At 70.6% G+C, this 57,671-nt stretch carries 47 protein-coding genes (1 of these 47 only partly in view); 26 read left to right on the top strand and 21 right to left on the bottom strand.

The genetic code is table 11. The features are described 5' to 3' along the window. Positions 1-185 precede the first annotated feature (185 nt). Complete coding sequence (locus tag ACFPZ3_RS16670) at positions 186-1,031, top strand: glutamate ABC transporter substrate-binding protein (protein WP_379515183.1); 846 nt, start codon at positions 186-188, stop codon at positions 1,029-1,031. Between the two features lie 216 nt (positions 1,032-1,247). Further along, positions 1,248-3,104 carry a dipeptidyl-peptidase 5 gene (locus ACFPZ3_RS16675; protein ID WP_379515011.1) on the top strand — a complete coding sequence of 619 codons (1,857 nt, stop codon included), beginning with the start codon at positions 1,248-1,250 and terminating at the stop codon, positions 3,102-3,104. Positions 3,105-3,222: 118 nt separating this feature from the next. On the opposite strand, the gene rny is transcribed toward ACFPZ3_RS16675, so the two are convergent. The 4 genes from rny to ACFPZ3_RS16695 form a co-directional block, all read right to left on the bottom strand. Next, positions 3,223-4,839 carry a ribonuclease Y gene (gene rny, locus ACFPZ3_RS16680; protein ID WP_379515012.1) on the bottom strand — a complete coding sequence of 539 codons (1,617 nt, stop codon included), beginning with the start codon at positions 4,837-4,839 and terminating at the stop codon, positions 3,223-3,225. Positions 4,840-5,377: 538 nt separating this feature from the next. Then, entirely contained in the window at positions 5,378-6,688 is a 1,311-nt protein-coding gene (locus ACFPZ3_RS16685; RefSeq protein WP_379515013.1) for an FAD-binding oxidoreductase, read from the bottom strand. Between the two features lie 64 nt (positions 6,689-6,752). Then, complete coding sequence (locus tag ACFPZ3_RS16690; RefSeq protein WP_379515014.1) at positions 6,753-7,172, bottom strand: DUF4267 domain-containing protein; 420 nt, start codon at positions 7,170-7,172, stop codon at positions 6,753-6,755. A gap of 35 nt (positions 7,173-7,207) precedes the next feature. Continuing rightward, positions 7,208-7,846 (bottom strand): hemerythrin domain-containing protein, encoded by a 639-nt coding sequence (locus ACFPZ3_RS16695; protein ID WP_379515015.1) that lies wholly within the window; start codon positions 7,844-7,846, stop codon positions 7,208-7,210. A 105-nt stretch (positions 7,847-7,951) separates the two neighbouring features. Here ACFPZ3_RS16695 and ACFPZ3_RS16700 point away from each other — a divergent pair, with 105 nt between their 5' ends. The 3 genes from ACFPZ3_RS16700 (at position 7,952) to ACFPZ3_RS16710 (ending at position 13,104) form a co-directional block, all read left to right on the top strand. After that, positions 7,952-11,245 (top strand): BTAD domain-containing putative transcriptional regulator, encoded by a 3,294-nt coding sequence (locus tag ACFPZ3_RS16700; protein WP_379515016.1) that lies wholly within the window; start codon positions 7,952-7,954, stop codon positions 11,243-11,245. Between the two features lie 312 nt (positions 11,246-11,557). Further along, on the top strand, positions 11,558-12,154 hold the full coding sequence (locus tag ACFPZ3_RS16705; RefSeq protein WP_379515017.1) for an RNA polymerase sigma factor: 597 nt from the start codon (positions 11,558-11,560) through the stop codon (positions 12,152-12,154). Next, the gene (locus ACFPZ3_RS16710; RefSeq protein ID WP_379515018.1) at positions 12,151-13,104 is read left to right on the top strand and encodes a CU044_5270 family protein; all 954 of its coding nucleotides are present in this window, start codon (positions 12,151-12,153) and stop codon (positions 13,102-13,104) included. Before ACFPZ3_RS16705 ends, ACFPZ3_RS16710 begins: the two co-directional genes overlap by 4 nt. A 469-nt stretch (positions 13,105-13,573) precedes the next feature. Here ACFPZ3_RS16710 and ACFPZ3_RS16715 read toward each other — a convergent pair whose 3' ends face one another. Continuing rightward, positions 13,574-14,038 carry a regulatory protein RecX gene (locus tag ACFPZ3_RS16715; protein ID WP_379515184.1) on the bottom strand — a complete coding sequence of 155 codons (465 nt, stop codon included), beginning with the start codon at positions 14,036-14,038 and terminating at the stop codon, positions 13,574-13,576. Positions 14,039-15,185: 1,147 nt separating this feature from the next. Then, complete coding sequence (recA, locus tag ACFPZ3_RS16720) at positions 15,186-16,289, bottom strand: recombinase RecA (RefSeq protein WP_379515019.1); 1,104 nt, start codon at positions 16,287-16,289, stop codon at positions 15,186-15,188. An 879-nt stretch (positions 16,290-17,168) separates the two neighbouring features. Here recA and ACFPZ3_RS16725 point away from each other — a divergent pair. Further along, positions 17,169-17,444: a hypothetical protein gene (locus tag ACFPZ3_RS16725; protein ID WP_379515020.1), complete on the top strand. Its 276-nt coding sequence runs from the start codon at positions 17,169-17,171 to the stop codon at positions 17,442-17,444. Here ACFPZ3_RS16725 and ACFPZ3_RS16730 read toward each other — a convergent pair. Next, entirely contained in the window at positions 17,441-17,635 is a 195-nt protein-coding gene (locus ACFPZ3_RS16730) for a DUF3046 domain-containing protein (protein ID WP_379515021.1), read from the bottom strand. The two genes, ACFPZ3_RS16725 and ACFPZ3_RS16730, sit on opposite strands and share 4 nt — an antisense overlap. A 44-nt stretch (positions 17,636-17,679) precedes the next feature. Here ACFPZ3_RS16730 and ACFPZ3_RS16735 point away from each other — a divergent pair, with 44 nt between their 5' ends. After that, positions 17,680-17,874 (top strand): hypothetical protein, encoded by a 195-nt coding sequence (locus tag ACFPZ3_RS16735; protein ID WP_379515022.1) that lies wholly within the window; start codon positions 17,680-17,682, stop codon positions 17,872-17,874. Between the two features lies 1 nt (position 17,875). Here ACFPZ3_RS16735 and ACFPZ3_RS16740 read toward each other — a convergent pair whose 3' ends face one another. Next, positions 17,876-18,262, bottom strand: coding sequence for a VOC family protein (locus ACFPZ3_RS16740; protein WP_379515023.1), 387 nt, complete (start codon positions 18,260-18,262; stop codon positions 17,876-17,878). A gap of 192 nt (positions 18,263-18,454) precedes the next feature. Between ACFPZ3_RS16740 and ACFPZ3_RS16745 the strand changes: the two genes are divergently transcribed. The 12 genes from ACFPZ3_RS16745 to ACFPZ3_RS16800 all read left to right on the top strand — a co-directional run bounded on the left by ACFPZ3_RS16745 (position 18,455) and on the right by ACFPZ3_RS16800 (position 35,148). Continuing rightward, positions 18,455-23,050: an ATP-dependent helicase gene (locus ACFPZ3_RS16745; protein ID WP_379515024.1), complete on the top strand. Its 4,596-nt coding sequence runs from the start codon at positions 18,455-18,457 to the stop codon at positions 23,048-23,050. Positions 23,051-23,228: 178 nt separating this feature from the next. Continuing rightward, positions 23,229-23,834 (top strand): TetR/AcrR family transcriptional regulator, encoded by a 606-nt coding sequence (locus tag ACFPZ3_RS16750; RefSeq protein ID WP_379515025.1) that lies wholly within the window; start codon positions 23,229-23,231, stop codon positions 23,832-23,834. After that, complete coding sequence (locus tag ACFPZ3_RS16755) at positions 23,831-24,580, top strand: ABC transporter ATP-binding protein (RefSeq protein WP_379515026.1); 750 nt, start codon at positions 23,831-23,833, stop codon at positions 24,578-24,580. Before ACFPZ3_RS16750 ends, ACFPZ3_RS16755 begins: the two co-directional genes overlap by 4 nt. Positions 24,581-24,676: 96 nt before the next feature. After that, positions 24,677-26,431 (top strand): hypothetical protein, encoded by a 1,755-nt coding sequence (locus ACFPZ3_RS16760; protein ID WP_379515027.1) that lies wholly within the window; start codon positions 24,677-24,679, stop codon positions 26,429-26,431. A gap of 7 nt (positions 26,432-26,438) precedes the next feature. Further along, a complete protein-coding gene (locus ACFPZ3_RS16765) occupies positions 26,439-27,116 on the top strand; it encodes a GntR family transcriptional regulator (protein ID WP_379515028.1) in 678 nt (225 codons plus the stop codon). A gap of 91 nt (positions 27,117-27,207) precedes the next feature. Then, entirely contained in the window at positions 27,208-28,824 is a 1,617-nt protein-coding gene (locus ACFPZ3_RS16770) for an ABC transporter substrate-binding protein (protein WP_379515029.1), read from the top strand. Continuing rightward, positions 28,824-29,783 (top strand): ABC transporter permease, encoded by a 960-nt coding sequence (locus tag ACFPZ3_RS16775; protein ID WP_379515030.1) that lies wholly within the window; start codon positions 28,824-28,826, stop codon positions 29,781-29,783. The genes ACFPZ3_RS16770 and ACFPZ3_RS16775 overlap by 1 nt, the downstream gene beginning before the upstream one ends. After that, on the top strand, positions 29,776-30,624 hold the full coding sequence (locus ACFPZ3_RS16780; protein WP_379515031.1) for an ABC transporter permease: 849 nt from the start codon (positions 29,776-29,778) through the stop codon (positions 30,622-30,624). Before ACFPZ3_RS16775 ends, ACFPZ3_RS16780 begins: the two co-directional genes overlap by 8 nt. Then, positions 30,621-31,634, top strand: a complete 1,014-nt coding sequence (locus tag ACFPZ3_RS16785; protein ID WP_379515032.1) for an ABC transporter ATP-binding protein — start codon at positions 30,621-30,623, stop codon at positions 31,632-31,634. The genes ACFPZ3_RS16780 and ACFPZ3_RS16785 overlap by 4 nt, the downstream gene beginning before the upstream one ends. Next, a complete protein-coding gene (locus tag ACFPZ3_RS16790) occupies positions 31,631-32,608 on the top strand; it encodes an ABC transporter ATP-binding protein (RefSeq protein ID WP_379515033.1) in 978 nt (325 codons plus the stop codon). Before ACFPZ3_RS16785 ends, ACFPZ3_RS16790 begins: the two co-directional genes overlap by 4 nt. Before the next feature lie 6 nt (positions 32,609-32,614). Further along, positions 32,615-34,411: a gamma-glutamyltransferase family protein gene (locus ACFPZ3_RS16795; RefSeq protein ID WP_379515034.1), complete on the top strand. Its 1,797-nt coding sequence runs from the start codon at positions 32,615-32,617 to the stop codon at positions 34,409-34,411. Next, positions 34,408-35,148, top strand: coding sequence for a sulfite exporter TauE/SafE family protein (locus tag ACFPZ3_RS16800; RefSeq protein WP_379515035.1), 741 nt, complete (start codon positions 34,408-34,410; stop codon positions 35,146-35,148). Before ACFPZ3_RS16795 ends, ACFPZ3_RS16800 begins: the two co-directional genes overlap by 4 nt. Here the strand turns inward: ACFPZ3_RS16800 and ACFPZ3_RS16805 are convergent. The 3 genes from ACFPZ3_RS16805 to ACFPZ3_RS16815 all read right to left on the bottom strand — a co-directional run bounded on the left by ACFPZ3_RS16805 (position 35,145) and on the right by ACFPZ3_RS16815 (position 38,130). Further along, positions 35,145-36,230, bottom strand: coding sequence for a carboxylate-amine ligase (locus tag ACFPZ3_RS16805; protein ID WP_379515036.1), 1,086 nt, complete (start codon positions 36,228-36,230; stop codon positions 35,145-35,147). The two genes, ACFPZ3_RS16800 and ACFPZ3_RS16805, sit on opposite strands and share 4 nt — an antisense overlap. Positions 36,231-36,318: 88 nt before the next feature. Further along, positions 36,319-36,969 (bottom strand): M15 family metallopeptidase, encoded by a 651-nt coding sequence (locus tag ACFPZ3_RS16810; protein WP_379515037.1) that lies wholly within the window; start codon positions 36,967-36,969, stop codon positions 36,319-36,321. Between the two features lie 12 nt (positions 36,970-36,981). Beyond that, on the bottom strand, positions 36,982-38,130 hold the full coding sequence (locus ACFPZ3_RS16815; protein WP_379515038.1) for an ROK family transcriptional regulator: 1,149 nt from the start codon (positions 38,128-38,130) through the stop codon (positions 36,982-36,984). A gap of 137 nt (positions 38,131-38,267) precedes the next feature. Here ACFPZ3_RS16815 and ACFPZ3_RS16820 point away from each other — a divergent pair, with 137 nt between their 5' ends. The 4 genes from ACFPZ3_RS16820 to ACFPZ3_RS16835 all read left to right on the top strand — a co-directional run bounded on the left by ACFPZ3_RS16820 (position 38,268) and on the right by ACFPZ3_RS16835 (position 42,974). Continuing rightward, positions 38,268-39,593: an extracellular solute-binding protein gene (locus ACFPZ3_RS16820; RefSeq protein WP_379515039.1), complete on the top strand. Its 1,326-nt coding sequence runs from the start codon at positions 38,268-38,270 to the stop codon at positions 39,591-39,593. 5 nt (positions 39,594-39,598) lie between these two features. Next, complete coding sequence (locus tag ACFPZ3_RS16825; protein WP_379515040.1) at positions 39,599-40,603, top strand: carbohydrate ABC transporter permease; 1,005 nt, start codon at positions 39,599-39,601, stop codon at positions 40,601-40,603. Further along, positions 40,603-41,454, top strand: coding sequence for a carbohydrate ABC transporter permease (locus tag ACFPZ3_RS16830; protein WP_379515041.1), 852 nt, complete (start codon positions 40,603-40,605; stop codon positions 41,452-41,454). The genes ACFPZ3_RS16825 and ACFPZ3_RS16830 overlap by 1 nt, the downstream gene beginning before the upstream one ends. Positions 41,455-41,519: 65 nt before the next feature. Then, positions 41,520-42,974 (top strand): glycoside hydrolase family 3 protein, encoded by a 1,455-nt coding sequence (locus ACFPZ3_RS16835; protein ID WP_379515042.1) that lies wholly within the window; start codon positions 41,520-41,522, stop codon positions 42,972-42,974. A gap of 4 nt (positions 42,975-42,978) precedes the next feature. Here ACFPZ3_RS16835 and ACFPZ3_RS16840 read toward each other — a convergent pair whose 3' ends face one another. Continuing rightward, the gene (locus tag ACFPZ3_RS16840; protein WP_379515043.1) at positions 42,979-44,160 is read right to left on the bottom strand and encodes an ROK family transcriptional regulator; all 1,182 of its coding nucleotides are present in this window, start codon (positions 44,158-44,160) and stop codon (positions 42,979-42,981) included. A gap of 167 nt (positions 44,161-44,327) precedes the next feature. Here ACFPZ3_RS16840 and ACFPZ3_RS16845 point away from each other — a divergent pair, with 167 nt between their 5' ends. Next, positions 44,328-44,777, top strand: coding sequence for an RrF2 family transcriptional regulator (locus ACFPZ3_RS16845; RefSeq protein ID WP_379515044.1), 450 nt, complete (start codon positions 44,328-44,330; stop codon positions 44,775-44,777). 2 nt (positions 44,778-44,779) lie between these two features. On the opposite strand, the gene ACFPZ3_RS16850 is transcribed toward ACFPZ3_RS16845, so the two are convergent. After that, positions 44,780-46,873, bottom strand: a complete 2,094-nt coding sequence (locus ACFPZ3_RS16850; protein WP_379515045.1) for an ATP-binding protein — start codon at positions 46,871-46,873, stop codon at positions 44,780-44,782. A 59-nt stretch (positions 46,874-46,932) separates the two neighbouring features. Between ACFPZ3_RS16850 and ACFPZ3_RS16855 the strand changes: the two genes are divergently transcribed. Continuing rightward, positions 46,933-48,054: a PP2C family protein-serine/threonine phosphatase gene (locus ACFPZ3_RS16855; protein ID WP_379515046.1), complete on the top strand. Its 1,122-nt coding sequence runs from the start codon at positions 46,933-46,935 to the stop codon at positions 48,052-48,054. On the opposite strand, the gene ACFPZ3_RS16860 is transcribed toward ACFPZ3_RS16855, so the two are convergent. Together ACFPZ3_RS16860 and ACFPZ3_RS16865 are read right to left on the bottom strand one after the other, a co-directional pair. Next, positions 48,043-49,959, bottom strand: a complete 1,917-nt coding sequence (locus tag ACFPZ3_RS16860) for a protein kinase domain-containing protein (protein WP_379515047.1) — start codon at positions 49,957-49,959, stop codon at positions 48,043-48,045. The two genes, ACFPZ3_RS16855 and ACFPZ3_RS16860, sit on opposite strands and share 12 nt — an antisense overlap. Beyond that, a complete protein-coding gene (locus tag ACFPZ3_RS16865) occupies positions 49,956-51,863 on the bottom strand; it encodes a serine/threonine protein kinase (RefSeq protein ID WP_379515048.1) in 1,908 nt (635 codons plus the stop codon). The genes ACFPZ3_RS16860 and ACFPZ3_RS16865 overlap by 4 nt, the downstream gene beginning before the upstream one ends. A 266-nt stretch (positions 51,864-52,129) precedes the next feature. On the opposite strand from ACFPZ3_RS16865, the gene ACFPZ3_RS16870 reads away from it, so the two are divergent. Further along, positions 52,130-52,909 (top strand): DNA-formamidopyrimidine glycosylase family protein, encoded by a 780-nt coding sequence (locus tag ACFPZ3_RS16870; protein WP_379515049.1) that lies wholly within the window; start codon positions 52,130-52,132, stop codon positions 52,907-52,909. Here the strand turns inward: ACFPZ3_RS16870 and ACFPZ3_RS16875 are convergent. From ACFPZ3_RS16875 to ACFPZ3_RS16900, 6 genes are all read right to left on the bottom strand, one after another. After that, positions 52,906-53,262 (bottom strand): helix-turn-helix domain-containing protein, encoded by a 357-nt coding sequence (locus ACFPZ3_RS16875; protein WP_379515185.1) that lies wholly within the window; start codon positions 53,260-53,262, stop codon positions 52,906-52,908. The genes ACFPZ3_RS16870 and ACFPZ3_RS16875 overlap by 4 nt on opposite strands. 286 nt (positions 53,263-53,548) lie before the next feature. Continuing rightward, a complete protein-coding gene (locus ACFPZ3_RS16880) occupies positions 53,549-54,049 on the bottom strand; it encodes a CinA family protein (protein ID WP_379515050.1) in 501 nt (166 codons plus the stop codon). Positions 54,050-54,100: 51 nt separating this feature from the next. Beyond that, entirely contained in the window at positions 54,101-54,673 is a 573-nt protein-coding gene (gene pgsA / locus ACFPZ3_RS16885) for a CDP-diacylglycerol--glycerol-3-phosphate 3-phosphatidyltransferase (RefSeq protein WP_379515051.1), read from the bottom strand. Continuing rightward, the gene (gene rimO, locus ACFPZ3_RS16890) at positions 54,670-56,079 is read right to left on the bottom strand and encodes a 30S ribosomal protein S12 methylthiotransferase RimO (protein WP_379515052.1); all 1,410 of its coding nucleotides are present in this window, start codon (positions 56,077-56,079) and stop codon (positions 54,670-54,672) included. The genes pgsA and rimO overlap by 4 nt, the downstream gene beginning before the upstream one ends. Before the next feature lie 58 nt (positions 56,080-56,137). After that, on the bottom strand, positions 56,138-56,899 hold the full coding sequence (locus tag ACFPZ3_RS16895; protein ID WP_379515186.1) for a helix-turn-helix domain-containing protein: 762 nt from the start codon (positions 56,897-56,899) through the stop codon (positions 56,138-56,140). A gap of 83 nt (positions 56,900-56,982) precedes the next feature. After that, positions 56,983-57,671, bottom strand: partial view of a DNA translocase FtsK gene (locus tag ACFPZ3_RS16900; RefSeq protein WP_379515053.1) — the 3' end only. The gene runs 1,822 nt beyond the window's last position; 689 of the gene's 2,511 nt are visible here — the last part of the coding sequence; the start codon falls outside the window, past its right edge — the gene reads right to left on this strand; its stop codon occupies positions 56,983-56,985.

Consider the following 57,671-nt stretch of genomic DNA (forward strand, 5'->3'; position numbering starts at 1 on the left):
GCACGTCCGTGCCCGCCGCCCGCGTCGCACGATGGGCCACGTGGTGCTCGCCGCCCGCGTCCGCACGGTGGGTGCCTCGTGCTCGCCGTCTGTGTCCCCATAGATCGCCAAGAAAGTCCCACGTCTGTGTTGGGTAGGCGCTGATCCTGGCCCGCGCGGGTTACCCATAGTCGTGGGGGGTGACCATGCTCAGGGCGGCGCTCGCGGGAGCGGCTGTGACGATGGGCCTGGCCGCGTGTGACGGCGGAGGCTCGTACGCCACCGTCGTGGACAAGATCAAAGGCACCGGCACGGTCGTCGTCGGCACGAAGTGGGACCAGCCGAGCCTGGGCCTTCGTACGGGGAAGGGCGACCCGGAGGGCTTCGACGTCGACGTCGCCCGGTACATCGTCAACCGCCTCTCAGGCGGCTCCCCTGTCAAGATCACCTGGCGGGAGTCTCCGTCGTCCACCCGCGAGGCCCTGCTCCAGAACGGCACGGTTGACATGATCGTGGCCTCGTACTCCATCACCAAGTCCCGCCTGCCCAAGGTGACCTTCGGCGGCCCGTACATCATCGTCCCCCAGGACACGATGGTCCGCGCCGACGACACGAGCATCCGGAAGGTGGGCGACCTGCGGGGCAAGCGGATCTGCCTGGCGGAGGGCTCGAACTCCTACCGGCGGATCGTGGACCCGCCGCCGGACGGCAAGCTCGACCTGCCGGCCAAGCTGGTGCCAGCGAGCAACTACTCCGACTGCGTACGCAAGCTCGCCGCGAACCAGCTCGACGCCGTCAGCACCGAGAACCTGGCCCTGGCCGGGTTCGTCCTGAACGACCCTGGCAAATTCCGGCTGCTCAACGATCCCATCACGGACGAGAAGTGGGGCGTCGGCCTGAAGAAGGGCGACACGAAGACCTGCGAGGCGGTCAACCAGGCGATCATCGAGATGTGGCGGGACGGCACGACGACCCGCCTGCTACACAAGTGGTTCGGCCGGGCCGACATCAAACTCCCCTCAGCCCTGCCCCGCCCCGAAGGCTGCCCCTGAGACCCCCAACGCCCAAGACCTCAGCCCGCCCCCTCAGAGACCTTGACCCGCCACAATCGGTCACCTCGGAAACCTTGACCCACCACAACCCCCACCCCCTCAGGAACCTCAGCGCGCCACAACCCGGGGCTCCAGGGCCCTCGCCCGGCGCCTCATGTGCTCTGAACTGTGGGGACCGTGCCACACTCCCGTCGATCTTCCGGCAGGATGCGGAGTATGCCTTTCTGGCCCTCCCCCATTTCGACCAGAGACGTGGCCGGTTCCGGCGTGCGCCCCAGCTGGCCCACCGCCCGGGACGGCCAGGTGTGGTGGACCGAAGACCGTCCCGACGAGGGCGGGCGCACCACGATCGTGTGCCGCGCCGCCGACGGCACCCGCCGTGACCTGCTCCCCGCCCCCTGGTGCGCGCGCACCAGGGTCCACGAGTACGGCGGCAGACCCTACGCCGTGACCCCCTCGGGCGAGGTGCTCTTCACCAACCTGAAGGACCAACGCCTGTACATTCTGGGAGAAAACGGCGAACCGAAACCCCTAACCCCCGAGGGCTACCGCTACGCGGACCTGCTGGTCCACGACGGCCAGGTGTGGTGCGTACGCGAACACCACGCGGAGGACGGCAAGGTCACCCGAGCCATCATCTCCATCCCGTTGGACGGCGGCGGCGAGCCCCGCGAATGGGCCACCGGCTGCGACTTCTACGCCTCTCCCACCATTTCCCCCGACGGCCAACATCTCGCCTACGTCTGCTGGAACCACCCCCGCATGCCCTGGGACGGCACCGAACTCCGCATCACCCGCCTGTCGGGCGGAGACTCGTGGACGGTGCGCGGCGGCCCCACCGAGTCCGTGCTGGCCCCGGTCTGGAAGGACGACTCCCGCCTCTACCTGATCTCCGACTCCTCCGGCTGGTGGAACCTCCACGAGATCGGCCTGCACGGCGACGGGGCGCGGGCGGTGTATCCGGCGTCCGAGGAGTTCATGCTGCCGCCGTGGCGCCTGGGCGGAATGCCGTACACAGTGCTCACCGACGGCCGGCTCGCGGTCCTGCACGGACGCGGCGACCTGCGGCTGGGCCTGCTCGACCCCACCTCGGGCGCGCTCACGGACCTGGAGCTGCCCTACACCGGCTGGGACGCGTCACTGATCGCCGACGGCCCATCCGTGGTCGGCATCGGGTACGCCGCCACGACCCCCCGTTCGGTCGTCACCGTGAACACGGAAACGGGCGAACACCGCCCGCTCAAACACGACCTCACCTCCTTGCCCGACCCGGCCTACCTGCCGATCCCCCGCGCCGTCCGCGTACGCGCGTCGGAGATCCACGCCGAGAGCCCGGACGACCACGCAGAGGTCCACGCGTTCCTGTATCCGCCCTACGCCCCGGCCGCCGCCGAAGGCCCGCCCCCCTACGTGATCTTCGTGCACGGCGGCCCGACCGCCCACGCCGGCACCTCGCTCGACCTGGAGAAGGCGTTCCTGACCTCGCGCGGCATCGGCGTGCTCGACGTGAACTACGGTGGCTCGACCGGGTACGGCCGGGCCTACCGCGACCGGCTCAAGGGCCAGTGGGGCCTGGTGGACGTCGAGGACACGATCGCCGCCGCCAGGTGGCTGGCCGCCGAGGGCCTGGCCGACCCCGCCAAGATCGCGGTACGCGGGGGCAGCGCGGGCGGCTGGACGGTGATGGCGGCCTGCTGCCGCTCGGACGTGTTCGCCGGAGGCGTGTCGTACTACGGGGTCAGCGCCCTGGCCCCGCTCGTCGCCCACACCCACGACTTCGAGTCGCGCTACGTGGAGGCGCTGGTGGGGCCGGAGGATCCGCAGGTGTACGCCACCCGGGAGCCCCTGGCCCTGGTGGACGGCGTGACCTGCCCGATGCTGCTCCTGCAGGGCCTCGACGACCCGGTGGTGCCGCCCGAACAGTCCACGGCCTTCGCCGACGCACTGTCCGAACGCGGCATCCCGTGCACGTACCTGGCCTTCGAGGGCGAATCACACGGCTTCCGCCGTACGGAGACGAGAGTAGCGGCCTTGGCCGCAGAACTGGCCTTCTACCAGCAACTCTTCGCCTGACAACAACCACCGGCAACGCCCCTGCCCGCCGTCCCCCCGCCGACCACCAGCGGAATCGGCGGGCTCGGCCTGCTCAGCTGGCTCGGCCTGCTCAGCTGGCTTGGCGGGCTCGGCGGGCTCAGCGGGCGAACTCGGTGGCCCGAGACTCCCTCACCACAGTGATCCGAATCTGCCCCGGGTAGGTGAGCTCTTCCTCCACCTGCTTGGCCACATCCCGCGCGATCACCTGAGCCTGGATGTCGTCGATCGCGTCCGGCTTGACCATGACCCGGATCTCCCGCCCGGCCTGCATGGCGAACACCTTCTCCACGCCCTCGTACGACTGCGCGATCTCCTCCAGCCGCTCCAGCCGCTTGACGTACGCCTCCAGGGACTCCCGCCGCGCACCAGGGCGGCTGCCGCTGATCGCGTCGGCGGCCTGGGTGAGCACCGCCTCGACGGTACGGACCTCGACCTCGTTGTGGTGCGCCTCGATGGCGTGCACCACGTCCTCCTCCTCGCCGTACCTGCGAGCGATCTCCGCTCCGATCAGCGCGTGGCTGCCCTCGACCTCGTGCGTCAGGGCCTTGCCGATGTCATGGAGCAGGGCGCAGCGCTTCAGCAGCGTCTGGTCCAGCTTGAGCTCGGCCGCCATGATCCCGGCGATGTGGGCGGACTCGATGAGGTGCTTGAGCACGTTCTGCCCGTAGGAGGTGCGGTAGCGCAACTGCCCGAGCAGCAGCGTCAGTTCGGGGTGCATCTCGGTGATCCCCAGCTCGACCAGGGCGTCGTCACCGGCCCGCGCGCACAGGTCCTGCACCTCCTGACGGCTGCGATCGTGCGCCTCCTCGATCCGCTGCGGATGGATGCGCCCGTCGAGCACGAGCTTCTCCAGCGTCAGTCGCGCCGTCTCCCTGCGTACCGGATCGAAGCACGACAACAACACCGCCTCGGGCGTGTCATCGATGATCAGGTTGACCCCGGTCGTGGACTCGAAGGCGCGGATGTTGCGCCCCTCCCGCCCGATGATCCGGCCCTTCATCTCATCGCCAGGCAGGTGCAACACGCTGACGACCGACTCGGCCGTCTGCTCCGCCGCCAGCCGCTGCACGGCCAACGTCACGATCTTCGTGGCCCGCTTCTCGCCCTCCTTGCGGGCATCCCCCTCGATCTCCCTGATGATCAGTGCGGCCTCGCGCTTGGCCTGGTTCTCGATCTCCTTGACCATCTCATTCTTGGCCTGCTCCCCGGTGAGCCCGGCGACCCGCTCCAGGATGACCCGCCGCTCCTCCTCGACCTGGAGCAGCTCCTCGCGGCGGTCGGCCAGCTCGACCTCGGTCTCGGCGAGCTTCCTGTCCCGCTCCGACTGCCGCCTGGCCTCCTCGTCCAGCCGCTGCTCCCGCTCGGCCAGCCTCGCCTCCCGGCGCTCCAGGTCGGCCCGCAGCTCCTTGAGCTCGGACTTCAGTATCCGGCTCTCCTCCTCGACCTCCCGCCGCATCTGCCCGGCGCTCTCGGCCGCCACCTCGGACCTGCGCAGGATCTCCTCGGCATCGGTCTCCGCCTTGAGCCGGATCTCCCGCGCCTCGTCACGCGCCTGATCCAGCTCCTCGTGTACGGCTTCCACCTGCTCGGGGCTCGGCTTTCCCGCACGAGGCAGGCCGCCCGAGGTGCGTCGTATGACGACGAGGAGCGCCACGATCATCCCGAACGCGAGCACGAGCACCGCCACCATCAGCACCACGACCAGCGGCCCCATGTGTGCCCCGCCCTCCTCGCGTCGTCAAGAACTCGTAACGCGGCCACAAAACGGAGGGGTCACAAGAGCGCTGCGGAAAGCCCAGTCGGCGTCATCACCAGGATCGATGTCAAGCCAAGACCGACCGGGCGTCGACCCCCAAAGCCGACACCTCGCCTGCCCCGCCCGACCAAGCTCGTTCGTCCGTCGTTCACCGGTATGGCAATCCGCGCTGCGCGGAGTAACTCCTCACTGCCGTCGAGGTTATGCGTCGAACAGGTCACGAGCAAGCAAACGCGTCATCAAGCGTGTCTTACAGGCTCGCATCTCCACATTCGGCCCGATATCCCCCATTACCGCCCGAATTGCCCTCTAAGTCGAACCCACACGTCTTGTCTCCCCTCAACCCCCAAACCACCCACCGACCTGTGAAGACGAACGCAGAGCCCGCCCCGCGGCGCCGTGAACCGGCACGCCTGCACCTTCCGCGTCCTGGAGCAGTTCGGTGCGGCCCCGCCGCCCCGGTGGGCGGAGGGGCCGTGACCTGCTGGGAACCGATCTATCCGAACACCGGGTAGTTCGCGCGGAACACGTTGTGCGGGTCACGGGCCCGCTTGATCTCCCGCAGCCGCGCGAGCGCGCTGCCGGAGAAGGACTGCGCCGCCGTGTCGCCGGGGGACAGCAGGGTGTACGGCTTGCGGCCGCTGACGTAGGCCTTCAGATCGGCCACGACCTCGGCCTGCTTGGCGCGCGTCGCATCGGCCACGTGCGGCAGGCCGAGACCCAGCAGGCCGAGCAGGTACGGCTCAGCCACCGCGCCGCTCGCACCGGCCCCGCCGCCCGACTCGGCGAGCGCCCCGCCCAGGTGCCTGATCTGCACGTTGATGAGCGGTTCGACCGGCTTGGCCAGCAGGAGCTCCACCGCGTCCGCGTCCAGGCCGGTGAGCAGCTCCGCACGAGCGATGGATGGGGCCGGATCGGTGGGCTCGGCGGTGATGCCACCCAGGTCGGCAACCGGGACGACGCCGCGGCTGTCGGAGATCGCGCCCTCGATCTTGTCGATGCGCGCCAGCAGGTCCTCCCCCTGAGCCGCCTCACCCAGGTAGGCCAGATCCAGCGTCACCATCGGCGGCGCGCCGGGTAGCTGGAGCCGGTTGATCCAGACACTGAGTTCACGCGGCGCCTCGGTGGTGATCTCCAGGAACGCGTCGTACACCTCCCTGGTCCGGTGCTCCGGCCAGATCACGCGCCCGCCGTACAGGACTGGCGCGGGATACAGTTCGAGTTCGAGGGCGGTCACCACCGCGAAGTCCCCGCCACCGCCGCGCAGCGCCCAGAACAACTCGGGATCGGACTCGGCGCTCACCCGGCCCGGCTCGCCCTCGGCGTCCACGATGTCGATAGCCCGCACGCTGTCGGAGGCGAAGCCGTACTTGCGGCTGAACCAGCCGACCCCACCGCCCAGCGTGTAGCCGGTCACGCTGACCCCCGGCGCGCTGCCGGACAGGCCGGTCAGACCCAGCGGTCCGGCCGCCGCCAGCACCTGCCCCCACTTCACGCCCGCGCCCACCCGGACCACGCGCTCCTGCGCGTGTACCTCCACCTCGTTCAGCAGGCCGGTACGCAAGAGGATCAGGCCTTCCACATCACCTGAGGCTCCATGCCCGCTCGGCTGCGCGGTCACCGTCATACCCGCCCGCCGCGCGTATCGCACGAGCGCCGCCACGTCGTCGGCATCCGCGGCCTCCGCCACGGCCGCCACAGGCTGTCTGACGGTCAGATTCCACGCGCTGGCCGCCTGTTGGAAGCCGTCGTCATCGGGCAGGAGCACGCGCCCCTTGAGGACACCGCGCAGATCGTTGATGGTCATCGTCGTCTCTCTTTTCGAGTTGTCACCAAAATGCGAAGGAATACCGTGCCGCACTGCGGGGAGGTCAGGCGAGCTGCGCTGCGGGCGCTGAGGCGGCGGCCTCCTGGGCCTTGCCGGCCTCGCGGAGGATCAGCAACCCCGTGACCGCGATCAGCGCCGAGGTCAGGCCGTGGATGCCCAACGCGGCGGCCACGGAGCCGTGGTGGGCCAGGACGTTGACCATGTCGCCGAACGGGGCGACGGCCACCATCAGCAGGACCCAGCCCAGGGCGCGGCGGTGGCCCGTCACCAGCAGGATGCCCATGGCCAGGCCCATCGCGAGTTCGCGGCTGCCCTTCACGACAGGGAAGCCGCTGTCGTCAGAGGGCCAGTCCGGCAGGCCAGGGAAGGACGTCCCGAGGGGCAGGACGAAGGACAACCCGAGGTAGAGGGTGAACAGGACGACGACGGCGGCCAGGACGGTGTTGAGCTTCTTCTGCGACATGGTTGTTCTCCTTTGATGTTCAGACTGGGCAGGGTTCAGCCGCGGACGCGGCGGATGTGGTGGGCGTAGCGGGGGCGGCCGATGACGTGCCAGATGACGCGGACCGGGGCGGGGAGGCCGCTGAGGACGATGGCGCGCTCGGCCGGGTTCGCGTCTTCCAGGACGGCGCCGAAGAGCGTGAGCAGGGTGAGCTTGGGGGTGTTGGCGACCAGGTGGTCGCCCATCGAGGCCCATTCCTCCTGGGAGATGTGCTTGGCCGCGAGCGGGAGGAGGGTCGCCTCCTCGTCGTCGAGGTGTTCCAGCAGGACTGCGCGGTGGTCGGTGAGGGCGGCCACGAGCACGTCGCGTTCCTCGGCCCCGGCGGTCGCCTCCCACGCGGGGAACGCGGCGTCCAGCCTGGCCAGGGTGGCCACGACCCGTTCGTGCTGGGCCTCCATGCGCAGAACGATGTCGGCCTCCAGGTCCACCCGGGCCAGCAGCGGCGGCCACAGCAGCTCGTCCTCGCCCTCGTGATGGTTGTGCAGGCCCAGCCGGTAGTCGCGGTAGTGGTCGGCGATCACCCTGGCGCGAGCGGTGTCACCCGGGGCGACGGTCGCGACGAGCTCCACCAGCAGTCGTGACTCGCGGCGGAAGGCGCGGTGGACGATCTCCATCTCCTGGGTGTTGACACTCATCTGTTCCCTGCCCTTCATCGGTTTCGACGTGTTAAGGCTGCTCCCGGGGGTTTGGAGGGCACTTGGAACCGATTTGGAACGGCCCACGTACGATGTGTTCTCGTCATGGTCTTGATCCGGGTATTGGGCTCCTTCGCGGCCGAGGTGAACGGCGAGGCCGTTTCCCTGGGCGGGCCGCGGCAGCGGGGCGTGCTGGCCCTGCTGGTGGCGGCGCGCGGGCAGGTCGTGCCGGTCGACCGGATGATCGAGGACCTGTGGCGCGGCGAGCCGCCCGCACGGGCGCTGATGTCCCTGCAGGCGTACGTGTCCAACCTGCGCCGGCTGCTGGAGCCCGGCCGCCCGCCACGCACCCCGGCCCGGCTGCTGGTGAGCGCGGCGCCCGGTTATGCGCTGCGGCTGCCGCCGGAGTCGGTGGACGCGTGGCGGTTCGAGGACCTGCTCGACCAGGCCCGTACGGACACCGACCCGCGCGCCGCCCAGGCCCGGCTCGCCGAGGCGCTCGGACTGTGGCGGGGACCGGCGTTCGCCGAGGTCGCCGACGAGCCGTGGGCCGCCGCCGAGACGGCCCGGCTGAACGAGCTGCGCCTGGTCGCCACCGAACTGCACGTCGCAGCGGGTCTGCGCATCGGCGACCCCGCCGCGGTCGTTCCCGAGGCCGAGCGGCTCACCCGCGACGAGCCCCTCCGCGAGGAAGGCTGGCGGCTGCACGCCCTGGCGCTGTGGAGCAGCGGCCGCCAAGGCGACGCGCTGGCGACGCTCCGCCGCGCCCGCGGCATCCTCGCAGAGGAGCTCGGGCTCGACCCCGGCCCGGACCTGACGGCGTTGGAGGAGGCGATCCTCACCCAGCGCACGGACGTCATGCGCGCGACCGTGCCCCCGCCCCCGCTTCCGCCATCGCCATCGCCATCGCCATCGCCATCGCCGACCGCACCGCTGCCGCGGCCGGCTCCGATCATCCAGGCGCCGTTCGTCGGACGCGAGGCGTCGTTCGTCGGACGCGAGGCGACGTTCGTCGGACGCGAGGCACAGCTGTCGGCACTGGTCACGGCCGCCGCCGAGGCCGCCACCGACGGCGCCCGCATAGCCCTTGTCACCGGCGAGGCCGGGCTCGGCAAGTCGACGCTGCTGGAACACCTCGGCAGGCGGCTCGAACGTGACGGGTGGCTGGTCGCAGTCGGCCGCTGCCCCGAGGTCGACAGCGCGCCGCCCGCGTGGGCCTGGACTGAGGCGCTGAGAGCCGTCGCCGCGACCACGTCCCCGGGCGAGTTCGCGGACGACCTCGCGCCGCTGCTCACCGACACCGTTCCGGTGAACGACGACGCCACCGCGGGACGGTTCCGGCTGCGCCAGGCCGTGTGGAAGTGGCTCGCGGCGGTCACCGCGGAACGCCCGGTCGCCGTCGTGCTGGACGACCTGCACTGGGCGGACGCCGCCACGCTGGAGCTGCTCGGCGGCGGCCTCGGCCTGCGGGCCCCGATCCTGGTCGTCGCCGCGTACCGCGCGGACGAGAGCGGGCACCTCACCGAAACGCTGGCCTCCCTCGCGCGCGCCACGCCCCTGCGCCTTGCGCTGCCGGGGCTGAACGACGAGGCCGTCGCGGAGCTCGTACGGACCGAATGCGAGGCCGACGAGGAGACCGTCGCCGGGATCGCCGAACGCACCGGCGGCAACCCGTTCTACGTGCGCGAAAGCGCGCGGCTGCTGAACGGCGAAGGCGCGCTGGTCGCCCTCTCCGAGGTCCCCGAAGGCGTACGGGACGTCCTGCGCCGCCGGCTCGCGCGCCTGCCCGAAGGAGGCGTGTCCATCCTCCGGCTCGCCGCGATCGCAGGCCGGGAAAGCTCGGTGGACATCCTCGTACAGGCCGCCGACACCGATGAGGACGGCGTGATGGACGCGCTGGACGCGGGCGTGATCGCCGGGCTCCTCGACGAGCCCGGCCCAGGCCTCGTCCGCTTCGTCCACGCCCTCGTCAGGGACACGCTCGTCGCCGACGTCAGCAGATTGCGTGCCACCCGGATGCACGCCAGGATCGCCGCCGCTCTTGAAGGCACCGGCGACATCGCGGCGCTGGCCCACCACTACGCGCGCGCCGGCTCGCCGAAGGCCGTCGGCTACTGCGTCCGGGCCGCCGAGCTCGCCGAGGCCCGCTACGCCCACGACGTGGCGGCCGACCTCCTCACCGACGCCGTCACCAACTCGACCGGACCGGACGAACGGGTCGAATTGCTCGGCAGGCTGCTGCGCGCGCAGATCCGGGCGGGAGCCGTCGGAGCCGCCCGCGAGACCCGCCGCGAAGCCGTGGAGTACGCAGAGTCCCTGGGCCGCGACGACCTGATGATCGCCGCATTCACCGCGTGGACCGAGCCGACCTTCTGGCAGGCCCGTACGTACGGCACAGTAGACCGGCCCATCGTCGACCGCCTGAGCCGCCTGCTGAAGCGTGACCTGCCCCCTTCGGTGCGGTCCCGGCTCCTGACGGCGTACGCGGACGAACTGGTCGGCGAGGACGACCCGACCGTTCTGGAGGCAGCGCAGGAGGCACTCGACCTGGCCACCGGACCCCGGCTGCGGGCCGCGGCACTCCAGATCCTGACCCGAGTCCACGGCGACGCCGAGCTCTGCCGGGAACTCGTGGAGATCGGCACCGAGCACGACCTGCCGGTCTACCGCGTCACCGGCCTGCTCAACCATGCCGGCGGCGCCGCCGCCGCCAACGATCCCGTGACCATACACCAGGTGATCACCGAGGCCCTGGACCTCGCGCGCGCCTACCGAATGCGCGAGGCTATCGCCGTCGCCGAGATCACGCTGGCGGGCCTGGCGCTCATCGAAGGCCGATTCGCCGACGCCGAACTCCTCTTCCTCAAGGCCGACGAGGGCATGCGGCGCGCCGGATCGGTACACGCCACGGGCTTTCTCCAACTCGCCCTGGCCACGATCTGGCTGAACGACGGCACACTCGGTGCGCACCTGGACGACGTGCGCGCCCTCCACGCCACGCTCGGCCCCATGGTCTCCGACCTGCTCGCGCTCGCCCTCCACGCCAACGGCCTGGACGCCGAAGCCCGCGAGGTCCGCGCGTCACCCAGCCCGATCCGCCCCGACTTCTTCTTCACCTTCTTCACAACGTTGCGCGCGATGGCCATCGTCGCCCTGAACGACCGCGACGCCGCCGAGGAGATCTACGCGACGCTGCTCCCGCACCGCGACGGCCCCCCGGCAGGCGCCACGGGCCTGTCGGTGGCGCTGCGCCCGGTCGCCCACACCCTCGGCGAGCTGGCCGTCCTCCTCGGCCGCGACCACGAGGCCCCCGCCCACTTCACCCAGGCCGCCACCATCGCCGACCGATGGAACGCACCCCACTGGGCCGCCGAGGCCCGCTCGCGAACGACCACCTAGCCTCTGCCCACGGCGCCGCACATCTGTGACACAGCGCCTCGTTCGTGTGCCACGGGAGCGCTGCCGGGGCACCCGCGGCATCCAGCCGGGAGAATCGACGGGAAGAACAGAGCCGGGCAGGTTCGACGCCCACCGCCGGGCGGCCCGCCGCGCCTCCCTTCCATCCTTGCCGAGCGGGCCTCCAGCTCTCGCGCATTCGTGCGGATCCAAAGATCGTTACAGGTGGCCTTCAACCGAGCCTGCCGGGCGGTCGGCAGCGTCCCGTGAACTCGTTTCCTGACTTGTGTGAAAGACGGGCGACACACTACTTCCTTGAAAAGGCCCACCCCCATGCCGCTCAGTACGACCCTGTCTGACGCCGCCCTGATCGAACGGTCATGGCGAGATCCCGAGGATTTCGCCTTGCTGTTCGACAGGCACGCAGGTCACATCCACCGTTATGTGGCCCGCCGGCTCGGCGACGACACGGCCGACGACGTCGTCTCCGAGACGTTCCTCGCCGCGTTCAGGCAGCGCCGCGACTACGACACCGCCCGTCCGGAGGCCCTCCCCTGGTTGTACGGCATCGCGACCAACTTCATCCGCCGGCATCAGCGCGCCGAGATACACCGCTACAAGGCGTACTCGAAAATGGGCGTGCTTCCCGACGCCGACGACGCCGCCGAACAAGCTCTTGAGCGGGCGAGCGCGCATGCCGTACGCCGCCCTCTCGCCCAGGCGCTCGCCTCGCTGAAGGCCCGCGACCGCGACGTCCTCCTTCTTGTGGCCTGGGCCGACCTCGCCTACGAGGAGGTCGCCAACGCCCTGTCCATCCCGATCGGGACAGTCCGTTCCCGCCTCAACCGCGCGCGGGGCATCGTCCGCAACGCCCTCGGCAGCACCGACCCCACGACGGAGCAGAGCTCATGAACGACCTGACCGAACTCCGCGACCTGTTCGCCGACAAGCCGCACCCCACGGCGGACCGCCTCGCCCCAGCCCGTACCGCCCTCCTGGCCGAAGCCCGCACGAAGCGGCGGCCCCGGGCCCGGGTGGTCGGCCTGCGGCGTCTGATGCTGGCGGGCGGCCTGGTAGCGGCGATGACCGCAGGAGTGATCACCGTCCAGACGCTCAACCCCTCCGCGCCCGCGAGCGCCGCCGAGGTCCTGAGGCTGGCGGCCGAGGCCGCTACCGCCACCCCGTGGACGGAACCCCGCGACGACCAGTACCTCCACTACGAGCGGATCGCGAAGACGCGCAGCGAGAACGGGGTTCCCAACGTCGGTCCGCGCCACATCACGGGCGAGGTCTGGCAGTCCGTCGACGGCTCCCGCCCAGGACTCCTCTGGCACAAGCCGTCGAAGTCCATCCCCCACGAAGACCACGAGTACAAGGAACTCCTGACCCGGTGCCCCGAACGCGGCGCGGGGCGCCCCGCCTACGCCGACCTCCGAGGATGGCCGACCGACCAGGAGCAGCTCCGGCACAAGCTGGCCGAACGCGGTAACGAAATGGTCCCCAACAAGGACACAGTGACCCAGACCTGGAACGGCGTCCTCAACATCCTCGGCAGCCCGGTCCCGCCCGAGCAGCAGGCAGCCATCTTCAAGATCGCCGCGACCCTGCCGGGCATCGAGACGGAAGAGCTCCAGGACGCCACCGGCAAATCGGGCATCGCCGTGACCCGAGTGGACAACCGAGGCCGCGGGGGCGCCATCTCCCGCGAATCCCTCATCTTCGACAAGACCTCCTACGTCCTCCTCGGCGGCCAGGAACTCGTGCCGGGGCACGGGCGCGAACTCTGGTCCATCACCCGTCCGCAGATCACCGACGTACTCCCGGCCTGGTCCAAGTCCGTGAAGCAGCGAGGCTGCGTCTGAACCTGCGCTCATCGGACGACGGGCAGGCAGGCCGCGTCGGCTGCCCGCCTGCCTGATCCAGCAGCCGGGCGGTCGGCGCCGCTCCCCAGCACCACCCCGAGTCGAACGCCTCGTGCGAGATCGGCGACGGGATCGGCAACCATGGCCTTGTGTCCGCCGTCGCAAAGGCACCGCTCGGGCCTCTCCAGGCCGACGGCCGCATGATCGTGATGATGTTCGAAAGGGGACCCCTCAGCGGAACACCGCGCAACCGGGACAGCCCCCAGGTCAGGGCGTTCCGCATGCTGTTCCGGTGAAAGTCCCCTATCCGGGAACACTTGAGCGCGTGATCGGGACCAGGGTCGGTCACGCGCGCGCACGGGCACAGGTCACACGGGCACAGGTCACACGAACAGGATCACACCAACGGGGCCGCACGGGCACAGGTCGCACGAACGGGGCCGCACGGGGTAACGGACGGCGACGGGCTCTACGAGAAGTCCTCGTCCATTTCGATGCCCTCCTGTTCGAGAGCCTCCCGAATCACGCGGAAGGCCAGGCCAGAGGAGTAGCCCTTGCGGGCGAGCATGCCGGCCAGCCGCCGCGTGCGGGTCTGGGAGTCGAGGGACCGGGTGGCGGCGAGCTTACGTTCCACCAGCCGTCGAGCTGTCTCCTCCTCCTGGTCGGGATCGAGCCGCTCCACGGCTTCGTTGACCGTGTCGTTGTCCACGCCCCGATGGCGCAGCTCGGCCGCCAGCGCGCGCTTGGCGAGCCCGCGACCGTGGTGCCGGGAATCGACCCAGGCCGCCGCGAACGCCTCGTCGTTGATCAGCCCCAGGTCTGAGAACCGGCTGAGCACCGCCTCGGCGGCCTCCTTCGGCACTTCCCGCTTTCTCAGGGCTTCGGCAAGCTGAGCACGCGTCTTGGGCGCCATGGTGAGCAGGCGAAGGCAGATGGCCCGAGCCGCCGCCTCCGGATCGGCAGCACGCCTCGGCCCGGCCGTACTCTCGGCATCCGGCTCATCAGGCGACCAGCCCCGCCCCCGAGCGCCCTTCCCGCCCCTTCTCCCGCGCCGCCCAGCCCTCTCACCGCGCTGCCCAGATCCCCCTTCAAACGGCCCAGCCCCGTCACTGCTCCGCCCAAACCCCTCTTCGAACGATTCAGCCTCGTCACTGTGCCGTCCTGGTCTCTCTTGGAACGGCCCAGCCCCGTTACCGCGCTGTTCAGATCCCCTCCCGAACCGACCGGCCCCGTCGTCGAACAGCCCAGAATCCCCACCGGAATCGGCGGATTCTCCACCGAACGGCCCGGGCTCCCCTCGGTCGGATCGCCGCGACTTCCCGCCGGAGCGCCCAGCCTGGCTATCGGACCCTCCGGATCGGCGACCCTTGCCCGATCGCCGCTTCCCGCTGTCACTCTGATCGGCGGCGAACCAACTGCTCCCGGCCAGCACCTCGGAATGCCACTCGTCCCCAGGCCGACCCCTGGGCGGGGTCTCCACACGAGCACTCCCGCCGTCCTGACCCCCCGGACCATCCGTCCCACCCAGGCCGCCGCGAACGTCCTGGCCGCCCAGACGACCCTGCCCCACCTCGCCACCATGACCGGCCTCGCCACCATGGTGGCTCGTGTCGGTTGGCCGCTCCGGCTCTTTGTGACCGTCCTCAGCAGAAGGCGTGGCAGTACGCGATCCGGCGGTGTCCGGGGTCCCGGCCAAGGGCTCCGGCGCCGGACGCGCACCTTCGCCAGCAGCCGGAGGATGGTCGTCGTGAACCTGATGGCCAGACCTCGCCTGGCCGTCCTGATCAACGCCGTCCTGATCGACGCCGGCCGGGTCGGGGGCCGGAGTCGGGTTGGGCGGGGCGGCGGGCTTGCTGGGGTGTCCGCCGGCCTCCCGGGGCGGGTCGGCGGTCGCTTCTTCAGGAGGAGGGTCCTGGGTGCGTTGGCGGGTGCGCTGTTCGCGCCATTCGTCCACCGAGGGCCAGGCGTCCGCGGACGAACGAGCCAGGTCGCGCCCGCGGGATGACGTGGGTTCGGGCCAGGCGCCCCGGTCCGGTGGATGGGGCGCTTGCGGCCGGTCCGTGCTGCTCATGCGTGATCGATCAGACGTCACCCGGCTTGGGGGTGGACTTCGAGCCGCGGCCCGAGGAGGCGGCGGCCGGGACCGGGACCGGAGCAGCGGCGGCGGCTGTTTCGGCGGGAGCGTCGAGGCGCGGACCCACACCCAGCTTGTCCTTGATCTTCTTCTCGATCTCGTTGGACATGTCGGGGTGGCTGCGCAGGAAGTTGCGAGCGTTCTCCTTGCCCTGGCCGAGCTGCTCGCCCTCGTACGTGTACCAGGCGCCGGACTTGCGGACGAAGCCGTTCTCCACGCCCATGTCGATGAGGCCGCCCTCGCGGGAGATGCCTATCCCGTAGAGGATGTCGAAGTCGGCGACGCGGAAGGGCGGGGCCATCTTGTTCTTGACGACCTTGATCCTGGTGCGGTTGCCGACCGCCTCCGTGCCGTCCTTGAGGGTCTCGATGCGGCGGATGTCCAAGCGGACCGAGGCGTAGAACTTCAGCGCTTTACCACCGGTCGTGGTCTCGGGGCTGCCGAACATGACGCCGATCTTCTCGCGGAGCTGGTTGATGAAGATGGCGGTGGTGCCGGTGTTGCTGAGGGCGCCGGCGATCTTGCGCAGGGCCTGGGACATGAGGCGGGCCTGGAGGCCGACGTGGCTGTCGCCCATCTCGCCCTCGATCTCGGCCTTGGGCACCAGGGCCGCCACCGAGTCGATGACGATGATGTCCACGGCGCCGGACCTGATCAGCATGTCGGCGATCTCGAGCGCCTGCTCACCGGTGTCGGGCTGGGAGACCAGCAGGGCGTCGGTGTCGACCCCCAGCTTCTTGGCGTATTCCGGGTCGAGGGCGTGCTCGGCGTCGATGAACGCCGCGATGCCGCCGCCCCGCTGGGCGTTGGCCACCGCGTGCAGGGCGATCGTGGTCTTACCCGAGGACTCCGGGCCATAGATCTCCACGATGCGGCCGCGCGGCAGGCCGCCGATGCCGAGGGCGACATCAAGGGCGATCGACCCCGTGGGGACCACCTCGATGGGGGCTCGGGCCTCATCGCCCAGTCTCATGACAGAGCCCTTGCCGAACTGCCGCTCGATCTGAGCGAGCGCGGTCTCGAGGGCCTTCTCGCGGTCGTTGATAGCCATGGAACTCCCCCTGGAGGGTTGTGGTCCGATCAGTCGAGTGAAAGCTACGGCCTGCCACCGACATTTTCTGCCGCAGTCGGGGAAGACGTGGCTCGGCTTTGTCCATGGTAGCCGAACGACTGTTCGATCACAGCAGGAACACGCAGGTAGCGGTCAATCATCCACCTTGGTGCTCCAGGCAGGCCCCCGAGAGCTTCCGGCGCGCCGAGCGGGCGTCCCGAGGGCGTCCCAAGCGGACGTCGTCCCGAGCAGGCGTCCCAAGCGGGCGTCCCAAGCGGGCGTCGCGAGCGGGCGTCGCGAGCGGGCGTCGTCGCGAGCGACCACCCGGGCCAGGCCCTGGTTCTGCGCAGGAACAGGCACGCGTCGATCACGGCGGCGCACACCACCGCGCCCAGCGGTACGCGGGCGACCACTTCCTGCTGTCCCACGGCACCGCGAACGCCGCTGTCCCACGGCACCGTGAACGACCTGTACCCCATGGTGTGCTTCGTCGACCCGGCGGCGCCGACATCGGTTTCACCGCTCCCCGGTCCACCTATCTTCACCAGCGGCCAGGTCCGCCGCGCACGGCTGATGCAGGTCGGCCTCGATCCGGAGCGGCTGCGGCGGAGATCGAGATCCCCTGGCGACGGTCGGGGAGGTGCGGCCGGGCTCAGCGGTCGGATGCCAGGTCCCCGGGCCGGCCGGGGCCTTCCCCAAGTGGCTCGGGAACGGCTTCGGCTTCCGCGTCGGAGGCCTGCACGCACGAGTTCCTTCAAGCCGTACGCACTCATGCGCATCCTCATGGAACCGCCCGCGCGACGATGCTCGCCACCGGCGTGTTGTCATGCGCGGTGAGCTGGGGAGACTCACTGCAGGGCGACGGGTTGGAGGCGGCACGTGGCGAGCGGCTACACCGGGGAACGACGCGTCCATCTTGAGGCACTCGCCGAACTGCTACCGACTCATGGCCTGGTCAGCCGCATGATCGGAAACGAGGACCCGGTGTTGTGGGTCTGGCACCCGCGCACGGGCCGCCAGACGATCATCTTCGCCACCCCGTCCAACCACGGCTGGCAGTTCCTGTGGTCGCCAGGCGGGCAGGGCTCCGCCGACGATCTGGAGCCCACGGCCGCCGCGCTCCGCCTGACGCTGGACCCCTCCCAACCGGGCTAACGCAGCTTGGACGAGACGTCCTCCACCTGGCAGACCGCGCGCCACACCGTCTTGACGCTCTCGCCGTCGGCCAGCGCCTGCATGACGGTGCGCCCGTTGAGGGGGGCGATGACGTAGTCGCGGGCCCACGACTCGGCGTAGATCTCACCGAAGTGGGCGTTCATCCTTCTCCAGAACTCGGTCAGGCGCATGAACTCAAGTATGGAAGCGCCCGAGGTGTGGGTAGGACATCCTCATGCCAAAGACCCCCAAGTCTTCACCCCCGAGGACAGCCAGGACGAAGGCCAACAAGGCCAACCGGCGCCGGTTACAGCTCACGCTGCGACTGGCCGTACAGAAGGAGAGGGAGGAGCGGGCCGAGCGGCACGCCGGCATCAGGCAGGAACCACGTGCGGGCAGGCCGCGTACGCGCAGGGCGTCGCGGCGATAGCTCACATCACCCGCGCGCCGTACATCTCACCGAGATGGTCGGCGAGCAGCTCCAGCCGGGCGCCGTCGGGGTCCTTGAAGTAAATGGAGGCGCCGCTCTCCATCTGGTGCGGCACGCCGGCCATCTCCAGCTTCCCGCGCAGCCTCTCCCACGTGGCGGGATCCACGGAGATCGCCACGTGGTGCAGACCGCCGAGCACTTCCTGGTAGGGACCGAGGTCGAGCCCGGGGAAGTCGAAGAACGCCAGCAGGTTGCCGTTGCCGATGTCGAAGAAGAAGTGGTTCGAGCCCTTGTAGTCGCGGTTCTCGAAGATCTCGGTGAGCGGGAACTCCAGGAGTTCCTGATAGAACTTGATGGTCCGTTCCACGTCGGACGAGAGCAGAGCCATGTGGTGCAGGCCACGGGCGCTGCTTGATGGTCGGTGCGGTAACACGTAGCGCTCGCGTATTTCCGCACGACGGGCTTCGATGGCCGCGTAGTCAATGGTCACGGTCGCTGTATGTCCGCCTGGGCCCCGCCTCAATCACCTGCCGCAGCGCCAAATGCGTTTTCTGTCGGTGGCGCGAGGCAGTATGTGCGGGTGAGCTCGCTAGACCAGTTCAGCCAGGTGACCAGGCAATGGTTCGCCGGAGCCTTCCAGGCTCCCACCGCCGCCCAGGAGGGCGCGTGGGAGTCGATCTCGCGTGGCGACAGCACCCTCGTCGTCGCGCCCACAGGGTCCGGCAAGACGCTGGCGGCCTTCCTGTGGTCCCTCGACCGGCTGGCCGCCGCGGGTGAGGAGGGGGCGGGGACACGAGTCCTCTACGTGTCGCCGCTCAAGGCGCTGGCCGTGGACGTCGAGCGCAACCTGCGCGCGCCGCTGGCTGGGCTGAAGCAGACGGCGCGGCGGCTCGGGCTGCCGGTGCCGGAGATCTCGGTGGCGATCCGCTCGGGCGACACCCCGGCCGCTGAGCGCAGGCGGTTCGCGGCGCGGCCGTCCGACATCCTGATCACGACGCCTGAATCGCTGTTCCTGCTGCTCACCAGCCAGGCGCGAGAGGCTTTGCGCGGCGTGGAGACGGTGATCGTGGACGAGGTGCACGCGGTCGCGGCCACCAAGCGCGGCGCTCACCTGGCCCTCACCCTGGAGCGGCTCGACGCGCTGCTCGACAAGCCGGCGCAGCGGGTGGGGCTGTCGGCGACCGTGCGGCCGGTGAGCGAGGTGGCGGCGTTCCTGGGCGGGGCGCGCCCGGCCACCGTGGTGCAGCCGCCGTCGGACAAGCGGATCGAGGTCGAGGTCATCGTCCCGGTCGAGGACATGACCGAGATGGAGAGCCGGCCTCGGGAGGAGGGCGAGGAGTTCGCCCCCGAGCCGGGCAACCGCTCGATCTGGCCGCACGTGGAGGAGCGGCTGTTCGACCTGATCGAGGCGCACAGCTCCACGATCGTGTTCGCCAACTCGCGGCGGCTGGCCGAGCGGCTGTGCACGCGCCTCAACGAGCTGGCCTACGAACGGGAACACGGCGGCGAGGCCGTCGACCTGTCGATCTGGGAGACGCCGCTCGCCGGCGAAACGCCGCCGAAGCGGATGCCCGCCGACCTGATGGCGCAGGCGGGAGCCAGCAAAGGCGTCGTGACCGAGATCGTACGCGCCCACCACGGCTCGGTCTCCAAGGAGGAGCGGGCACAGATCGAGGAGGCGCTCAAGTCGGGGCGGCTGCCGGCCGTGGTCGCCACCTCCAGCCTTGAGCTGGGCATCGACATGGGCGCGGTCGACCTGGTCGCGTGCGTGGAAGCGCCGCCGAGCGTGGCCAGCGGGCTGCAGCGCATCGGCCGGGCGGGGCACCAGGTGGGCGCGGTGTCCAAGGGCGTCATCTTCCCCAAATACCGGGGCGATCTGGTGCAGACGGCCGTGGTGGCCGAGCGGATGAAGAGCGGGCTGATCGAGGAACTGCGCTATCCGCGTAATCCGCTCGACGTGCTGGCGCAGCAGATCGTGGCGATGACCGCGCTCGACGAGTGGACGGTCGACGAGCTGGAGAGCTTGGTCAAGCGGGCGGCTCCTTACGCGACGCTGCCGAGGACCGCGCTGGAGGCCACGCTCGACATGCTGGCCGGGCGCTATCCCAGCGAGGAGTTCGCCGAGCTGCGTCCGCGCATCGTGTGGGACCGCGTCACCGGCACCCTTCAGGGGCGGCCGGGCGCGCAGCGGCTGGCGGTGACCAACGGCGGCACGATCCCCGACCGGGGCCTGTTCGGCGTGTTCCTGGTGGGCGAGCGGGCCTCCAGGGTGGGCGAGCTGGATGAGGAGATGGTCTACGAGTCGCGCGTCGGCGACGTGTTCGTGCTGGGCGCGACCTCCTGGCGGATCGAGGACATCACCGCCGACCGGGTGCTCGTCTCGCCCGCCCCCGGGCAGCCGGGCAAGCTGCCGTTCTGGCACGGCGACGCGCCGGGCCGGCCGGCCGAGCTGGGCCGGGCGATCGGGCAGTTCCTGCGCGAGCAGGCCAAGCAGGGCTCGACGGAGCGGATGCTGGCGGCGGGGCTGGACGAATACGCCTCGGGCAACCTGCTGGCCTACCTCAAGGAGCAGCGCGAGGCCACCGGTTACGTCCCCGACGACCGCACCCTGCTGGTCGAACGCTTCCACGACGAGCTGGGCGACTGGCGCGTGGTGATCCACTCCCCCTACGGCGCGCGGGTGCACGCCCCGTGGGCGCTGGCGATCAACCGGCGGCTGCGCGAGCGCTACGGCATCGACGTGCAAGCCGTGCACTCCGACGACGGCATCGTGCTGCGCATCCCCGACACGCTCGCCGAGCCGCCCACCGACGTGGCGGCCTTCGACGCCGAGGAGATCGAGCAGATCGTCACCGAGGAGCTGGGCGGATCGGCCATGTTCGCCTCCCGGTTCAGGGAGTGCGCGGGCCGGGCGCTGCTGCTGCCGCGCCGCACGCCGGGCAGGCGCAGCCCGCTGTGGCAGCAGCGGCAGCGGGCCGCCCACCTGCTGGGCGTGGCCTCGCAATACGCCTCGTTCCCGATCGTGCTGGAGACGATGCGCGAGTGCCTGCAGGACGTCTTCGACGTGCCGGGGCTGGTGCAGCTCATGCGTGACCTCGCCGCGCGCAGGGTGCGGCTGGTGGAGGTGGAGACCTCGCAGGCCTCGCCGTTCGCGGCCTCGCTGCTGTTCAACTACGTGGGCGCCTTCATGTACGAAGGCGACGCCCCCATCGCCGAACGCCGGGCGCAGGCCCTGGCGCTGGACACCACGCTGCTGGCCGAGTTGCTCGGCCAGGCCGACCTGCGTGAGCTGCTCGACCCCGATGTGATCTCCGACAGCGAGCGCGAGCTGGCCAGGCTCGACCGGCCCCTGCGTGACCTGGAGGACCTCGCCGACCTGCTGCGCTCGCACGGGCCGCTGCTGGCGCCCGACGTGAGCGTGCGCGGCGGCGATCCCGCCTGGCTGGAGCAGCTCGAACGCGCCCGGCGGGCGATCAGGGTGCGCATCGCGGGCGAGGAGCACTGGGCGGCCATCGAGGACGCGGCGCGCATGCGTGACGCGCTGGGGGCGCCGTTGCCAGTCGGGGTGCCGCACGCGTTCCTGGAGCCGGTGGCCGATCCGCTGGCCGATCTGGTGGCGCGGCACGCCCGTACACGAGGGCCGTTCCACGCGGGCACGGCCGCCGCCCGGTTCGGGCTCGGCGTGGCCGTGGTGACCGACGCGCTGCGGCGGCTGGCTTCCACCGGGCGGGTCGTCAACGGAGAGTTCCGGCCCGGTGGGCGGGGCGAGGAGTGGTGCGACGCCGGGGTGCTGCGGATGTTGCGGCGCAGGTCGCTGGCCAGGCTCCGTAAGGAGGTCGAGCCGGTCGCTCCTGAGACACTCGCCGTGTTCCTGTCCGCCTGGCACGGCATCACCGGCTCCGACGGCGCCGGCGCACGAAGCGATGCCGGTGCGGGGGCGCGGGCCATGGACGCGCTGGTGCGCTCGATCGAGCAGCTCCAGGGGGCGGCGGTGCCCGCGTCGGCGCTGGAGACGCTGGTGTTGCCGTCGCGGGTGCCCGGCTACCATCCGTCGTTGCTCGACGAGCTGACCTCGTCGGGCGATGTGATGTGGGTGGGTCAGGGGTCGTTGCCGGGCGGTGACGGGTGGGTGTCGCTCTACTTCGCCGACACCGCGCCGCTGCTGCTGCCCGAGGCGGCCGAGATCACGATGACGCCGGTGCATGAGCAGGTGCTGGAGCTGCTCGGCGGGGGTGGGGCGCTGTTCTTCCGTGGCCTGTCCGATCAGCTCAAGTCGCTGGACGACGCGACGCTGGTGTCCGCGCTGTGGGACCTGGTGTGGGCGGGGCGGGTGTCAGGTGACACGCTCGCGCCGCTGCGGGCCACGCTCGGCACCGGGCGGCCCGCGCATCGGCCCGCCACGACGCGGCGGCGCCGGGCCGTGCTGCCGAGCCGGAGCGGGCCGCCTACCGTGGCGGGGCGGTGGTGGTTGTTGCCGGCGGCCGCTGCCGATGCCACCCAGCGGGCTCATGCGCAGGCCGAGGTGTTGCTGGAGCGGCATGGGGTGGTGACGCGGGGAGCGGTGACGGCGGAGCGGCTTCCTGGGGGATTTACGCCCATTTATCAGGTTTTGCGGGCCCATGAGGAGAGCGGGCGGTGCCGCCGAGGGTACTTCGTCGAAGGGCTCGGTGGCGCGCAGTTCGCGCTGCCGGGGGCGGTGGACCGGATGCGGGCCATGGCGCCGAGCATCGCACCGGGCTCCCCGGCCATCGAGGCGTCCGATATGGGCGCGTTCGGAGCATCTGGCGGTGGGCGGGGTTCTGGTGGGAGGCGGCGGGCCGTGGTGCTGGCGGCGGCCGATCCGGCCAGTCCGTACGGCGCCGCGCTCCCCTGGCCGCAGCGTCCCGGTGACGTCGGGCACAAGCCTGGCCGGAAGGCCGGAGCGCTGGTCGTGCTCGTGGACGGGCACCTGGTGCTGTACGTGGAGCGGGGCGGCAAGACGCTGCTGTCGTTCACCGACGGCGAGCGGCTGCAACCGGCGGTGGACGCGCTGGCCCTGGCCGTACGCGACGGGGCCTTGGGCAAGCTGACCGTGGAGCGGGCCGACGGGGCCTCGATCGTGGACTCGCCCCTGGCGGCGGCCCTGGAGGCGGCCGGATTCCATCCCACGCCACGCGGCCTGCGGTTGCGCGCCTGAGCGGGTGTTCGGAGGCGGTGCGGGCCCCAGGCAGGTGCGATCCGGGCACCTGAGCGGGGCGCGGGCCGGGAGATGGGCTCTGGGCGGTGTGGGCTCTGGGAAGGGTCGTTGATTCTGGGGGCAGCCGGGGTGGAGGTTAGGTTTCTTATGGGTTGAATGGTCGTTTAAAATTTTGAGCGTGTCGTCAGAAAGCCGGACCTTCATAGAGGAGGCGCGCCGGGCCCAGATCATCGCCTGCGCCATCGAAGTGCTGGCCGACCACGGCTATGCCCGCACCACCATGGCCAGGATCGCCAAGCAGGCGAAGATCAGCACCGGCGTGATCTCGTACCACTTCGGGGGAAAGGCGCAGCTCATCCAGGCGGTGGTCGCGGAGGTGGCCAGGCTGGCCACCGACCTGATGATCCCGCGCATCCTCGCCCAGCCCACCGCCGCGGAGGCCCTGCGGGCCTACATCGAGAGCAACCTCGAGTTCATGCGGCTGCACCGCAAGCCCCTCCTCGCGCTGGTGGAGATCATCACGCACCAGCCAGGCGAGGAGGGCGGGCCAGGGCCGTACGCGGAGCAGGCGGAGGTGGCGATCACCGACCTGGAGAAGGTGCTGGAGTGGGGCCGGAAGTCCGGCGAGTTCCGCGACTTCGACCAGCGAAGCATGGCCATCGCCATCCGGGGCGTCATCGACGCCGTGCCCGGGCGGCTGCTCAACGATCCCGATTTCGACCTCGACCTGCTCACCCAGGAACTCGTCACCACCTTCACCCTTGCCACCAGGAGACAACCATGACAGCGGCCTTGGAGATCAAGGGCTTAGCGAAGACCTTCGGCGAGAACGTCGCCGTGGACCACGTCGACCTGACCGTCCCGCGGGGCTCCTTCTACGGCCTGGTCGGGCAGAACGGCGCGGGCAAGACGACCACGTTGTCCATGGCGGTGGGCCTGCTGCGGCCCGACGCGGGCACGGCGCGGATCTTCGGCGCGGACGTGTGGTCGGATCCGGCGAAGGCCAAGCAGCTCGTGGGCGTGCTGCCCGACGGGCTGGCGATGCCGGAGCGGCTCACCGGGCGCGAGGTGCTGACCTATCTCGGGCTGCTGCGCGGGCTGAGCAAGGAGGTGGTCGCCGAACGGGCCGAGGAGCTGCTGTCGGTGCTGGAGCTGGACGGGGCGGAGAAGACGCTCGTGATCGAGTACTCCACCGGCATGCGCAAGAAGATCGGGCTGGCCACGGCGTTGTTGCACGCGCCGAAGCTGCTGGTGCTGGACGAGCCGTTCGAGGCGGTGGACCCGGTGTCGGCGGCGACGATCAAGATGATCCTGCGCGGCTTCGTGGCGGGCGGCGGCTCGATCGTGCTGTCCAGCCACGTGATGGCATTGGTGGAGCAGCTCTGCGACCACGTGGGAGTGATCGACAAGGGCCGGGTGGCGGCGGCCGGCCCGCTGGACGAGGTACGCGGCCAGGCCACGCTGGAGGACACCTTCGTAGAGCTGGTCGGCGCCGGCTCGACCGCGGCCAGGGGGTTGTCGTGGCTGTAGCGATGAGCCTGGGTCAGGGGGCTGTCGTAGCTGTTGCGGTGGCCCTGGTCAGGGGGCTGTCATGGCTGTAGCGGTGACCCTGGTCAGGGGGCTGTCATGGCTGTAGCGGTGACCCTGGTCAGGATGAAGCTGGCGATCCTGCGTCACTCCACCAAGGGCCAGCGCGGCGGCATGATGGCCTCCGGCGGCGTGCTCGGCCTGCTGTTCGCGGCGGGCACGATCTATCTGGCCTTCCTGGAGGGCGACTGGCTGGCCGCCGCGTACGCGGTGTGGATGCTGGGCTGGATCATCGGCCCGGTGTTCTCCGGCGGCGGCGACGAGACGCTGCGCCCGGAGTTCTTCTCGCTGATCGGGCTGCCCGCGCGGAAGCTGGCGGCGGGGCTGCTGGTGTCGGCGTTCGTGGGCGTGGCGCCGGTGATCAGCCTGATCGCCCTGGCGGGCATGGTCGTCGCGGCCACCTCGCCGGTGAACGCGCTGGTGGCGGTGCCGGCGATGGTGTTGCAGCTGGCGGTGTTCGTGCTGCTGTCGAAGGTGGCGGTGGCGCTGCTGGGCATCGCGTTGCGCTCGCGGGCCGGGGCGATCGGGGCGGGGGTGATCAACGGCGTGGTGCTGGCGTTCCTGGGCCAGGCGTGGGTGTTCGCGGTGGCGTTCGGGCAGGGCAGCCAGATTCCGGCGTTCGTGCGCTACCTGCCCTCCGGCTGGGGGCTGCTCGCCGCGCAGGGGAACTACCTGGCACTGGCCGCGATGGCGGTGCTGATCGGGCTGCTGCTGGCGGCGTGGGCGGCGCTGCTGACGCGGCGGGCGGGCGCGAACCGGCCCTCGACGCGCGGCCGGCGTCCGATGCGGGCCGGGACCGGGCGCGAGGCGGTGGTGGCCAAGGAGTTGCGTACGTGGTCGCGGGACCTGGTGCGCAACCATCAGCTCACGTTCGCGCTGGCGTACGGGGTGTTCTTCGCGGGCGCGCCGCTCGTGCTGGGCTGGACGGGAATGTTGCCGTGGGCGGCCCCGATCTTCATCGTGATGGCGGCCGCGATGACCGCCAACCTGTACGGCACCGACGGCACCTCACTCTGGCTGGTTCTGATGACGCCGGGCTCCTCCGACGTGCGGGGCAGGCAACTGGCCTGGCTGGTGACCGTGGGACCGGTGGCGGCACTGCTGGCGGTGGCGTTCACACTGCTCACCGGCGGCCCGTGGGCGCTGATCCTGACGGCGACGGCCGCGCTGCTCGGCGGCGGCGCGGGGATGGTGCCGCTCATCGCGGTGTACGCGCTGGTGCCCGGCACCGACCCCCAGAAGCGGGGCGGCAACCCCCTGCGCACGAGCGAGGACGACAGCGCGCTGACCGGGCTGGCGTACCTGATGTTGCTGCTCGTGGGGCTGACCGGGGCGCCGGCCGTCGTGGTGGCGATCTTGTTCGGCTGGTGGGGCGTGGCGGCCGGGCTGGCGACGGGCGCGCTGTGCTACTGGGGCCTGGGCCTGCTGGCGCAGCGGCGGCTGGCGGCCCGGGGACCGGAGCTGCTGCACATGATGCGCACGGGCCGAAGGCCGGACGGCGGCGAATCGTCGGCGTTCAAGCTGCCCGACATGCCCAAGAAGCAGCGGATGCTCGTGATGTTCTGCTGGTCGCTGGGGGCGATCCCGCTGGTGCCCCAGGGCGTCGTCGCGGCGATCTTCGTCTCCACCGGGCAGTTGCGGCAGTCGTGGTTCCTGGCCACGTACATGAGCCCGGGCCTGCGCTGGCCGGTGGCGATCGCGTTCATGCTGCTCGGCCTGGCCATGTACGGCGTGGGCCTGTGGCTGCCACACCGCGCTAAGAAGGCCCCCGCCCGGGAGGCTGTATACGATTAGCCACGATATGACTGATATGACGCTGGGCGGGGCCCACCAGACCTTGCGTGACGAGGTCACCGCCGAACTGCGCCGCCGCATCCTGTCCGGCGAGTTCGCCCAGGGTGAGCGCCTGGTGGAGGACCGGCTGGCCGTCGCGCTCGGCGTCTCGCGCAACCCCGTACGCGAGTCCATCCGCGTGCTGGCCGCCGAGGGCTTCATCCAGGTCGCCCCCCGGCTCGGCGCCACCGTCGCCCGGTTGTCCGCCGAGGAGGGCGAGGAGCTCTTCGACGTGCGCATGGCGGTCGAGGGCCTGGCCGCGCGGCTGGCGGCACGCAAGCGCAGCCCGGCCGCGGCCAAGCGATTGCGTCACGTGCTGGAGCAGGCCAAGGACGCGGTGGACAGCGGCCGGCTGGAGGACGTGGCCGACCTCAACACCGCCTTCCACCTGGCCGTCGGCGAGGCCGCGGGGAACTCCTACCTGGCGCTGATGATGAAGCCGATGCTCCAGCGGGCACAGTGGATCTTCAGTCAGACCGCCGCCGCGCGAGGGCCGCACTCCTGGCAGGAACACCTGAGCCTGTGCGAGGCGATCGAGGCGGGCGACGAGGACGAGGCACAGGCCAGAGCCGTCGCCCACGTGGCGGCGGCGCGGCGCTCGTTCCTGGCGGCCGCGGGCCGAAAGCCAAAACACCCAAACGATTAGGAAACACTCAGATAACGACATAGCATTATGAAACACCACTGAAATGTCAGATCTTGTATACAGTCTCCTAAACGTTTAAACGGAGGCCTTCATGCGACCGTCCCCCAAGGTCGTCGCGGCGTTCATCTCCCTCCCCCTCGCCCTGACGGCTTGCGGTGGCGGCGGATCGAGCACCACACCCGCGACACCTAGTTCCATATCCAGCGCCTCGGCCGACCACCGGCCGGTCAAGGGTGGTGGCACCCTCAACATCGCGCTCAACGCCGACCCCGACGCGCTGGACCCGAGCATCTCGACCACGCTGGTGGGCCGCGAGGTGTTCGCGAACATGTGCGAGAAGCTCTACGACATCGACGCCTCCGCCGCCCTGATCCCGCAACTCGCCGCGGCCATGCCCGAGCTGTCCGACGACGGCAAGGAAGTGACGATCAAGCTGCGTGAAGGCGTGAAGTTCAACGACGGCACGGCGTTCGACGCCGAGGCGGTCAAGAAGTCGCTCGACCGGCACCGCACCTGGGAGAAGTCCGCCCGCCAGGCCGACCTGGAGGCGGTCTCCAAGGTCGCCGTCGTCGATCCCGCGACGGTCAGGCTCACGCTGAAGCGGGCGTTCACGCCGCTGACCGCGCAGCTCGCCGACCGCGCCGGAATGATCATGTCGCCCAAGGCGCTGGACGCCGCGAACGACAACTTCGGCGCCAGTCCGGTCTGCGTCGGGCCGTTCAAGTTCGCCAGCCGCACCTCCGGCAGCCAGATCGTGCTGGACAAGGCGCCGGACTACTACGACGCGGCCAAGGTGAAGCTGGACAAGCTCGTATACAAAATCATCGTCGACCCCAACGTGCGGGCCGCGAACCTGAAGTCCGACGACGTGCAGGTGGCCGACCAGCTCGCCACGAACACGGTCAAGGGCGTGCAGGCCGACCAGAACCTGAGCGTCGTCTCCGGTGGTGGCCTGGGCTACTACGGCTTCCAGATCAACGTCGGCAACGTCAGCGGCTCCACCGAGAAGCCGGGCGCCGTGGACACGGCGCTGGGCAAGAGCCCGCAGCTTCGTGAGGCGTTCGAGCTGGCGCTCGACCGCGACGCGATCAACAAGACGGTATACAACGGGCTGCACGAGGTCGACTGCTTCCCGGTGCCGCTGGACAGCCCGTACCGGCCGAAGGACCTGACCTGCCCCAAGCGTGACCTGGCCAAGGCCAAGCAGCTCGTGCAGGCCTCCGGCGTGCCGACGCCGATCCCGGTCACGATGGCCACCCCGAACGACGCCGTCAACCAGCGCCTCGCGCAGGTCATCCAGTCGATGGCCAAGGAGGCGGGCTTCAACGTCAGCGTTCAGACGGCCGAGTTCGTCAGCGTTCTGGAGCAGGGCAAGGCCGGCAAGTTCGACGTGCTGATCAGCGGCTGGTCGGGCCGTGTGGACCCGGACGGCAACCTCACGAACCTGGTCACCACCCAGGGCAGCAACAACTACGCCGGCATGTCCGACCCGGGCGTCGACGACCCGATCAAGCAGGCCGCCGCCGAGACCGACCCGGCCAAGCGCGCCGAGTTGTACGGCAGCGCCATGAAGAAGGCCGCCGAGCTCCGGGGCGTGGTGTACCTGTACCACAACAAGTACTACCTGGGCACGAAGAAGACCGTCGCCGGCGTCCAGTACTTCGCCGACGGCCTGCCACGCTTCATCACCGCCGGGTTCGCCGGCTGATGCTCTGGTTCATCCTCCGGCGCTGCGGGTCGGCCGTCATCGTGCTGTTCCTGTCCAGCATCCTGATCTTCCTGGGCATCCGGGCGCTGCCCGGCGACCCGGCCACGGTCATGGCCGGGCAGGAGGCCTCGCCCGCCGCGATCGAGGCCATCCGGCACGAGTTCGGCCTGGACAAGCCGCTGCCCGCACAGTATGTGGACTACGTCGGCCAGACCCTCACCGGCAACTTCGGCCGCTCGACGCAGGACCAGCTCCCCGTGGGCGACATCCTGGTCGAGCGGCTGCCGGTGACGCTGGAGTTGTCGCTGCTGGCCATGCTGGTGGCGATCGTCGTGGGTGTGGGCGCGGGCATCGTGGCGGCGGTCCGGCGCGGCAGGTTCGCCGACTACGTGGCCACCGGATTCGGCCTGGCGGGGTTGTCGGTGCCGCACTTCTGGCTGGGCCTGCTCGGCATCCTGCTGTTCGCGGTCACCTGGCAGGTCCTGCCGGCCTCCGGCTACGTGCCGTTCACCGAGGACCCCGCCCAGAACCTGCAACGCATGATCCTGCCCGCCCTCGTGCTCGGCACCGGCTTCGCGGCGATCCTGATGCGGCAGACCCGCTCGGCCATGCTGGGCGCGTTGTCGGCCGACTACGTCAGGACCGCCAGGTCCAAGGGCCTGCCGGAGAGCAAGGTCGTGGGCGCGCACGCGCTGCGCAACAGCCTGACGACCGTGGTGACCGTGCTCGGCCTGCAACTCGGCGCGCTGATCAGCGGCGCCGTGGTGACCGAGCAGATCTTCGTGATCCCGGGCTTCGGCAAGCTCACCGTGGACGCGGTCCTGACCAGGAACTACCCCGTCATCCAGGCGGTCGTGCTGGTCACGGTCGTCGGATACGTGCTGGTCAACCTGCTCGTCGACATCGCCTACGCCTACCTCAACCCGAGGATCCGCCTTTCCGGAGGCGGCCATGACTGAGGTGATGATGAGGCGTACCAGGTTGTGGCGGCGCTTCAGGCGGCGGCCGATGGCCATGGCCGGGCTGGTGCTGGTGGTCGCGTTCGTGCTGCTGGCGCTGGTCGGGCCGCTGGTGACCGGCGACCCCGCGGCGCAGGACTACATGGCCACGCTCGCTCCCCCGTCGGGCGCGCACCCCATGGGCACCGACGACCTGGGCAGGGATGCCCTGGCCAGGATCGCGAACGGCGCCCAGGTCTCGCTCCAGGCGGGCGTGTTGTCCACGCTGCTGGCGATGGTCATCGGCATCCCGATCGGGCTGGTCGCCGGCTTCTACCGGCGCTGGCTGGACCCGATCGTGATGCGGCTGGTGGACGTGACGCTGGCGTTCCCGTTCCTGGTGTTCGCGGTCGGTCTGGCGGCGATCATCGGGCCCTCGCTCAAGGGCGTGGTGCTGGCGCTGGGCTTCTCCCAGCTCCCCGCCATCGTCCGGATCACCCGCGGCGAGGTGCTGGCGGTCAGGGAGATGGACTACGTGGCCGCGGCCATCGCCGACGGCGCGGGCGACGGGCACATCATCTTCCGGTACGTGCTGCCGAACTGCGCCAGCCCGCTCATCGTGCAGGCCACGGTGGCGATCCCGGCCGCGATCATCGGCGAGTCCACCCTGTCGTTCCTGGGCCTGGGCGTGCAACCGCCGACGCCGTCGTGGGGCGTGATGCTGACGACCGCGCAGCAGTACCTGAGCGACGCGCCCTGGCTGGCCATCTGGCCCGGACTGATGATCGCTCTGGCCACGCTCGGCTTCAACCTGCTCGGCGACGGGCTGCGTGACGTACTGGATCCGAGGAGCGCTCGATGAGCCTGCTGGAGATCACCGACCTGAGCGTCGGTTTCACCACCGAGGACGGCCTCGTCCAGGCGGTCAGGGACATCTCGCTCACCTTGGACGAGGGCGAGATCCTGGCGCTGTGCGGGGAGTCCGGCTGCGGCAAGTCGGTCACCGCGATGTCGGTGCCCCGGCTGCTGCCGCCCGACACGACGCGGTTGTCCGGCTCGATCACGCTGGACGGCCGCGAGCTGACCACGCTGCCCGAGCCGGAGATGCGGCGTGTACGCGGCAAGACGGTCTCCGTCGTCTTCCAGGAGCCGATGACCTCGCTGAACCCGTCGTTCACCGTCGGATACCAGATCGCCGAGGTGCTGCGCAGGCACGAGGGCCTGTCCCGGCAGGCCGCCGCCAAGCGGGCGGTGGAGCTGCTGGAGCTGGTCGGCATCCCGGCGCCGGGGCGCAGGGTGAAGGAGTACCCGCACCAGCTCTCGGGCGGCATGCGGCAGCGCGTGATGATCGCGATCGCCGTGGCGTGCTCGCCCCGGGTGCTGATCGCGGACGAGCCCACCACGGCGCTCGACGTGACGATCCAGGCGGGGGTGCTCGACGTCTTCCGCGACCTGCGGGACCGGCTGGGCACCGCGATCATCCTGATCACGCACGACCTGGGCGTGGTGGCCGACATCGCCGACCGGGCCGTGGTCATGTACGCGGGCCGCGCCGTCGAGCAGGCCCCGGTGAGCGAACTGTTCGCCAACCCGCGCCACCCGTACACGCTGGGCCTGATGAAGGCCCTGCCCTCCGCCGCCGTGAACGGCCGCCTGGCGGAGATCCCCGGCATGGTGCCCTCGCCCATGTCGGACCCCGACGAGTGCGCCTTCCAGGACCGCTGCCCGCGCGCCCAGGTGGACTGCCGCCTGTCCAGACCCCCACTGGAACGCCAGGCCGAAGCGCACCTGGCGGCCTGTTTCCACCCCTGCGGGGACACCCCGCACACCCTGAACAGCGGAAAAGGCCCCCAGCGAGGAGGTGGGAAGTGATCCTGCGGATCGACAACCTGGTCAAGCACTACGGCCCGGTACGCGCCGTGGACGGCCTGTCGCTGGAGATCGGCCAGGGCGAGGTGCTCGGCCTGGTCGGTGAGTCCGGCAGCGGCAAGTCCACGGTCGGCAAGTGCGTGCTGCGCCTGACCGAGCCCACCTCGGGCTCGATCGAGCTGAACGGCAGGGACATCACCCACCTGTCGCGCCGGGCCATGCGCCCGCTGCGCAGGGATGTCCACATGGTCTTCCAGGACCCGTTCTCCTCGCTCAACCCGCGCTTCTCGATCGAGCAGATCGTGGGCGAGCCGCTGCTGCGGCACAAGGTGAACGACCGGCGTGAGACGGCCACGCGCGTGGCCGCCATGCTGGAGAAGGTCGGGCTGCGCCAGGAGATGCGCAAACGTTTCCCGCACGAGCTGTCCGGCGGGCAGCGGCAGCGGGTGGGGCTGGCCAGGGCGTTGATCCTGGAGCCCAAGCTGGTCGTGGCCGACGAGCCGGTGTCGGCGCTGGACGTGTCCGTGCAGGCGTCGGTGCTCAACCTCATCACCGATCTGCAGCGGGACATGGGGTTCTCGTGCCTGTTCATCACCCATGACCTGTCGGTGGTGGAGTTCCTGGCCGACCGGATCGCGGTCATGTACCTGGGCAGGATCGTGGAGTCCGGGCCGACGGCCGAGATCTTCGCGGAGCCGCGGCATCCGTACACGCAGGCGCTGCTGTCGGCGGCGCCGGTGGCCGATCCGGTCAGGCAGCGGGAGCGGCGCAGGATCGTGCTCGGCGGCGATGTGCCGAGCCCGATCGATCCGCCCGCCGGATGCCGGTTCCACACGCGGTGCCCGCTGGCGTACGACGAGTGCCGCACCACCGAGCCCCTCCTGCAGGACCCCCGCGGCGGTGGCCACCCGGCCGCCTGCCACCTTGTCACGGCGGAGCGCGTCCCCGACGCGGCCGCCAGTAATACAGCGTTGTAAGGAGAAATGTTGTTCACCACCAGGCCCGAGCTGTCGGGCGATTTCGGCATGGTCGCCAGCACGCACTGGCTGGCCTCGGCCACCGGGATGAGCGTGCTGGAGCGCGGCGGGAACGCCTATGACGCGGCGGTGGCCGCGGGGTTCGTGCTCCAGGTCGCCGAGCCGCACCTGAACGGACCCGGCGGCGAGGTGCCGATCCTGCTCTGGGACGAGGCCGAGCAGAAGGTGTCGGTCGTGTGCGGGCAGGGCGTGGCCCCGGCCGCGGCCAGCATCGAGCGCTTCGCCGAGCTGGGCCTGGACGTCGTGCCCGGCACCGGGTTGCTGGCGGCGACCGTGCCGGGGGCGTTCGGCGGCTGGATGTTGCTGCTGGAGCGCTGGGGCACCTGGTCGCTGGCCGACGTGCTGGCGCCGGCGATCCACTACGCCGAGCACGGAGTGCCGGTGCTGGAGCGGATCTCGGCCACGATCTCGTCGGTCCAGGACCTGTTCACCCAGGACTGGCCCACGTCGGCGGCGACCTGGCTGCCGGGCGGGAACGTTCCCGCTCCCGGCTCGAAGCTGGCCAACCCCGTGCTGGCCGCCACCTACCGGCGGCTGGTCGCCGAGGCCGAGTCGGCGTCGAGCACCCGTGAGGGGCAGCTCACCGCCGCCAGGAAGGCCTGGTACGAGGGCTTCGTCGCAGAGGCGATCGCCGACTTCAGCGCCAGGACGGCCTGGCGGGACAGCTCGGGCGAGGTGCACGGCGGCCTGCTCACGGGCGACGACCTGGCGGGCTGGTCGGCCTCGGTCGAGGAGCCGCTGACCTACGACTACCGCGGGCACACCGTGGCCAAGACGGGACCGTGGGGCCAGGGGCCGGCGTTCCTGCAGCAGCTCGCCCTGCTGGACGGCTTCGACCTGGACGGGATGGACTTCCTCGGCGCCGACTACCTGCACACGGTGACCGAGGCCGCCAAGCTGGCCTTCGCCGACCGCGAGGCCTGGTACGGCGACACCGACGTGCCCATGGCCGACCTGCTGAGCCCGGCGTACAACGCGGAGCGGCGGCGGCTGATCGGCGCCCAGGCCAGCCTGGAGCTGCGCCCCGGCGCTCCCGGTGGGCGCGCGCCCCGGCTGCCCGTCTTCCCCGACCCCGGCACGGCGAGCGACGCGCCCGGCGTGTCCGGTGGCCGCAAGCCGCAGGGGGTGGGCGAGCCGACCGTGGCCCGCGATGGCATGGTCAAGGGTGACACGTGTCACATCGACGTCGTGGACCGGTTCGGCAACATGGTCTCCGCCACCCCGAGCGGCGGCTGGTTGCAGAGCTCCCCCACCATCCCCGAGCTGGGCTTCTGCCTGGGCACGCGGGCGCAGATGTTCTGGCTGCAGGAGGACGTGGCCACCGCGCTGCGGCCCGGCACGCGTCCCCGTACGACGTTGTCGCCGTCGTTCGCGCTCAGGGACGGCAAGCCGTGGCTGGCGTTCGGCACCCCCGGCGGCGACCAGCAGGACCAGTGGAGCCTGAACTTCTTCCTGTCGGTCGTCCACGGCAAGCTGAACCTGCAGGAGGCCATCGACGCCCCCATGTTCCACACCGAGCACTTCCCCAGCTCCTTCTTCCCGCGCGGCTCCCGCCCCGGCGTCGTGCACGTCGAGGACCGCGTGGACCCGGGCGTCATCGCGGAGTTGCGACGGCGCGGGCACGAGGTCGAGGTGCAGGGCCCGTGGTCGCTCGGCCGGCTCAGCGCGGTCGCGCGTGACGGCGTTTTCCTCAAGGCGGCAGCCAACCCGCGTGGCGCTCAGGGCTACGCTGTCGGCCGATGACCGACCTGCTCTTCCTGGTCGGCGCCGGTCTCCTGGCCGGTGTGGTGAATGCCTTGGCGGGCGGCGGGACGCTCATCTCCTTCCCCGCCCTGCTGGCAATGGGTTATCCGGGCCTGACCGCGACCGTGACGAACGCGGTGGCGTTGTGGCCCGGCTATCTGGGGGGTGTGCTCGGCTATCGGGCCGAGCTGCGCGGTCAGCGGCGCAGAGCGACGTCGCTGTCGATCGCCGCGGTGCTGGGGGCGTGCGTGGGCAGTTCGTTGCTGCTGCTCACGCCGGGCAAGCTGTTCGAGTCGATGGTGCCGTGGCTGGTGGCCTTCGCCAGCCTCGCGCTGCTCGCGCAGCCGTGGTTGCGCAAGCTCTTCGGGGGTGAGGAGGGCGGGCCGACCAGCAAACTGGTCTACGCCGGGGTGTTCCTCGGCGGCTGCTACGGCGCCTACTTCAACGGCGGAATGGGCGTGGTGCTGCTGACCGTGCTCGGCATGTTCCTGCACGACAACCTGCATCGGGTCAACGCCGTGCGGGCCGTGCTCGCGCTGGTCATCAGCTCCGTCTCGGTCATCGCCTTCTCCCTGTTCGGCCCCGTGAACTGGCAGGCCGCGGCGGTGATCGCGCCGGCCAGCCTGGTGGGCGGCCTCCTCGGCACCCGCCTGGCCAGGCTCATGTCCGCCAAAGTACTCAGGGGCGTGGTGGTCGCCTTCGGCCTGGGGGTCGCCGTCGCGCTGGCACTGCACTAAGCGACGGTGGCCTCGATGAGGTCGTCCACCACCTCGGCCAGGTCATTACCCCTCTCGTACGCCCGTCGCTGCCGCATGGCCCCCGATCCCTCGCGCAGGAGCCGGTCCAGGCCCTCCTGGATGAAGGTCAGGTCGCCGGCCTCGGCCAGCGCCGGGCGTACGTGCTCCAGGAGGCGCCCGGCCATCACGGCCGCCGGGACGAGCGTGCCGTGCCGCACGTCCAGGCTGTCGCCCCGCAGCCCGTCGCGGGCCGCGCGCCAGTAGGCGGCGCGCAACACCTCGGACGGGACGGGCAACCCCCGGTCGCCCCGCTTGACGGCTGTCAGCGCGGTGACGACGAGGGCGCGGATGAGCCCGATCAGGGTGAGGCTGTCGGCCACGTCGAGCGGCACGTCGGCCACCCTGATCTCCACGGTGGGCAGGCGGGGCGACGGGCGGGCGTCCCAGTAGACGGTCTTGGCGTCGAGCAGCGCGCCCGACTCCGCCAGCGCCCGCAGGGCCAGCTCGTACGCGGTGAACGACGGGAAGTACGGTGGCGCGCCCGAGACCGGCCACCGGCCCCAGCTGATCACCCGCCACGACGCGTAGCCGGTGTCGCGGCCCACGAAGAAGGGCGAGTTGGCGGCCAGCGCGATCAGCGTCGGCAGCCACGGCCGCAGATGGTTGCCCACGTAGACGGCGTGCTCGGCGTCGGGCACGTCCACGTGCACGTGTAACGCGCAGATGCTGATCTCGTCCTGCAACGCGCGGTAGAGCACCTTGCCCTGCAGGTAGCGGTCGTCGTCGGTGAGCGGTGGCGGCATCACGTCGCCCAGGACGGGGATGCCGCTGGCGACGACGGCCAGGCCGCACGATCGGGCGGCGTCCGCCACCTCCTTGCGCGCCGCGCGCAGTTGCGAGCCCAGTTCGCTGAGGTCGGCGGAGGGCGGCGTGCGGGCCTCCACCTGGAATCTGGTGATTTCATGCACCACGTCGAGCACGTCCGTCGCGGCGGCCAGGACCTCGGCCGCCCGGGGGGTCACGTGGCGGGTGCGGGGATCGACGACGAGGTATTCCTCTTCGATCCCGATGAGCGGAACCATGCCTGCACCTCGCTGGGGAGTCCACAAGCCTCCGTACGAGGTTGTGCCCGTACCACACCCCGGGGAAAACCCTTCCGACAGAGGGTTGTCAACCGGCGAACTCCACGGGGCCGTAGAGCGCGTGCCCGGCGCGGGTGGACATCGCCCAGTAACGATCTCCGTAGGACCAGTGCCACCACTCGGTGGGGTAGTTGACCAGGCCCGCGGGCTCCAGGGCGGCGGCCAGGAGCTTGCGGTGGGCTCGGGCGTCTTCGGAAATGTTGGGGGCGGCGGTGTAGCAGGCGCCCTGGCTCTGCTCCGGGTTGTCGTTAACCTCGGTGCCCATGTCGTATTCGGTGCCGTCGGGGGAGCACAGGGTCAGGTCGACGGCGGCGCCGGCGGTGTGGGGGGCGACATCGACCGGCGACACGTACCGACTTGCCGCGATATATGCCTCGTCGGGCGACAAATCGGGGAACGTTGCGCGGTACGCGTCGAAATACCGGCGCTGTGTGGCGATCGGCCGGTAACCCTCGACGATCACCAGGTGGTAGCCGTCGGGCAGCAGGCTCTCCGCGTGCTCAAGCCGTCGCAGCAGACCGGCGCGCAGGTGCGCGTAGGCGCCCTGGTCGTCGGCCAGCCGCGGATCCACGCGCAGGCGCCCGCGCACGTCCGCCAGTGGTTCGCCGATCTCCCGCACCGGGATCGAGGTCACGCGGGGGTCGGAGATGAGAACGACATCGTTCGGGGACTGCCACATGGGCAGAAATTCTCACACAGTGTCGGAGAAGACCTGCTCCCGGGCCTGCTCCAGGGCCGCCACCAGGGCGCCGCGCAACACCGGGTTCCCGGCCACCCTGGAGGCGACGACGGTCGGCCGGCTCGGGCACACGCGGGCCACCGCCTCCTGCACCTTGGCCGCCAGCCGCTCGCCGCCGGCCCGGCCGATGTCGCCGCTGAGCACGATGAGGCCGGGGTCCAGGACGACGGTCACGGCCGCCGCGCCCAGGGCCAGCCGGGCCGCGACGGCGTCCAGATAGTCATCGTCGCCCCCGCGTACGAGGTCGGGCACCGTGGCGCCGCTCACGCCGTGCTCGTCGGCCAGCCCGCGCAGCGCGTCGTGGCTCACCAGCCGCTGGAACGAGCCCGACTGCGGCCTGGAGACGTCGTACGGCAGCGGCTCCCCCGGCACCGGCAGCCAGCCGATCTCGCCCGCGCCGCCGGTGAGCCCCCGGTGCAACCGGCCGCCGAGCATGACGCCGAGTCCCTGGCCGACGCCGGCCCAGATGACCACGAAGTCGTCGAAGCCGATGGCCGCGCCGTGCCGATGCTCGGCGAGCGCGACCAGGTTGACGTCGTTCTCGATGGTCACCGAGGTGCCGAGGGTCTCGCGCAGGCTGGCCAGCACGCCGACGTGCCAGGACGGCAGGTCCACCGACATGCGCACGTCGCCGGTGAGCGGGTCGACGACGCCTCTCGTACCGATGACGAAGGCCTTGAGCTGAGGCAGGCTGACGTTCGCAGCGTCGCACGCCCGCTGCACGGCGGCGTGCACCGCCTTGACCGGATCGCGGCCGTCGGAGGGGTTGAGCGTGATCTCGACGACAACTCTGCCTGTGATGTCCGCCACACCGACGGTGAGGCTGTCGGGCAGGACTTCGAGCCCGGCGACGTAGGCGCTGGCGGGAACCACGGCGTAAAGTGCGGCATGCGGCCCCCTGCCGCCCGCGCGCTCGCCGGCGACCTCCACCAGCCCTCGCTCCTCCAGTCGAGCCAGGAGCTGACCTGCGGTTACCTTGGAGAGCCCGGTCCGCTCGCCGAGCTCGGCACGGGTGAGAGGGCCGTCTCCGAGGAGTAGTTCGAGTGCCGCGCGGTCGTTCAGCCGGCGCAGCAACCGGGGGGTTCCCGGGTCGCGACTCATCGGCGCCCCCTTCTCGTCACGATCGGCTAACGAGCGTTTCTTTTAAGAAAGTTTCTTGTTAGTTTAACACCATCGTTCGGCATATGACGATCAGCCTGGTGCGGACCGTAGGCCAGCACCCGGGAAGGGAGAACCCTGTGAGGATCGCGAAGATCACGGCCACTACGGTCGCCACGGCCACGCTGGCCCTGGGCCTGGCCGCCTGTGGGTCCGGTGAAGCACCCCCCACGTCCTCACCCAGCGCGGCCGCCTCGGCCGCCGGCCCCAAGTACGCGGGCAAGACCCTGACCTTCTGGCGCCTGGGAGACAGCAACCCCGACGCCAAGAAGTACACCGACGAGCTGGTCGCCGAGTTCGAGAAGCAGACCGGCGCCAAGGTGACGGTCGAGTGGATCCCGTGGCCGCAGGTCAACGACAAGTTCACGGCCGCGGCAGCCGGTGGGGCCGGTCCTGACGTGACCGAGATCGGCAACGACCAGGTGCCGCTCTGGCAGAGCCAGGAGGCGCTGGAGCCGATCACCGACATCGTCGCCGGGGGTGACCAGGCCCAGATCCCCAAGAACCTGATGGGTCTGGAGACCATCGACGGCGAGACGTACGCCGTGCCGTGGGGCGGCGGCAGCCGGGCGGTGCTCTACCGCGCCGACTGGTTCAAGGACCTCAAGATCGAGATCCCCAAGACCTGGGACGAGCTCGTCGCCGCCGCCAAGAAGATCCAGGCCGAGAAGGGCAAGGACGTCGACGGCTTCGCCTTCAACGGCGGCTCCGACGCCAACCACCTGCTCGGCGCCCTGGCCTGGACCTCCGGCGGCGACTACGCCGTCAAGGAGGGCGACAAGTGGGTCGGCAAGCTGACGGACCCCGCCTTCAAGACCGGCTTCGCCCAGTACACCGCCCTGGTCACCGACGGCCTGTCCAGCAAGGCGCGGCTCAACCAGAACACCACCGAGATCCGCACCCGCTTCTCCAACAACAAGGTCGGCATGTATCTCACCGCGTCGTGGGACCTGGCGACCATCGAGGAGGAGAGCAAGGGCAAGATCAAGGGTGACAAGCTCTCCTTCTTCCCGCTCCCGTCCAAGGACGGCGGCGAGGCGCAGTCGTTCCTCGGCGGCAACGACATCGCCGTCTGGGGCACCGCCAAGGAGAAGGACGCGGCCAAGGAGTTCGTGAAGCTCGCCTCCGGCAAGCAGTGGGGCGTCAAGTACGCCACCGACGGCGGCCTGCTCCCCGTCTACCCCGAGGCTCTGGCCGCGCTCTCCAGCGACCCGGTGCAGGCGCCGTTCGCGGCGGCCTTCGCCAAGGCCAAGGCCTTCCCCGCCGACCCGCAGTGGACCGAGGCCAACGAGACCAAGGCGGTGCTGCAGAACGCGGCCCGCAAGGTCATCGAGGGCAAGTCGTCCGCCGATGAGGCGCTGGCCGCGGCCAACACGGAACTCGAAACCATCCTCAACGCCTCCTGAGTCCTATGACGAACACGTCAACGCTCCCCCGGGGCGGCGGCCGGCCCGCCTCTCCGGGGCGGCGCCGCGCACGCCCCCCGCAACGGGCCAGCGGGCTGCCTGCCTGGTCCATCCCCTACGTCCTGCTGATCCCCGGCCTGCTGGTCATCGGCGCACTGCTGCTGTACCCGCTGGTCCAGATGGCGATCATCGCCTTCCAGAAGGTCGGCCTCGTCCAGATCTCCGGCCGCAAGCCGGCGACCTGGGTCGGCCTCGACAACTTCACCTCCATCCTCGCGAACGAGGTCTTCTGGTCCTCGCTGCGCAACACCGTGGTGTTCGCCGCGATCGCCGTCCCGCTCACGCTCGCCCTCGGCACCGCCGTCGGCGTCCTGCTGCACCGGCTCGGCAGGAAGATGTCGATGTTCGTGATCATCGGCATCATGTTCGCCTGGGCCGTCCCGCCGGTGGCGCAGGGCGTGATCTGGCGCTGGTTGTTCGACGCCGAGGCCGGCATCATCAACTGGGCGCTCAACCTGCTGCCCGACTGGCTCTCCAGCGCCCTGTTCGGCCGCTCCGACTGGACCGGCGAACCCTGGCTCAACGACGCCTGGTCCATCTACATGGTGCTGATCATCTGCGTGGTCTGGGCGGGCTTCCCGTTCGTCGCCGTCTCGGTGCTGGCCGGGCTCAAGGGCATCCCCGCCGAGCTGTACGAGGCCGCCAGGGTCGACGGATCCGGGCCGTGGCGGACGTTCATGAAGATCACCTTCCCGCTGCTCAAGCCGGTGTTCGCGGTGCTGACCGTGCTGTCGATCATCTGGGACTTCAAGGTCTTCTCCCAGCTCTACGTGCTGGCGGGGACGAGCAACCGGGAGGCCTACAACCTGTCGATGTACGCGGTGACCGAGGCGTTCAAGGCCCCGCCGAAGATGGGCTCGGGCGCCGCGATCGCGGTGGTGCTGACGGTGATCCTGCTCATCATCACCGCTGTCTACATCCGCCAGATCTTCAGACAGGAGGAGGTGTGATGACCCCGCTGGGCCGCAGGCGCCTGGGCAAGGCCGCACTCAACGCGGCAGGCGTGCTGGTCTTCGTGGTGGCCACCTTCCCGGTCTACTGGATGGTCTCCACGGCGTTCAAGGCGAACGACCAGATCTTCACCACCGACTTCATCCCGTTCCCCACCCACTTCACCTTCGAGCACGTCAGCCGCGTGCTCACCGACGGCGTGGCCGGGCACTCGATCTGGCTGTACATGCGCAACAGCGCCATCGTCGCGCTCTCCACAGTGCTGATCGGCGCGGTCTTCGCGTTGTTGTCGGCCACGGCGATCGCCCGGTTCCGGTTCAAGGGCCGCACGGCGTTCCTGGCGCTGCTGCTCGTCGCGCAGATGATCCCCGCCGAGGCGCTGCTCATCCCGCTGTTCCTGAGCGTCAAGCGCCTCGGCCTGTACGACCAGCTCCTCGGACTGATCGTCACCCAGGTGGCCCTGACGCTGCCGTTCGGCATCTGGATGTTGCGCACGTTCGTCGCCGCCGTGCCCAAGTCGCTGGAGGAGGCGGCCTGGATCGACGGGGCCAGCCGGCTCACCACCTTCTGGAAGGTGCTCTTCCCCCTGGTGGCCCCCGGCCTGGTCGCGACCAGCATCTTCTCGTTCATCACCGCGTGGAACGAGCTGATCATGGCGCTCTACCTGCTCGGGGACCCGACGAAATACACCATGCCCGTCGCGCTCCAATACTTCTTCGGGCAGAAGGGCACGGACTGGGGCGCCATCATGGCGACCTCCACGATGATGACCGTCCCTGTCGTCATCTTCTTCCTGATCGTCCAACGCCGCATGGTCTCCGGCCTGGTCGCCGGGGCCGTCAAGGGCTGACCACCACCAACAGGCAGGTACGGCACGCGGAGGCCGTACTGGACCATGCCAATCGATGAGGAGCCATGAGTCAGAGTGATCGGGGGCTGCGCCGCCTCGCGGCCGGCACGCTGCTCGTCGCCTTCCAGGGCACCACGGCGCCCGGCTGGGTGCTGAGTGAGCTGGAGAACGGGCTGGGCGGTGTGACACTCTTCGGCTTCAACGTGGCCGACCCCGGGCAGGTGCTCGACCTGACCACCTCGCTGCGGGGAGCCGGTGAGCCCGTCATCTCGCTCGACGAGGAGGGCGGGGACGTCACGCGGCTGGCGTACCACGTCGGCAGCCCGTACCCGGGCAACGCGGCGCTGGGCGCCGTGGACGACGTCGAGCTGACCCGCCGGGTCTACCGGGCGATCGGCTCGGAGCTGGCCGCGTGCGGCATCAACCTGGACATGGCGCCCAGCGCCGACGTCAACACCGAGGCCGACAACCCGGTGATCGGCACCAGGTCGTTCGGCACCGACGCGGAGCTGGTCGCCCGGCACACGGTCGCGGCCGTCCAGGGTCTGCAGTCGGTGAGCGTGGCCGCCTGCGTCAAGCACTTCCCCGGCCACGGCGCCACCCGGGTGGACTCCCACCTGGCGGTGCCGGTCGTGGACGTCAGCATGGACGTGCTGCGGGCCAGGGAGCTGGCGCCGTTCCGCGCGGCCATCGGCGCGGGGGCCAAGTCGGTGATGACTGCGCACGTCGCGGTGCCGGTGGTGACGGGCGCGACGCCCGCCACGCTGTCCGGCGCCGCGCTGACCGGGCTCCTCAGGGGCGAGCTCGGTTACGACGGCGTGGTCATCACCGACGCGCTGGACATGCACGCCATCACCAAGAGCGTCGGGCTGGCCGGCGGCGCCGTGCTGAGCATCGCGGCCGGGTCGGACCTGCTGTGCCTGGGTCCGCTGCCGACGTACGACGACGTGCTGGCCATCATCGCCGAGATCGTCTCCTCCGTACGCGACGGGCGCCTGCCGCTCGTCCGGCTGGAGGAGGCGGCGGCCAGGGTGGCGGCCCTGCGATCCTGGGCCGGCGCCCCCGAGCAGAACTCCGCCGAGCAGAGCTCCGTCGGGCAGAACGTGGTCGGCCTGCACGCGGCCCGCCGCGCCGTGCGCCTGACCGGTGCCGCCACGCCTCTCGTCGAACCCCTGGTGATCGAGGTGGACACCCCTCCGACGATCGCCGTGGGCGACGTGCCGTGGGGGGTGGGCCCGTGGCTGCCCGAGGCCGAGATCGTCCGCGTCAAGCCCGCGGCCGCCGACGTCGCGGGCCTGCTGGCCAAGGCGGTGAACCGGTCCCTGGTCGTCGTGGTCAAGGACGCGCACCGGCACCACGAGAGCCAGGACCTGGTCTCCGCGCTGGTGGCCGCCCGGCCCGACACGACGGTGATCGAGATGGGCCTGCCGGTCTGGCGTCCGGACAGCGCCGCCTACATCGCCACGTACGGCGCGGCCAGGGCCAACGCCCAGGCCGCCGTCGAACTCCTCACCGCCTGACCGCTCAGGGGACCAGCAGTTCCTCGCGGGCCTGGTCCAGGGCCGCGAGCACGGCGCCGCGCAACACCGGGTTCTTGTCCGTCACCGTGGTGGTGACGACCTGGGGCCGCACCGGGCAGATCCGGGCCACGGCCTCCTCCACCCGGGAGGTCAGCGCGGCGCCACCGGCGTGCCCGACCTCCCCGGCCAGCACCACCAGCCCGGGGTCCAGGATCACGCACACCGCCGCCACCCCCAGGGCCAGCCGCTGCGCGACCTCGTCGAGCAGCGGCTCGCCGTCGGCCCCGGCGGCCACCGCCACCTTGACGCACTCGGTCGCGCTACCGGCCGCGAACCCGTAGCCCCGGGCCAGTTCTGTCACCGCCTCGGCGCTGACCAGCGACTGCAGACCTCCGGCGAGAGAGGGCAGCCGCCCCGGCTCGGTGCGGATGTCCTCGGGCAGCGGCACCCCGGGCACGGGCAGGTAGCCGATCTCCCCCGCGCTGCCGGAACGCCCCCTGTGCAACTTCCCGCCGAGCATGATGGCCAGCCCCAGCCCGCGGCTCGACCACAACAACACGAAGTCGTCCACGCCCTTGGCCGCGCCGTCGGCGCGTTCGGCGATGGCGGCGAGGTTGACGTCGTTCTCGATCGTCACCTTGCGCCGCAGGTCACCGGCCAGCGCCTCGTGGATGCCCTCGTGCCAGCCCGGCAGGTCGAAGGAGAAGCGGATGTCTCCGCTGCGCGGATCGACCACGCCCGGGGTGCCGATGACGACACCGCGCAGTTTGGCGATGCCGACCTTGGCGCTGCGGCACGCCTTGACGATCGCGTCGTGCACGACCGAGACCGGGTCGTCGTGGCCGTTGGGCTCGACCGTGACCTCGGCGACCGTGCGGCCGTGGATGTCGGCGATGGCCGTGGAGATCAGCTCGGGCCCGACCTCGAGACCGGCGACGTACGCGCTGGAGGGGATCACCGAGTAGAGCGCCGCGTTGGGCCCGCGCCCGCCGGCCTGCGCGCCGACCACCTCGACCAGACCGCGCTCCTCCAGCCTGGACAGCGTCTGTGAGGCCGTCACCTTGGACAGACCGGTCAGCTCGCCGATCTGCCCGCGCGTCATGGGACCGGTGGCCAGCAGCAACTCCAGCGCGGCCCGGTCGTTGATCTCCCTGAGCAGTCTGGGCACACCAGGGCGTCGCTCCACACTGAATCCCACCGTCAAAATCGGAAAAGGTTGTTGGAAGTTTAGCGCTCCAACACTTGCACACCGGCGCAGGTGAGCGCGGTGCCAGGGGTTCCGGATTCGCATCGCGTGCCCGTTCTGACGACCTTGCGCCTAACCAGTGTTGACCAGGAGGGATAATCGAGAACATGCGCCTATCCGCTCGTGTCGACTACGCCCTCCGCGCCGCTGCCGAACTCGCTGCAGCCGGTGCAGGCCCGACTACTGTGGGCGAGCTCGCCAAAGAGCAGGACATGCCGCCCAAATACCTGGAAAACATCCTTTTGCAGATGCGCCGCGCCGGGCTCGTACGCGGCCAGCGCGGCCCCGAGGGCGGCTACGTGCTGGCCAGGCCGGCCGCCGAGATCTCGCTGGCCGACGTCATCCGGGCGGTGGACGGCCCGCTGGCCAACGTCCGCGGCGAGCGGCCCGAGCACGTCGGTTACCGTGGTCCGGCGGAGTCGCTGCAGCAGGTGTGGATCGCGCTGCGCTCGACCGAGCGCTCGATCCTGGAGGAGGTCACGCTCGAACAGGTCGCCTCCGGTGCGCTGCCCGAGCGGGTCCGCCACCTCGCCGCCGACCCCGCCGCCTGGGACTGACCTCAGGGCGTGGGGCCGCCCAGCGCGTAGGCCACCCCCGCGTCCAGATCGGACTCCCTGCCTGCCCTGTAGGCGCTGTCGTAGGCCCGGTCTCCGAGCACCTCGCGCACCCGGCTCTCGCAGGCCCGGCGGGCGGCGACGAGCTCCGGCAGCCCGACCTGCCCCTTGCCGAGCGTGTCCCAGATCTGCCGCGCCACGCCCAGCATGCGGGCGGCCCTTTCACCCTGTCCGTTGGCCACCGCGGCGGGCGCGAGCACGTCGATCGCCATCGCCATGCCCACGCTGTCGTGCAGCCGCCACTTGACCTCCAGGCCCGCCTGGGCGTATTTCTGCGCCGCCTCGGCCCGCCCGCACGCCATGTCGGCCTGGGCGCGCAGCACGTCGCCGTACGCGCGCTGCCAGAGCTCGCCGTACCGGTCGCACAACACGCGCAACCGCTCGTGCAACGCGATGGCCTCCTCGAAGCGGCCGGTGACCGTGCAGATGAGGCCGTAGCCGTTGAGCGCCAGGAGCGTGGTGAAGACGAGCGCCGAGGGGTCGGCCTCGTCGATCAGCTCTCTGGCCAGCGCCCCCGCCCGCGCGTGGTCGCCCGCGAGCATCCTGGCGCACATGAGCGCGCCCTTCGCGGCCACCGCCGCCTCGACGTCGCCCAGCCGCTCGGCCTCGGCCGCGCACTCGATGGCCAGCTTCTCCGCGCCGACCTCTTCGCCCTGGCACATCATGGCGAAGCTGCAGGCCCACAGCGCCTTGTTACGGGCCGGGCCCGGCTCGCGGTGCTGGGCCAGCGCTCGTTCCAGGTAGTGCTGTCCCTCTTTGGGGAATCCGCAGGGGTACCAGAAGAACCACAGCGCCCCGGCCAGCTCCAGCGCGGCGTGGCCCTCCGGCCTGGCCAGGCTGTACTGGAGCGCCGCCCGCAGGTTGTCGTGCTCGGCCGTCATCCTGTCGTACCAGGCGTATTGGTCGGGCCCGATCCACGAGACGTCGCCCTCGCGGGCCAGCTCCAGGTAGTAGTCGCGGTGCCGGCGCCGCTGCCGCTCGTCCTGGCCCAGGTCCTTCAGCCAGACCGCGCCGAACTCGCGGATGGTGTCCAGCATCCGGTAGCGGTCCCCGGCGCCGGTCGGCTCCCAGGTCAGGATCGACTTGTCGGCCAGCGACTCCAGCAGTTGCGGGATCTGCCAGCTCGGCAGCCGGTCATCCGCGCAGACCTCCTTGACCGCCGCCGGGTGGATGCCGCCGGCGAACACCGAGGCCCGCGCCCACAGCAGCCGCTCGGCCGGGGTGCAGAGCTGGTGGCTCCAGCCGATCGCGGTACGCAGCGCCTGGTGCCAGGGCGGATCGGCGTCGTACACCTTGTGCTCGGTCGTGCCGAGCACCGTGAACCGGTCGTCCAGCCGCTCGGCCAGCCGCTCCACGGTCAGCTCGCGCAGCCGCGCGGCGGCCAGCTCGATGGCCAGCGGCAGCCCCTCAAGCCGCCGGCACACGCGCAGCACGGCGTCCCTGTTGGCCTCGGTGACCGTGAAACCGGGCATCGCCAGCGCGGCCCGGTCGGCCAGCAGCGCCACCGCGTCGTCGTCCGCCCATTCGGTGCCGGTGGGCACCGGCAGCGGCTCCACAGGGAAGACCCGCTCCTCCGAGCAGCCCAGCGCGCGGCGGCTGGTGGCCAGCACGCGCAGCCCCGGCGCCGCCGACAGCAGCATCGTGACGGCCTTCGCGCACGTCTCGGCCATGTGCTCGCAGGTGTCGAGCACCAGCAGCAGCTCCCTGTCGGCCAGGTAGTCGGCCAGCACCTCGGTCACCGGGCGCGTGCTCTGGTCGCTCAGCGGCAGCGACTCCGCGATCGCGTACGGCAGCGCACTGCCCTCCGCCAGCGGCGACAGCGCCACCAGCCAGGCCCCGTCGGCGAAGTCCGCGCTCAGCTCGGCGGCGGCGCGCAGGGCGATCCTGCTCTTGCCGACCCCCGCCACCCCCGTGACGGTCACCAGCCGCGACCTGGCGAACAGGGCCCGCAGCCCCGCCACCTCCTCGCGGCGGCCGATCAGCGTCGTGGTCTCGCCCGGCAGATTTCCAGGCCACTGTCCGGCTTGCACGATCGTCACCCCACAGACCTAGGCGTGCCCCTCAGTTTGCCGGAACCACTCCCGCACCGTCACTAAAAGTGAGAAGGTGGCTACTCCTATCCGGATCCGCCCAAGGAGACCCCATCCCGAAGCGAGCCTCCTCCAGGCGTCAGCACCGGCTGCTTCTGCCGGCGCTGCTGCTGGTCGAGGTGGGAGTGGCGCTGGCGGACACCGCCTACGCCACGGTCTCCCTGTCCGCGCTGCTGCTCATCGGCCCGCTGGCCGCCGCCCACTGGCTGACCACCCGCGCCACCGCGCTGGCCGCCGCCACCGCGCTCGCCCTGGCGCTGCTGCTGCCCGCGGTGGAGGACACCGACCTGCCACATCACCTGGTCCGCGCGCTGATCGTGGCCACCGGCGGCCTGTGGGCGTTCATGACGGCCAGGACGCACGCCCGGCACCACGCCGAGCTGGCCCGCATGACCCGCATCGCCGAGTGGGCCATGATCCCCGCGCTCCCCGCCGAACTGGGCGGGGTCGGCCTGGCCGCGCACACCCGCGCGGCTACGGGCGAGGCGCGCATCGGCGGCGACCTGCACGACGCCGTGGCCACGCCCCACGGCCTGCGCCTGATCGTCGGGGACGTCAAGGGGCACGGCCTGGACGCGGCCCATCTGAGCGCGAGCGTGCTGGCCGCCTTCCGCCGCACCGCGGCGACGGCCCCCGACCTGGGCGCCCTGGCCCTCGACCTCGACGCCCACATCGCCCCCGGCCTGGGGCCCGAGGACTTCGTGACGGTCCTGCTGGCGGAGTTCGTGCCGGGCGGGGTTCTGCTGGTCAACTGCGGCCATCCCGCTCCGATCCGCGTCGACAACCGCCTGCGCGCGCTGCACGCGCCCCAACCGTGCCGGCCCCTCGGCCTGTCCCCTCAGCCGTACGTGTGGCGCGTGCGCCTGCTGCCCTCCGACCGTCTGCTGCTGTTCACCGACGGGCTGACCGAGGCCCGCGACCGCGACGGCGCCGAGTTGCCCTTCGACGAGCGCCTGCACGCCGCCCTGACGCAGCCCACGCTGGAGGCGTCGCTGCACGAGGTGCTCGACCTGCTGCGCAGGCACACGGCGGGCGCGCCGGGCACGGACGACCTGACCGTGATCCTGGCCCAGCCCGCCCCGGCCCCGGCCGCCGCGCCGATCACCGAGGCCGATCGGTCACTTCCTTGAGTACCAGAGCACGATGGCGTCGAGTTCGGCCTTGGGGCCGGTCGCGAGGGTCCGTACGGCATGTCCGGTCGCGTCCATCATGACGACGTCGGTGTTCCTGCCGTTGGGCCGGGTGGCCAGGAAATAGCGGTCGTCGAGCCAGCCGCTGAAGGCCGCGCCCTTGGGAAGCCGGGCCTCGCCCTTCTTGGCGCCGCTCTGCGCATCCCAGAAGCAGACATTTCGCGAAATATCAGGGCATTGTGTGGCGAAGATCGCTCCTAGCTGGGTCTTCTCCACCCCGCTCACCATCAACTGGCCCAGCCCCGAGAACCCCCGCACCTGCCTGCCGTCGAGATCCAGCACCCAGATCCGCCCACCGGGCGGCTGGTACATCACGCTGCCCCGATCGGCGCCCCACGCGAACGCCGACTTGCCCGCACCCGCCACTTTGGTGACCTTGACCGACCCGGCGACCGGGTCCACCACCGCGAAACCCACGGTCTGGTTCGACGCACCGGTGTCGATGACGTTCGCCAGCAGCCGCCGCCCGTCGTCCGACCAGCGCGGCCGCGTCAGCGTGGCCGGTTTGTCCACAGTACGCAGCTGACGCTCCCGGCCGCTGGCACGATCGCGGAGCCGGATGGTCTCGAAGTCGGTCCTCGTGGCGCGGGTGATCGACAAGGAGGCGACGTAGCCGCCGCCCGGCGAGACGATCGGCTCCTCCCACGTGCCGAAGAAGGCGAAGGCGCCCGTGGCCGGGTCCCGCGTGTAGGTCGGGTTGATGCCGCCCTTGCGCTGGTCGTGGTAGGAGGTGACCCAGAGGGCGTCGGCGGGGTTCTCGTACAACGTGATGCCGGTTTCCGGGAGCTTCAGCTTCGACACCGAGTCGAGCGCCATCGGCCCCGGGCGCGGCGCCGGCGGCGGCGTGGGGGTGGGCGCGAGGCTGGGCGGTGGCGCCGGCGCCGGGCGCAAGAGGAGGAGCGCCGCCGCCACGACCGCCAGCGCGGTGCCGGCCACCCCCGCCACCAGCGGCCATCCGCGGCGGGCGGGAGGCGCCGGAGGCGCCGCGGACTGCTGTCCCTCGGCCAGTAGCCGCTGCTCGCCGGTGTCCCGCAGCGCCTGCGCAGGCACACGGTGCCCGAGCATGGTGAGCAGCGCCCGCGCGGCCGTGGGCCGGGCTCGCGGATCCTTGGCCAGGCAGCGCCCGGCCAGGTCCCGCAGCTCGCCGTCGAGATCTCCGAGGTCGGGCTGGGCATGCAGGATGCGGTTGACCAGCGAGGGAACGTCGCCCGTCCCGAACGGCGGGCGTCCCGTCGCGGCGGCCACCATGGTCGAGGCCCACGCGAACAGGTCCGACGCGGGGCCCGCGGGCTGCCCGGCGAACTGCTCGGGAGCCATGTACGGCGGCGTCCCCTCCAGGTGCTCCCCGCCGAGCTCCGGCTCCCCCAGCGCCCTGGAGATGCCGAAGTCGATCACCCGGGGGCCGTCCCTGCTGAGCAGCACGTTGCCGGGCTTGAAGTCCCGGTGCACGACTCCGGCCTGGTGGATGGCGGCCAGCGCGGTCAGCGTGCCGATCGCCAGCCGCCGCAGCTCAGCCCCGCGCAGCGCGCCCCGGCCCTGGATCACCTCGGCCAGCGACGGGCCGTCCACGAACTCGCTCACCACGTACGGGGTGCCGCCGAGATCGCCGCTGGCCAGCACCTGCGCGGTGCAGAACGCCTTGACCCGCCGCGCGTACCCGATCTCCTGGCCGAACCGCTCCCGCGCGTTCGGGTCGTCCAGGCCCGCGCCCAGCAGCTTGATCGCCACTCGCGTCCCGTCGGACGACTCACCCAGGTAGACGACGCCCTGGCCACCCTCCCCGAGACGCCCCACGACGCGATGCCCGTCGATGCGGACGGGATCGCTCGCGATCAGCGGTCTCACGAGCGTGGCACCGGCGCGAACTGAACGAGCAGCGGATTCTTGGTGGCGACGTCGGCCAGCACCCGTTTGGTGGCGCCGAAGAAGTCGATGACCTTGATGACCTGGGTGCCTTTCTTGCCCGGGTCCTGCACGAGAAGGTGCTTTTCGTTGAACCAGCCGAGGAAGCTGCCCTCGGTGTCGCCGTAGGGCACCGTCGCCTGCCGGGCGCCGGTCCCGGCGTCCCAGACGCAGTAGTCCTTGCCGTCCGGGCATACGGTGGCGAGCCTCTTGCCTGACGGGGAGAACCACTGTGCGCCGCGCGGCAGGCCGACCCAGTGCCATGACTTGGTGACCTCGCCCGACATGTCGTAATACTCGATCCCGCCGCGCTTGCCGTCCCAGAAGCCTCGGACGATCGTGCCGTTGGGGGCGAAGGTGTAGGTCAGGGTGGAGTCGTCCATGTACTCGGTCTCGACGTGCACGGCCTTCCTGGTGGCCAGATCGACGACCACGAAACCCACGAGCCGCCGCGGCTCCTTGGCGAGGTCGTACACCGAGAGCAGCAGCTTGCCGCCGTCCCTGGACCAGACGGGGATCATGGTCTGCAGGGGCTTCTTGACCGTGCTGACGACGAAGGACTCGCCGGTGGACATCCTGGTGAACTTGACCTGGTCCAGCTCGGAGGCCTGGAACTTCAGCATGGGGTTGAGCGCCACCCAGTCACCGTCGGGCGCCACGACCGGCTGCTCGGTCGCGCCCACGACCTTGAACGCGCCGCTCTTGTCCCTGGCCCACGAGGTGTACTTGCTCTTGGACTCGATATAGGAGGCCAGGCGGATCGGATCCTTGGAGTGCTCGTGCAGGGTGACGCCGATCGCCGGCAGTTCGGTGTCCTTCTCCGCCTTCTTCTCCACCGCCTCCAGCGGCGCCTCAGTCTGCGCCGAGGTGATCGTGGGCGTGGCGGCCGGGGTGATGGCTGCGGCGACCGTGCTCCTGGCGGGCGGCCGATCGCCGGTCAGCGCGTAGACGCCCGCGCCCGACAACAGCGCTCCCGCCACGAACGCGGCCACCAGGCCCAGCACGTTTCCGCCCCGGCGGGCGGGCGGCTCGGTCCGCTGAACCGGCGCGGCGCGGCCGTCCACCCGCCCGGTCAGGAACGACGTCTGCCCGACCAGCCGTAACAACACCTCACTGGCACTCGGCCGGGCCGCGGGCTCCCCGGCCAGGCAGTCCACGATCAGGCCGTGCAGTTCGCCCAGGTCGGGCAGGTCAGGCTCGCCATGGGTGATGCGATCGACGGTGGCGCTCATGGAGCCGCCCTCGAAGGGCGAGGCCCCGGTCACGGCGAACACCATGGTCGCCGCCCAGGAGAAGACATCGGCGGCGGCCTCGGCTTCGGCGCCGCGTAATCGCTCCGGCGCGGTGTAGGCGGGCACAGCGACCTTGCGGGTGGAGACGGACGCCTCGGCCAGAGCCTGCTCCAGCCCCGCATCGATCACCCGGGGCCCATCGGGCCCGAGCAGCACGTTCCCCGGCCGGATGTCGCCGTGGACCAGCCCCGCCTGGTGAATGGCGACCAGCGCGGTAATCGTCCCCGCGGCCAGCCGATAGAGCCCCACCCCGTCAAGGCGCCTGCCGACGTCTTCGAGCGTGCCCCCGTCCACGAACTCGGTGACGAGGTAGACCCGCTCATCGAGCAGCCCCAGCTCCAGGATCTGCGCGGTCCCCACGGAGCGAACGGCGCGCAACGGCTCCATGACCCGCAGAAACGGCCCGGACCGCATCTCGCCGGGCAACAACCGGACGACGACGCTCTCACCGTCCCTGGACGTCCCGGCGAACAGACTCGATCCCAGACGCCCGGTCAGTCGATAGCTCGCGACCTCGGCGGGATCTCCCGCACGTAAATCCGTGATCTCCGACATGCCCCGCTCTCCGTCAAGGCCCACTTCTGGTCGTCATTATGTCCGTGAACCACGGCAAAAGGCAGTAGAACGGGACCACGCGGATGGGCAAGGAGACGCGCGTAACGGCGCGGACCCTGTGCCGGTCAGAGGCCGTACTCCTGGAGGTCACCAGCCACGTACGGTGAGTGGCGGCCTGCTCGGCTCTGCCGTAACAGATCGAAGCCCTTCACCACGGGCACGCCACCCGGGACGGGAAGATTCCCGTGATTTCCTACACTGGAGGGATGCCTGAAGGGGATGCCGTCTATCGCACCGCAGCCAACCTCCGAGGCGCGCTGGACGGCAGGACGCTCACTCGCTCGGACTTCCGGGTTCCGCGCCATGCCACGGCCGACCTCACCGGCCGCACGGTGATCACCACGCTCTCCCGCGGCAAGCACCTGCTCACCCGCGTCGAGGGCGACCTGACCGTCCACACCCACCTCCGCATGGACGGAAGCTGGCGGATCATGCCGGTCGGCCGCCGCACGGCGCCCGGCGATCAGGTCAGGCTGATCCTGGCGAACGAGGAATGGCAGGCGGTCGGGGTCAAGCTCGGGATGGTGGATCTCGTCAAAACAGGCGACGAGGCACGACTGGTGGGCCACCTGGGCCCGGATCTGCTCGGTCCCGGCTGGGACCCGGATGAGGCCATGCGGCGGCTACGAGGGGCGCCCGGCAGGACCATCGGGGAGGCGCTGCTCGATCAGCGCAACCTGGCGGGGATCGGCACGATCTATCGCGCCGAGACCCTGTTCCTGCGCGGTGTCTGGCCGTGGAGGCAGGTCGGGGAGATCGAGGATCTCGAGGGGCTCATGTCACTGGCCCAGCGGTTGCTGGACGCCAATAAGGGACATGCGGGCACGGTGACAACAGGTGATCGCCGCCCGGCGCATCAGACCTGGGTCTATGGCAGGGCGGGAAGGCCCTGTCGCCGATGCGGCACCCGCATCAGCCGCGGGGAGATGGGGGTGCAGCCACAGGAACGGCTGATCCTGTGGTGTGCCGGCTGCCAGCCGCGTTAGGCGGCCACCATGTCCTTGACTTCGGGGAACACGGAGTCGGACATCGACCCGGGAACCGTCTCGGACAGGGGCAGACGCTCGTGCTCGGGCACGTCTGCAAGCACAGGGGCAGCCTGGAGCTCCGCCAGCGCGAACTGATCGGAAACCTCACGCAACACCTGCGAAAGCGGCACTCCGAGTGCTCCGCAAATGGACGCGAGCAGCTCGGACGAGGCTTCCTTCTGGCCCCGCTCCACCTCGGACAAGTAGCCGAGAGAAACGCGGGCAAGTGTGGACACCTCGCGTAGCGTGCGTCCCTGCCGCACCCGCAACCGCCTCAGCACGTCGCCGAGCAGCTGACGCAGCAGAATCATCTGTCGCTCCCTCCCCGGCGCGGATGTCTTCACCACGCCCCGCGCGATCGGATCGTGCCGCACATTGTTCTTCTTCGCTTCGTACATGCTCCTCGCCGTCATCACTGGACGTCGCCGCCCCTGGACCGCCGCTCGTGCCTTGTTGCGCGACTCATCAGGCCCGCCTGCCGGGCGCTCGGTGCTTGCAGTTGGCTCACGGACCTCACTCACAGCTCCACCGTACCCGTATCCACCGACACCGCGTCAGACTGTGCATCGCATGTTCGCTCGCGACGTAACACGGTAATCACCCGGAATGTTCCCCTTTGTTCGCCTTCAGCACACCTGACAGTAGATCGACTGCCTCGTCCACCGTCTCTACCCTGATACGTTCGCGCGACCCTTGAAGTCTCAATTCCCGCGCCCAAATCTGCCCGCCCGGCCCCGACACGGCCACGTGCACGGTCCCGACCGGCTTTCCGTCCTGCGGCTCGGGCCCCGCCACACCGGTCACGGCCAGCCCGTACGTTGCTTCGCACAACCGCGCGACGCCCGCCGCCATTCCCGCGGCCACCTCCGGATGCACGGCCCCCTCGCGCCGCAGCAACTCCTCCGGCACGCCCAGCAGCCCATGCTTGAGATCGGTGGCGTAGGAGATGACCCCGCCCCTGAACGCCTTGGACGACCCGGAGACCGACGTGATCGCGGCCCCGATGAGCCCTCCGGTGATCGACTCGGCCACCGCCACCGTCGCGTCCTGGCCCACCAGCATCGCCAGAACCCCGGCCACGTCCGCCATCGACCTCATCACCTCGCCATCACCAGCCATCGAGCACGCCGCCAGCACCGGCCACGCAGGTCACTCCCCGCGCACTTGCCTGGCCACCTTACGCAGTTTCACGGCCCTGAAGACGTAGTCGGCGCCCGTCGCCACGGTCACGACGACCGCCGCCCCCATCACCACCCAGCGCACGGGCCCCGGCACGAACGGCAGGAGATAGAGCACGATGGCGGCGATCTGCAGCACGGTCTTGACCTTGCCGCCGTAGCTGGCCGGGATGACCGCGTGCCGCAGCAGCACGAACCTGAGGGCCGTGATGCCCAGCTCCCTGACGAGGATCACGATCGTGACCCACCAGGGCAGCTCGTTCAGTATCGACAGGCACACCAGCGCCGCCCCGATGAGCGCCTTGTCGGCGATCGGGTCGGCGATCTTGCCGAAGTCGGTGATGAGGCCGTAGCGCCTGGCCAGCTCGCCGTCGAGGTGATCGGTGATCGAGGCCACCGCGAACACCGCCAGCGCGGCCACCCGCCACCCCGTGCCCGGCAGGAAAAGACAGAAAACGAAAAAGGGGACGAGCACCAACCGGAGGACCGTGAGGACGTTGGCGATGTTCCACGGGCTTACCACGCGGCGCTCGTCCCTTTTCATGGACCGGCCTTGATGCGCGCGATCAGGTCGACCCCTTCGGCGTCGACCACGACCGCGCGCACGATCTGGCCCTTGACCAGGCCGATGCCCTGAACCGTGACCGAACCGTCCACCTCGGGCCCCTGATGCGCGGCGCGGCCCTCGTAGCCGCCGTCGCCCAGGTCGTCGTCGATCAGCACATCGACCTCGGTGCCGATGCGCTCCTCGGCGCGCTGCGCCGTCAGCTCCTCGGCCAGCTCGGTGAGCACGCGCACGCGCTCGTCGACGACCTCCTGCGCCAGCTTGCCCGGCAGCCCCGCCGCCTCCGTGCCGTCCTCGTCTGAGTAGCCGAACACGCCGATGACGTCTAGCCTGGCCTGCTCCAGGAACCCGACCAGCTCGCCGAACTCCTCCTCCGTCTCGCCGGGGAAGCCCACGATGAAGTTGGAGCGCACGCCCGCCTCAGGGGCGCGCTTGCGGACGGTCTCGAGCAGCCCGAGGAAACGTTCGGGGTCGCCGAAGCGGCGCATCCTGCGCAGCACCGTGCCGCTGGCGTGCTGGAAGGACAGGTCGAAGTAGGCGGCCACGCCCTCGGTGCCGGTGATCACCTCGACCAGGCCCGGCCGTAGCTCGGCCGGCTGGAGGTAGCTCACCCGCACGCGCTCGATGCCCTCGACGGCCGCGAGCTCGGGCAGCAGCTTCTCCAGCGCCCGCAGGTCGCCCAGGTCCTTGCCGTAGGACGTGGAGTTCTCGCTCACCAGGACGAGCTCGCGCACGCCTCTGTGGGCCAGCCAGTCGGCCTCGGCCAGCAGCTCCTCGGGCTTGCGCGAGACGTAGGAGCCGCGGAAGGCCGGGATGGCGCAGAACGTGCAGCGCCTGTCGCAGCCGGAGGCCAGCTTGAGCGAGGCCACCGGGCTCTCGTCGAGCCGTTTGCGCAGCACCCGCGGCCCGCTGGCGGGCGCCAGGCCCTCCGGCAGGTCGCCGTGGCCGGGGATGCTCGTCTTGGGCGCGCTGGCACGGTCCACCGGCGAGATGGGCAGCAAGGTGCGGCGGTCGCGTGGTGTGTGCGGCGTGAGCGACCGGCCCGCGAGCACGTCGTCGAGCCGGCCGCCGATCTCGGCGTAGTCGTCGAAGGAGATGACCGCGCTGGCCTCGGGCAGTGCCTCGGCCAGCTCGTTGCCGTAGCGCTCGGCCATGCAACCCGCGGCGACCACCTTGGCGCCGGAGTCGGCGGCGGCCAGGAGCGTGTCGATGGAATCTTTCTTGGCGGAGTCGATGAAGCCACACGTGTTGACGACGACGACATCAGGGTCGTCGTCGCCGAGCTGCCAACCGGCAGCCTCGAGTCGCGCGGCCAGCTCCTCGGAGTCGACCTCGTTACGTGCGCAGCCCAGGGTGATCAGCGATGCGGTTCGGCGGGATGACATGGTGAACACTACGGTATCGGGAGTTGGCCACCACCCGTTGCACTGGCTCCCCAGGTGACTACCGAGACTGCGTCTTCGGCGGCCCGAACGAGCGTCGCACCATGTCTCCCCTGCCGCCCAGCCCCTTGACCTTCTTGCCGTTGACGTGCAGCGTAACGGCCCCGGCGTCGGCGAGCAGCACGTTGACCTTCTCGGCCGCACGCCACGTCGAGGTCTTGCCCGCCTTGAGCGTGCCCGAGAACAATTTGCGCCCCTCGGCGTCGTGCACGTTCACGTACGACGACCGCTTCGCCTTGATCCGTACCGTCACCATGTCCTTGGCGGCCGGTTTGGACGCCATGGCCCTGGGCGACTCGGTGATGGGCGTGTTCGGCGGGACGCTGGGCCGGGCCGAGGCCGCGCGCACGTCCCCCGTACGGACCTGGTCGCTCGCGCCGCCCATCACCCGCATCATGCCGAAGACCACGACGATCGCCAGCGCCACCCCGAGCGCCATCGTCCAGTTGGGCCCCCGGCGCTCCGGCAGATGGATCTTGCGATCCGCCTGGAACACGGCCGACGCCCGCACGGGCAGCGGCGCGCCTCCGTACTGCTGGTCATAGAGATGGACCGTGGCGTCGGGATCGAGCCCCACGGCTTTGGCCACGGCCCTGACGTGCCCTCTGGCGTAGAAGGCGCCGCCGCACTGGCCGTAGTCGTCCTGCTCCATACACAGGATGATCGCTTCGCGAATCCTGGTGGCCGCGCTCACCTGCGCGACCGTCAATCCGGCCGAGTGCCTGGCTGCCGCCAGCATGGCCCCGATGCTCTGCTCCTGCACAGCCAACCGCCCCCCACCACAGTGACTACTCTTCGTGGTGGTACATATTCAATCAGTTATCACCGTGCAAGCATGCATTGGGGTCATTCGCCACGCAGATCGGCCAGCAAACCCGGGAGGTCGTCGGGCTTCACGAGCACCTCGCGCGCCTTGGAACCCTCGCTCGGGCCGACGACGTTACGGCTTTCGAGCAGGTCCATCAGTCGCCCGGCCTTGGCGAATCCGACCCGCAGCTTGCGCTGGAGCATCGAGGTCGAGCCGAACTGCGTGGTGACGATCAGCTCGGCCGCCTGGATCACCAGGTCGAGGTCGTCGCCGATGTCCTCGTCGATCTCCTTCTTGACCGGCGCGGCGGCGACGTCATCGCGGTATTCGACCTGCATCTGCTCCTTGCAGTGCGTGACGATCCCGGCGATCTCCTTCTCCGCGACGAACGCGTTCTGGATGCGGATCGGCTTGCTCGCCCCCATGGGCAGGAACAACGCGTCACCCTGGCCGACCAGCTTGTCGGCGCCTGGCTGGTCGAGGATGACCCGCGAGTCGGTCAGGGAGGACACCGCGAACGCCAGCCGGGAGGGCACGTTGGCCTTGATGAGGCCGGTGACCACGTCGACCGAGGGCCGCTGGGTGGCGATCACCAGGTGGATGCCCGCCGCGCGGGCGAGCTGCGTGATGCGCACGATCGAGTCCTCGACGTCGCGCGGGGCCACCATCATGAGGTCGGCCAGCTCGTCCACGATCACCAGCAGGTACGGGTAGGGCTGGTAGACGC

It is taken from the genome of Nonomuraea insulae, from assembly GCF_042656245.1.

Coding starts and splice junctions, on each gene's coding strand:
- ACFPZ3_RS16670 (WP_379515183.1), top strand. CDS start 186: ATGCTCAGGGCGGCGCTCGCGGGAGCGGCTGTGACGATGGGCCTGGCC.
- ACFPZ3_RS16675 (WP_379515011.1), top strand. CDS start 1,248: ATGCCTTTCTGGCCCTCCCCCATTTCGACCAGAGACGTGGCCGGTTCC.
- rny (WP_379515012.1), bottom strand. CDS start 4,839: ATGGGGCCGCTGGTCGTGGTGCTGATGGTGGCGGTGCTCGTGCTCGCG.
- ACFPZ3_RS16685 (WP_379515013.1), bottom strand. CDS start 6,688: ATGACCATCAACGATCTGCGCGGTGTCCTCAAGGGGCGCGTGCTCCTG.
- ACFPZ3_RS16690 (WP_379515014.1), bottom strand. CDS start 7,172: ATGTCGCAGAAGAAGCTCAACACCGTCCTGGCCGCCGTCGTCGTCCTG.
- ACFPZ3_RS16695 (WP_379515015.1), bottom strand. CDS start 7,846: ATGAGTGTCAACACCCAGGAGATGGAGATCGTCCACCGCGCCTTCCGC.
- ACFPZ3_RS16700 (WP_379515016.1), top strand. CDS start 7,952: ATGGTCTTGATCCGGGTATTGGGCTCCTTCGCGGCCGAGGTGAACGGC.
- ACFPZ3_RS16710 (WP_379515018.1), top strand. CDS start 12,151: ATGAACGACCTGACCGAACTCCGCGACCTGTTCGCCGACAAGCCGCAC.
- recA (WP_379515019.1), bottom strand. CDS start 16,289: ATGGCTATCAACGACCGCGAGAAGGCCCTCGAGACCGCGCTCGCTCAG.
- ACFPZ3_RS16730 (WP_379515021.1), bottom strand. CDS start 17,635: ATGCGCCTGACCGAGTTCTGGAGAAGGATGAACGCCCACTTCGGTGAG.
- ACFPZ3_RS16735 (WP_379515022.1), top strand. CDS start 17,680: ATGCCAAAGACCCCCAAGTCTTCACCCCCGAGGACAGCCAGGACGAAG.
- ACFPZ3_RS16740 (WP_379515023.1), bottom strand. CDS start 18,262: ATGGCTCTGCTCTCGTCCGACGTGGAACGGACCATCAAGTTCTATCAG.
- ACFPZ3_RS16755 (WP_379515026.1), top strand. CDS start 23,831: ATGACAGCGGCCTTGGAGATCAAGGGCTTAGCGAAGACCTTCGGCGAG.
- ACFPZ3_RS16760 (WP_379515027.1), top strand. CDS start 24,677: ATGGCTGTAGCGGTGACCCTGGTCAGGATGAAGCTGGCGATCCTGCGT.
- ACFPZ3_RS16765 (WP_379515028.1), top strand. CDS start 26,439: ATGACTGATATGACGCTGGGCGGGGCCCACCAGACCTTGCGTGACGAG.
- ACFPZ3_RS16770 (WP_379515029.1), top strand. CDS start 27,208: ATGCGACCGTCCCCCAAGGTCGTCGCGGCGTTCATCTCCCTCCCCCTC.
- ACFPZ3_RS16775 (WP_379515030.1), top strand. CDS start 28,824: ATGCTCTGGTTCATCCTCCGGCGCTGCGGGTCGGCCGTCATCGTGCTG.
- ACFPZ3_RS16780 (WP_379515031.1), top strand. CDS start 29,776: ATGACTGAGGTGATGATGAGGCGTACCAGGTTGTGGCGGCGCTTCAGG.
- ACFPZ3_RS16785 (WP_379515032.1), top strand. CDS start 30,621: ATGAGCCTGCTGGAGATCACCGACCTGAGCGTCGGTTTCACCACCGAG.
- ACFPZ3_RS16795 (WP_379515034.1), top strand. CDS start 32,615: ATGTTGTTCACCACCAGGCCCGAGCTGTCGGGCGATTTCGGCATGGTC.
- ACFPZ3_RS16800 (WP_379515035.1), top strand. CDS start 34,408: ATGACCGACCTGCTCTTCCTGGTCGGCGCCGGTCTCCTGGCCGGTGTG.
- ACFPZ3_RS16805 (WP_379515036.1), bottom strand. CDS start 36,230: ATGGTTCCGCTCATCGGGATCGAAGAGGAATACCTCGTCGTCGATCCC.
- ACFPZ3_RS16810 (WP_379515037.1), bottom strand. CDS start 36,969: ATGTGGCAGTCCCCGAACGATGTCGTTCTCATCTCCGACCCCCGCGTG.
- ACFPZ3_RS16815 (WP_379515038.1), bottom strand. CDS start 38,130: ATGAGTCGCGACCCGGGAACCCCCCGGTTGCTGCGCCGGCTGAACGAC.
- ACFPZ3_RS16825 (WP_379515040.1), top strand. CDS start 39,599: ATGACGAACACGTCAACGCTCCCCCGGGGCGGCGGCCGGCCCGCCTCT.
- ACFPZ3_RS16830 (WP_379515041.1), top strand. CDS start 40,603: ATGACCCCGCTGGGCCGCAGGCGCCTGGGCAAGGCCGCACTCAACGCG.
- ACFPZ3_RS16835 (WP_379515042.1), top strand. CDS start 41,520: ATGAGTCAGAGTGATCGGGGGCTGCGCCGCCTCGCGGCCGGCACGCTG.
- ACFPZ3_RS16845 (WP_379515044.1), top strand. CDS start 44,328: ATGCGCCTATCCGCTCGTGTCGACTACGCCCTCCGCGCCGCTGCCGAA.
- ACFPZ3_RS16865 (WP_379515048.1), bottom strand. CDS start 51,863: ATGTCGGAGATCACGGATTTACGTGCGGGAGATCCCGCCGAGGTCGCG.
- ACFPZ3_RS16870 (WP_379515049.1), top strand. CDS start 52,130: ATGCCTGAAGGGGATGCCGTCTATCGCACCGCAGCCAACCTCCGAGGC.
- ACFPZ3_RS16875 (WP_379515185.1), bottom strand. CDS start 53,262: ATGATTCTGCTGCGTCAGCTGCTCGGCGACGTGCTGAGGCGGTTGCGG.
- ACFPZ3_RS16880 (WP_379515050.1), bottom strand. CDS start 54,049: ATGAGGTCGATGGCGGACGTGGCCGGGGTTCTGGCGATGCTGGTGGGC.
- pgsA (WP_379515051.1), bottom strand. CDS start 54,673: ATGAAAAGGGACGAGCGCCGCGTGGTAAGCCCGTGGAACATCGCCAAC.
- rimO (WP_379515052.1), bottom strand. CDS start 56,079: ATGTCATCCCGCCGAACCGCATCGCTGATCACCCTGGGCTGCGCACGT.